Source organism: Xanthomonas sp. WHRI 7945, assembly GCF_035026585.1.
Genome location: NZ_JAYIQP010000017.1, coordinates 1 through 57,039 on the forward strand (window position 1 = coordinate 1; position 57,039 = coordinate 57,039).

Sequence of the window (57,039 nt, forward strand, 5' to 3'; positions counted from 1 at the left end):
CGCCCGTACCCTCATCCGCCCCTGCGGGGCACCTTCTCCCGGTGGGAGAAGGGAACAGCCGCTTAGCCCCTCTCCCGTCGGGAGAGGGGTTGGGGTGAGGGTACGGCGCGAAGCGGCTCGTGGTGCTTGGGTGCACGAGGCTACGCCCGTACCCTCATCCGGCCCTGCGGGCCACCTTCTCCCGGCGGGAGAAGGAACAGCCGCGGTAGCCCCCTGCGCGGCACCTTCCCCGAAAGGGGGCCATGATCGCGAGGGGCGGTTGTGGAGGCTTGTGAGCAGGCGCTCTCCTAGCTCAACTGCCCATGGCAATGCTTGTACTTCTTGCCGCTGCCGCACGGGCACGGATCGTTGCGGCCGACCTTGGGCGCCTCGCGGGTGACCTGCGCCACCGCCGGGGCGTTGGCGCCCAGCGCCACCTGCTCGGCTTCCTCGTCGGCGCTGTAGCCGCCGGCGTCCTGGTGCTGGAACTGCGCCTGGCGCAGCTGCGCCTCCATCTGCTGCCGTTCCTGCGCCTCCAGCGCCGCCACCTCTTCCTCGCTGCGGATGCGCACGCGCGCCAGCAAGGTCACCACCTCGCGCTTGGCGTGCTCGAGCATCTCCGAGAACAGCTCGAACGCTTCCTTCTTGTATTCCTGCTTGGGCTGCTTCTGCGCATAGCCGCGCAGGTGGATGCCCTGGCGCAGGTAGTCCATGCGCGCCAGATGCTCCTTCCAGCTCTGGTCGAGCACGGTCAGCATCACGTGCTTCTCCAGCGCGCGCATGGTCTCGCCGCCGATCGCCGATTCCTTCTCCTGGAAGTGGCGGTCGACTTCCTCGCGCACCTTTTCGGCGATGCCGGCCGCGTCCAGTTCCTCGTGGCGCTTGACCAGGTCGGTCAGCGACAGCGGCAGGCCCAGGTCGCTGGACAGGGTCGCTTCCAGGCCCGCCAGGTCCCACTGCTCGTCGACCGAGTTCGGCGGCACGAAACGCGCCACCAGGTCGTAGATCACGTCGTCGCGGATGCCGTCGACGTTGTCCTTGACCGACTCGGCATCGAGCAGCTCGTCGCGCTGCGCGTAGATCACCTTGCGCTGATCGTTGTTGACGTCGTCGAAGTCGAGCAGGTTCTTGCGGATGTCGAAGTTGTGCGCCTCGACCTTGCGCTGCGCCTTCTCGATCTGGCGGCTGACCAGCTTGTCCTCGATGACGTCGTCTTCCTTCATGCCCATCATCCGCATCGCCTTCTGCACCCAGTCCGAGGCGAAGATGCGCATCAGGTTGTCTTCCAGCGACAGGTAGAAGCGCGAGGAACCCGGATCGCCCTGGCGGCCGGAGCGGCCGCGCAGCTGGTTGTCGATGCGCCGCGACTCGTGGCGCTCGGTGCCGATGATGTGCAGGCCGCCGGCGGCCTTGACCGCGTCGTGACGCTCCTGCCACGCGGCCTTCAGGCGCGCGCGCTCGTCCTCGCTCAGGTCCTCGCCCAGCGCGTGCAGTTCCGCTTCCAGCGAGCCGCCGAGCACGATGTCGGTGCCGCGGCCGGCCATGTTGGTGGCGATGGTCACCGCGCCCGGCTGGCCGGCGTTGGCGACGATCTGCGCCTCGCGCTCGTGCTGCTTGGCGTTGAGCACTTCGTGCTTCACGCCCGCCTTGCGCAGGTGCTCGGACAGCATTTCCGAGGTCTCGATCGAGGTGGTGCCGACCAGCACCGGCTGGCCGCGCTTGGCGCAGTCCTCGATGTCGGCGAGCACCGCGTTGAACTTGCCCTGGCGGTTGAGGAACACCTGGTCCGGCCAATCCTTGCGGATGGTCGGGCGGTTGGTCGGGATCACCACCACTTCCAGGTTGTAGATGCTCTGGAATTCGTAGGCTTCGGTGTCGGCCGTACCGGTCATGCCGGACAGCTTCTTGTACATGCGGAACAGGTTCTGGAAGGTGATGCTCGCCAGCGTCTGGTTCTCGCGCTGCACCGGCACGCCTTCCTTCGCTTCCACCGCCTGGTGCAGGCCGTCGGACCAGCGCCGGCCCGGCAGGGTGCGGCCGGTGAACTCGTCGACGATGACCACTTCGCCGTCGCGCACGATGTAGTCCACGTCGCGCTGGTAGATCGCATGCGCGCGCAGCGCGGCGTTGAGGTGGTGCACCACGCTGAGGTTCTGCGCGCCGTACAGACGGTCCTCGTCGTTGGTCAGGATGCCGGCGGCGCGCAGCAGTTCTTCTGCGTGCTCCATGCCGGCCTCGGACAGGTGCACCTGCTTGCCCTTCTCGTCGACCCAGAAGTCGCCCTCGCCTTCCTCCGACTCCTGCTTGGTCAGCTGCGGCACGATGCGGTTGACGCGGATGTACAGCTCCGGCGAATCGTCGGCCGGGCCGGAGATGATCAACGGGGTGCGCGCCTCGTCGATCAGGATCGAGTCCACTTCGTCGACGATGGCGTAGTTCAGGCCGCGCTGGTAGCGGTCGGCCTTGGACAGCGCCATGTTGTCGCGCAGGTAGTCGAAGCCGAATTCGTTGTTGGTGCCGTAGGTGATGTCGGCGGCGTAGGCGGCGTGCTTGTCGCTGTGCGGCATGCCCGGATAGACCACGCCCACGCTCAGCCCCAGCCAGTTGTACAGCTTGCCCATCTGCGCGGCGTCGCGGCGCGCCAGGTAGTCGTTGACGGTGACCACGTGCACGCCCTTGTCTTCCAGCGCGTTGAGGTACACCGGCAGCGTCGCCACCAGGGTCTTGCCTTCGCCGGTGCGCATTTCCGCGATCTTGCCCAGGTGCAGGACCATACCGCCGATCAGCTGCACGTCGTAGTGGCGCATGCCGAGCACGCGGCGGCTGGCCTCGCGGCACACCGCGAACGCTTCCGGCAGCACCTTGTCCAGGCTCTCGCCGCCGGCGATGCGGCCGCGCAATTCGGGGGTCTTGGCCTGCAGCTGCGCGTCGGAGAGCTGCTCCATCTCCGGTTCCAGCGCGTTGACCTTGGCGACGATACGGTGGAGCTGACGCAGCTGGCGTTCGTTGCGGCTACCGAAAACGCGAGTAAGCAGACTGTTGATCATTGAAGGAACCGGTTGGAAAGGAACGCCCGTACGGCCCAATCCCCAGGGAATCGAAGGGCCGCAAACGAAACAGGGCGCGAGGCGCCCTGTCGTGGCAAAGCCTATTGTAGCTTGGGGCGGGCCCCGGCGATTCAAGCGCCGGCATCGCCGCCCCAGCGATCCCTCAGCCGCGGCCGCGGCGGCCCACCGGGGTGGCGCCATCGCCGAGGAACTTGGCCGGATTCATCACCACGCCGTCCTTCCACACCTCGAAATGCACGTGCGCGCCGGTGGAACGGCCGGTGGAGCCGGCCTTGGCCACTTCCTGGCCGACCCGCACCAGATCGCCCACCTTCACCGACAGCCGCGAATTGTGCGCGTAGCGGGTGACATAGCCGTTGCCGTGATCGACCTCGACCACGTTGCCGTAGCCGCCGCGCACGCCGGAGTAGCTGACCACGCCATCGGCCACGGCCAGCACCGGGTCGCCGACGTTGGCGTGGAAGTCGATGCCCTTGTGGTTGCCGGCACCGCCGCCGAACGGATCGGCGCGGCCGCCGAAGCCGGAGGTGATGTAGCTGTTGCGGATCGGCATCTGCGACGGCACCGCGTTCTGGTCGAGCTGGTGGTCGAACAGCAGCGATTCGAGCACCGACAGCTGCTGGCCGGAGGTGGCGAACTGCTGCTGCAGCCCGTCCAGTTCCTTGTCCAGCTGCGGCGCCGGCATGTCCTGGCTGACCTCGTCGTCACCGCCACCGACGCCGACCGGCTGGTCGAAGTCGAACTCGCCGTCCTGCAGCTTGCCCATCCGGGTCAGGCGTTCGCCGAGCGCGTTCAGCCGGGTGGCCTGCGCCTGCAGTTCGCCCAGCCGCGCGGCCAGCGCGTTGACCTGGGTCTGCGCGTCGCGGCGCACCTGCGCCAGCTCCGCGTCCTGCTTTTGCACCTTGGCCCGCAGCTGCGCCGAACCGGCCAGGCCGGTCGCGGCGCTGACGCCGATGCCGAGTACCATGCCCACGCCGAGCACCGCACCGAGCACGGCCAGGGGACGCCGGTCTGCGAACTCGCGCAGTCGCCACGGCAGGTCCTTGATCCCCTTTTCACGTGAATTGATTACGATCTTCTTAAACGCCATATGAGTTTTCATGTCTAAGCGAAAGTCCGGCGAGGGCCATACCACCGCGCCGATGCCGGCGTTGGACGCTGCATTGGCGGACAAGGTGGGCGACCCGTTGCGACGTGCCTTGTGGCTCGACGCGCTGGACCGACAGTTGCGCCCCCATCTGCCGCCGAACCTGGCCTCCCGTTGCCGGTTGGCCAATGTGAACGGCGAACAGCTCGTTTTTCTCGTTGACTCTCCGGTCTGGCATGCCCGGGTCAGGCTCGCCGAGGCCGATATCCTCGCTGCGGCCCGATCCCTCGGGCTGAAGGCCACCAGGGTGACCGTCAAGATTGCGACTTCACCTGCGCATTCCCCAATGCAGCAGGCAAGAAACAAGCCAGCACCGGTTTCCGCAGCGACGCACAAAGGATTGCGCGACGCGCTGGCATCCTTGCAGGACGTCGACTCCACGACGCCTGAAGCAGCTACGACCTCCGGCCGTAACGGTCTGCGTACGTAGACACGCACGACCTGACCCGACGCATCCTAACGGGCGCCGGCTTCGAGGTCGTTACCGATTCGTTAAATAGAAGTTAAGAACGGACGAAGCGTGGGACGGATCGCCCCATTCCGTGACCGCGGGCCACCCCGGCTGCGGGGCGCCGAACTTTAGGCGTAGGCCACGGCCCCGTAGGCCACCGGCGCCGGCTGCGCGCCGCCGTCGAAGCTCACCCACTCCCATGCGGCCTGCTCGGCGAGCAGCGCGCGGACCAGCTTGTTGTTCAGCGCGTGGCCGGATTTGTAGCCTTCGTAGGCGCCGAGGATCGCGCCGCCGGCCAGGTACAGGTCGCCGATCGCATCGAGGATCTTATGCCGCACGAACTCGTCGGCGTAACGCAGGCCGTCGTCGTTGAGCACGCGGAACTCGTCGAGCACAATGGCGTTGTCCATCGACCCACCCAGGCCAAGGTTGCGCTCGCGCATGTACTCCAGGTCGCGCATGAAGCCGAAGGTGCGCGCGCGGGAGATTTCCTTGATGTAGGCCATGGTCGAGAACTCGATTTCCTGGCGCGACTGCTTGGCCGGGATCATCGGGTGGTCGAACTGGATGGTGAAACCGAGCTTGTAGCCGTCGTAGGGATCGAAGCGGGCGATCTTGTCGCCGTCGCGCACTTCCACCGGACGCTTGATGCGGATGAAGCGCTTGGGCTTGCCCTGCTCGACGATGCCCGCGGACTGCAGCAGGAATACGAACGGGCCGGAGGAACCGTCCATGATCGGCAATTCGGCCGAAGACAGTTCGACGATGGCGTTGTCCACGCCGAGGCCGGCCATCGCCGACATCAGGTGTTCCACCGTCTGGATCTTGGCGTCGCCGCGACTGAGCCCGGTGCACAGCGTGGTCTCGGTGACCAGCTCGGCATCGGCCGGCACTTCCACCGCCGGTTCCAGGTCGACCCGACGGAACACGATGCCATGGTCGGCAGGCGCCGGACGCAGCGTCATGTACACCTTGTCGCCGCTATGCAGGCCTACGCCGGTGGCGCGGATCGTGTTCTTGAGGGTGCGTTGCTGGGTCATGGGAGACAGTCTGGGAACGTCCGCTCAGACGGGAACTGAACGAAATTGAGAATATCACGCGTTTAGCCAAATTTTAACAATACAGTCACAGCGTCCTATTTGCGCAACGCTGGCGCATGCCGGCGTCGCGGTCGCAAAAACCTGCCGGGTCGAGACGACCCGGCAGCAAAGGACACGGCGCGCCGATCGGGCGAACAGTCCCGATCGGCGGTGTTGCGGCCGGCGCAAGGCCGGCCTGGCGCGGTCAGTCCGCCTGGCGGCGCAGGGCGGGCCGCGTGCTTGCGAAGCACTGCTTCGCACGCGGACCCGCGCCTGGCCATGGATGGCCAGGCTGGGCCATCCGCAAGCCGAACGGTCGCGCCAGGGACGGCATCAGTCGGCCTGGCGACGCAGGAACGCAGGAATGTCCAGGTAATCGTTGGGCAGATCGGCCGCAGCCGGTGCCGGCGCCGACGAGCCCATCGCATCGCTGCTCGGGCGACGCAGGCCCAGGCCCATCGCACCGCCGACCGCCTTGGACACGGCGTCGCCGCCATGCTCGAAGTCGCCGAATTCCGGCTGGCCGGTGGTCGCGTTGCGCACCAGCTTGATCGGCGCGCGCTGCTCCGGACGCTGGGTCTGGCGCGACACGGCGCGGTTCAGGCCGGTGGCGACCACGGTCACGCGGACCTCGTCCTGCATGTCCGGGTCGAGCACGGTGCCGACCACGACGGTCGCGTCTTCCGAGGCGAAGCCTTCGATGGTGCGGCCGATCTCGTCGAACTCGGCCATGGTGAAGTCCGGACCGGCGGTGATGTTGACCAGGATGCCGTTGGCGCCGGCCAGGTTGACGTCGTCCAGCAACGGGTTCTGGATCGCCGCTTCGGCCGCCGCCTGCGCGCGGTCGTCGCCGCGGGCCGAGCCGGTGCCCATCATCGCCAGGCCCATTTCCGACATCACGGTGCGCACGTCGGCGAAGTCGACGTTGATCAGGCCCGGACGCACGATCAGGTCGGCGATGCCCTGCACGGCGCCCTGCAGCACGTCGTTGGCGGCACGGAACGCCTGGATCATGGTGGCATTGCGGCCAAGCACGGTGATCAGCTTTTCGTTGGGGATGGTGATCAGCGAGTCGCAATGCTGGCTCAGTTCCTCGATGCCCTTCAGCGCGACCTGCATGCGCCGGCGGCCTTCGAACGGGAACGGCTTGGTGACCACGGCCACGGTCAGGATGCCCATCTCCTTGGCCAGCTGCGCGACCACGGGGGCGGCGCCGGTGCCGGTGCCGCCGCCCATGCCGGCGGTGATGAACACCATGTCCGCGCCCTGCAGCGCGTCCATGATGCGTTCGCGGTCTTCCAGCGCGGCCTGGCGGCCCACTTCCGGATTCGCGCCAGCGCCCAGACCCTTGGTGACGTTGGTGCCGAGCTGCAGCTGCAGCTTGGCGCCGCAGTTCTTGATCGCCTGCGAGTCGGTGTTGGCGGTGATGAACTCCACGCCGTCCACGCTGCTGCTGACCATGTGCGCGACCGCGTTGCCGCCGCCGCCGCCCACGCCGACCACCTTGATTACCGCGTTGGGTGCCATCTTTTCAATCAGTTCGAAATGCGCCATGTCCGTTTCCTCTTGTTATGGGGCCGGGACTGGGGACTCGGGACTCGGGACTCGAAAAACAGCTTCGATTCCCTGCCCGGCCTTCGCGCCGGCTATTTTCTTAGTGGATGTTGCCGTTACCGCTTACCGTCTCTCTCCGCCCTTCCGCTCTCCGCTTTTGCTGTTCCGGGTCCCGAGTCCCGGATCCCGAGTCCCGGCTTTCAAAACTCGCCGCGATACCAATTCTTCAATTTCTTGAACAGGCTGCCGGCGCGCCCGGTCGGCAGCGACGGGCGCCGCGGGTGTTCGATCTGGCTGCCCATCAGCAGCAGGCCCACGCCGGTGGCGTGCACCGGGTTGCCGACCACTTCGCCCAGGCCGGTGACGTGCTGCGGAATGCCCACGCGGACCGGCATCTGCACCATTTCCTCGGCCAGTTCGACCACGCCTTCCATCTTCGAGGCGCCGCCGGTGAGCACCATGCCGGCGCGCACCAGTTCCTCGAAACCGGAGCGGCGCAGTTCGGCCTGCACCATCTCGAAGATCTCTTCGTAGCGGCCCTGCACCGCCTGCGCCAGCGAGTGGCGCGGCATGCGCCGCGGCGGGCGATCGCCGACGCTGGGCACCTGGATGCTTTCCTCGGCGGTGGCCAGCTGCGCCAGCGCGCAGGCGTAGCGCACCTTGATCTGCTCGGCTTCCGGGGTCGGCGTGCGCAGCATGTGCGCGATGTCGTTGGTGACGTGGTCGCCGGCGATCGGCAGCGAGGCGGTGTGGCAGATCGCGCCCTGCACGAACACCGCCAGGTCGGTGGTGCCGGCGCCCATGTCGACCAGCACCACGCCCAGCTCGCGTTCGTCGGCGGTCAGCACCGCGACCGAGGACGCCAGCGAGGACAGGATCAGGTCGTCCACCTGCAGGCCGCAGCGCTGCACGCACTTGCTGATGTTGGCCGCGGCCGACTGCGCGCACACCACCAGGTGCGCGTGCACCTCCAGGCGCACGCCGGTCATGCCGACCGGATTGCGGATGCCTTCCTGCGAATCGTCGAGCACGTACTCGCGCGGGATCGCGTGCAGGATGCGCTGGTCGGCCGGGATCGCCACCGCCTTGGCCGCTTCCAGCACCCGGTCCAGGTCATTCCAGGTCACTTCGCCGTCGCGGATCGGCACGATGCCGGGCGAGTTCTTGCACTGCACGTGATTGCCGGAGATCGACGCGTACACCGAGCGGATCTCGCAGCCGGCCATCAGCTCGGCTTCCTCGACCGCGCGCTGGATCGATTGCACGGTAGATTCGATGTCCACCACCACGCCGCGCTTGAGCCCACGCGATTCGTGCGAACCGATGCCGATCACCTCGATCGGGTTGCCGGGCGAATACTCGCCGACCAGCGCGACGACCTTGGAGGTGCCGATGTCCAGTCCAACGATGAGGGATTTGTCGCCTTTGCGGTTCATGTCTTGGAGCCGGGATTTGAGATTCGGGATTTGAGATTGGTGAAGGCAGGCTGGCTTGGGATGCGTGGCAGATCGACGGAAGCGGAGCGTTGCGAAGCCGGTTTCTTTCCCGATCCCGAATCCCGAATCTCCGATCCCCGCCTTTCGACCGTGAACCCATTGGTGTAGCGCAGGTCGGCACGCGCGATCGGCGCCTGCTCCGGCGTGATCAGTTGCGGCAGCACGCGGGCGAAGCGGGCCAGGCGGGTGCGGGCGTCGTCGCGGCCGACCACGATCTGCACGTCCTCGCCCAGCTGCAGCGACCAGCTGCCGCGCGCGTCCATCGCCACGCCGTTGACCGGCAGCCCGGCCGGCGCGAACAGCGCGCGCGATTCGTTGTACAGCGCGACCACGTCCTGCGCCTTGGCGTCCGGCCCGGCCAGCTGCGGCAGTGCCATGCCGCGCAGTTCGCTCGGCAGCGCGAAGATGCGGCCCTGCTCGGACAGCATGCGATCGGTACCCCAGCGAGCGAACGGACGGTGCTCGGTGACCCGCACTTCCAGCACGTCCGGCCAACGCTTGCGCACCCGCGCGCTCTCCACCCACGGCAGCCGCTCGATCGCGTCCTGCGCATCCTGCAGGCGCACCGCGAAGAAACCGCGGCGCGCGTACGGCAACACCACCTGGCGCAACTGCTCGGCCGGCACCCGCTTGAAATCGCCGCTAACCTGCAGCCGGCTCAGTGGCCAGCGCTCGGCGCCGACCCAGCCGTTGAGCACCGCCACCACCGGCAGCGCGACCAACGCCAGCGCCAGCACCCAGGCGAGGATGCGCAGGAGGGTGCTCATGCGTCCGCCTCGCGGCGGATGCCGGGACTCGGGACTCGGGACTCGGGACTAGTAAAAGCGGCGCCCTTGGCATGAATGCGCGCGCGCTTGCTCGGGCGCAGCAGCGCATCGGCAGCGCGCGGCGCTCCGAGTCCCGAGTCCCGAGTCCCGAGTCCCGAAATCACAGCGTCTGCTCCAACACTCGCCACACCAGTTCCTCGAAGCCGATGCCGGCCTGGCGCGCGGCCTTGGGCACCAGCGAGTGGCTGGTCATGCCGGGTGCGGTGTTGGCTTCCAGCAGCGCGAAGGCGCCGCTGGCGCCGTCGCGCATCACGTCCACGCGGCCCCAGCCGCGGCAGCCGGCGGCGCGGAATGCGGCCAGCGCCAGTTCGCCGAGCGCGCGCTCGTCTTCGCCGTCCAGGCCCGGGCACAGGTACTGGGTGTCCTCGGCCACGTACTTGGCATGGTAGTCGTACCACTGGCCCTTGGGCACGATGCGGATCGACGGCAGTGCGGTGTCGCCGAGGATCGCCACGGTCAGTTCGTCGCCGACGACCATCTGCTCCATCAGCAGCTCGCCGTCGTAGCGCGCGGCCAACGCCACCGCCTCGTCCAGCTGCGCCGGCTCGAACACGCGGGTCACGCCGACGCTGGAGCCTTCGTTGGCCGGCTTGACGATCACCGGCAGGCCGATCTGCGCCGCCGCCGCGTGGATCGCGTCGGCCTGCGCGGTCGCCGCCAGGCGCACGTAGCGCGGCGTCGGCAGGCCCAGCGACAGCCACACCTGCTTGGTGCGCACCTTGTCCATGCTCAGCGCCGAGCCGAGCACCGGCGAGCCGGTGTACGGCACGCCAAACGCGTCCATCAGGCCCTGCACGATGCCGTCTTCGCCGCCGCCGTTGTGACCGTGCAGCACGTTGAACACGCGGTCGAAGCGCTTCTCCACCAGCGCCTGCGCCAGCGCCGGGATGCCGTCCACCGCGACCGCATCGACGCCGCGCGCGCGCAGCGCCTCGAGCACGTTGCGGCCCGAATCCAGCGACACCTCGCGTTCGCTGGAGGTGCCGCCGAGCAGTACCGCGACGCGGCCGAACACGGCCGGGTCGGTGTGGCGCGGCGGCGCGAAGATCGGTGCGCTCATGCCTTCACCCACGCGGCGAAACCGTCCTGGGCGATGTGCTGGGCGACGTAGCCGATGTCGCCGGCGCCCATCATCAGCAGCAGGTCGCCGTCCTGCAGCACGTCCGGCAGCACGTCGCTGAGTTCGGCGACCTGTCCGACCACCACCGGCTCGCTGCGGCCGCGCGCACGGATCGCGCGCGCCAGCGAGCGCGCGTCGGCACCGGGGATCGGCGTTTCGCCGGCCGGATAGACTTCGCTGAGCACCAGCGCGTCCACTTCCGACAGCACCGCGGCGAAGGCGTCGAACTGGTCGCGGGTCCGGCTGTAGCGGTGCGGCTGGAACGCGACCACCAGGCGCTTGTCCGGCCAGCCGCCGCGCGCGGCGGCGAACACCGCGGCCAGCTCGCGCGGATGGTGGCCGTAATCGTCGACCAGGCGTACGCGTGCGCCGCTGGCGGTGACCACTTCGCCCAGGTCGTTGAAGCGGCGGCCGATGCCGGCGAAGCTCTGCAGCGCGCTGGCGATCGCCTCGGGCGCCACGCCCAGCTGCCAGCCGATCGCCGCGGCGGCCAGCGCGTTGAGCACGTTGTGGCGGCCCGGCAGGGCCAGCGTCACCGGCGTGCTGCTGCCTTCCGGCAGGCGCAGGGTGAAGCGCATGTGCGGGCCGTGCTGGACCACGTCCTCGGCGCGCACGTCGGCGTTCTCGCTGAGCCCGTAGCTCATCACGTGGCGCGGGGTCTTGGCGGCCAGCGCGGCCACTTCCGGATCGTCGATGCACAGCACCGCCAGCCCGTAGAACGGCAGGCGCTGCAGGAATTCGGCGAACGCGGCCTGGACGCGGGCGAAATCGTTGCCGTAGTTCTCCAGGTGATCGGCGTCGATGTTGGTGATCACCGAGATCAGCGGATTCAGGCGCAGGAAGCTGCCGTCGCTCTCGTCGGCCTCGGCCACCAGCCACTGGCCGCCGCCGAGCTTGGCGTTGGCGCCGGCGGCGAGCAGCTGGCCGCCGATGACGAAGGTCGGATCCAGCCCGCCTTCACTGAGCACCGCCGCGGCCAGGCTGGTGGTGGTGGTCTTGCCGTGGGTGCCGGCCACCGCGATGCCGCGGCGGAAGCGCATCAGCTCGGCCAGCATCGCCGCGCGCGGCATGATCGGGATGCGCTGGCTGCGCGCCTCCATCAATTCCGGGTTGTCGTCGCGGATCGCGCTGGACACGACCACGCAGTCGGTGCCGAGCACGTTGGCCGCCGAATGCCCGCGCATCACCCGCGCGCCGAGCTTGACCAGGCGCCGCGTCGCCGCGTTGTCGGCGTTGTCCGAGCCGGACACCTCGTAGCCCAGGGTCAGCATGACCTCGGCGATGCCGCTCATGCCGGTGCCGCCGATGCCGACGAAGTGCACGCGCGGGAACGCGCGGACCAGGTCGCCGGTGTCGTGGAGACGGCGGATCATGCGCGAACTCCGTTCGCGGCGGGACCGGGGACCGGGGACCGGGGACCCGGAAAAAGCGGAGCGGCGGCGCTGCGCGCCTGGCCGTGGAGATTGTCTGTGTGCATAGGCTTCTGCTGTTGATCTTGCTTGTCGCCGGTCCCCGGTCCCTGGTCCCTGGTCCCGCTACGGGCCCCCGGTCCCCGGTCCCCGGTCCCGGCCTCTTCCAAAATGATGTCCGCGATCCGCTCGGCCGCATCCGGCTTGGCCAGGCTGCGTGCGGCTTCGGCCATCGCCAGGCGCCGGGCGGGATTGCCGAGCAGGTCGCGCAGCACGCCCTGCAGGTTGGCGGCCAGGGCGGCGTCCTGCTTCAGCAGCACCGCGGCGCCGCGTTCGACCAGGTATTCGGCGTTGCGGGTCTGGTGGTCGTCGACCGCGGCGGCGAACGGCACCAGCACGCTGCCGATGCCGACCGCGCACAGTTCGGCCAGGGTCGAGGCGCCGGCGCGGCATACGATCAGGTCGGCCCAGGCGTAGGCCGCGGCCATGTCGCCGATGAAGGCTTCGACGCTGGCGGCAACGCCGGCGTCGGCATAGGCCTGGGCCGCTTCGTCGCGCAGTTTTTCGCCGCACTGGTGGCGCACCTCGACCTGCGCGCCGAGCGCAGCCAATGCGCGCGGCAGCGCCTGGTTCAGCGCACGCGCGCCCTGGCTGCCGCCGAGCACCAGCAGCCGCACCGCGCTGTCGCGCGCGGCCAGGCGCTGCGCCGGCGGCGCCAGCGCGGCGATCTCGGCGCGCACCGGGTTGCCCACCGCTTCCTCGCGCGCGGCGAAGCTGCCCGGGAACCCGGTCAGCACGCGACGCGCGACGCGCGACAGCACCTTGTTGGTCAGGCCCGGGGCGCGGTTCTGTTCGTGCACCAGCAACGGCAGTTTCAGCAGGCGCGCGGCGATGCCGCCCGGGCCGGCCGCGAAACCGCCGAAGCTGACCACCGCGCGCGGCATCCGCCGGCGCAGCACGAAGCCGGCGGCGCGGATCGCGCGCATGACCCGCAGCGGCGCGCCGAACAGCGCCAGCGCGCCCTTGCCGCGCAGGCCGCCGATCTCGATGGTGTCGATCTCGATGCCGTGCTGCGGCACCAGTTGCGTTTCCATGCGCCCCGCCGCACCCAGCCACACCACCGGCACGCCGCGCGCGCGCAGCACCTTGGCCACCGCCAGCGCCGGGAAGATGTGCCCGCCGGTACCGCCGGCCAGGATCATCACCGGGCGCAACGCAGCGCCAGTCATAGCGGTGCTGGTCATCGGCACGGACGCACTCATCCCAGCCTCCCGAAGGTCGGCTCGACCCGCGGCTGCATGCGGCTGGTGCCGCGCGCCGGGGTGCCGGCCTGGATCGCCGCGGCCACCGCGCTGGCGCTGGCCTCGCGCGCGGCCTGCAGATCCTCGGCGCTGTCCACGGTCTGCCTGACCGGCGGCGCCGCATCGCTGCGCACCTTCGCCACTTGGCGTTCGGCGCGATCGAGTTCGTAGGACACGCGCAGCAGCAGGCCCATCGCCACGCAGGTCATCAGCACGCTGGAACCGCCGGCGGAGATCAGCGGCAGGGTCAGGCCCTTGGTCGGCAGGATGCCCAGATTCACGCCGACCGAGACGAAGCTCTGCAGGCTGATCCACAGGCCGATGCCGAAGGCGATGTAGCCGGAGAAGTGGCGCTTCATCTCCACGCAGCGCATGCCCAGCCAGAACGCGCGGCCCACCAGCAGCGCGTACAGCGCGATGATCAGGCACACGCCGGTGAAGCCCAGTTCCTCGGCGATCACCGAGAAGATGAAATCGGTATGCGCTTCGGGCAGGTAGTTGAGCTTCTGCACCGAACCGCCCAGACCGACCCCGAACAGTTCGCCGCGGCCCACCGCCATCAGCGCGTTGGACAGCTGGTAGCCGGAGCCGAGCTGGTCGGCCCACGGGTCCAGGAACGAGGTGATGCGGCGCAGGCGGTACGGTTCCAGGATCGCGATGAAGGCGAACACCGGCAGCCCGATCACGATCGGCATCGACATGCGCGGCAGGTTGACCCCGCCCAACACCAGCATGCCGGCGGTGATCGCCAGCAGCAGCGTGGAGGAACCGAAGTCCGGCTGCATCAGCAGCAGGCCGACCAGCGCCACGGCCACGCCCAGCGGCTTGAGCATCGCCGGCCAGGTCGCGTTGACCTCGTCGCGGAAGCGCACCAGGTAGCTGGACAACCACACGATGTACAGCACCTTGACCGCTTCCACGGTCTGGAACTTGGAGATGCCCAGGTTGATCCAGCGCCGCGCGCCGTTGACGCTGCTGCCCAGCCCCGGCACGAACACCACGATCAGCAGGCCGAAGCAAGCCAGCAGCAGCAGCTGGTTGTACTGCTCGATGTTCTTCAGCTCGGTGCGCATGGTCCAGATCGCCAGGCCGATGCCGCCGGCCAGGAACAGCAGATGCCGGGTCAGGTAGTAGAACGGGCTGACGGTCAGCTCGATCGAGCTGGAGCCGACCATCACCACGCCCAGCGAGGCCAGCGCCACCACGGCGCCGAGCAGCCACGGGTCGTAGCGGCCGCCGATGGCCTCCAGTCGGGTCGCCTGGCGCGTGCTGTCGTTCATCAGCGCACCTTCAACGTGGCCAGGCCGACCAGCACCAGCACCACCGAGATGATCCAGAAGCGCACGATCACCCGCGGCTCGGGCCAGCCCTTCAGCTCGAAGTGGTGGTGGATCGGCGCCATGCGGAACACGCGCTTGCCGGTGAGCTTGAACGAGGCGACCTGGATCATCACCGACAGCGTCTCGATCACGAACACGCCGCCCATGATCACCAGCACCAGTTCCTGGCGCACGATCACCGCGATGGTGCCGAGCACCGCGCCCAGCGCCAGCGCGCCGATGTCGCCCATGAACACCATCGCCGGGTAGGTGTTGAACCACAGGAAGCCCAGCCCCGCGCCGGCGATCGCCGCGCAGATGATGATCAGTTCGCCGGCGCCGGGAATCGAGGGGATCTTCAGATAAGCCGAGAACACCGCGTTGCCCGAGGCGTAGGCGAACACGCCCAGCGCGCAGGCCACCAGCACCGTGGGCATGATCGCCAGCCCGTCCAGGCCGTCGGTCAGGTTGACCGCATTGGAGAAGCCGACGATCCAGAAGTAGGCGATGGCGACGAAGCTGATCCCGGCCAGCGGCAGCGCGATCGACTTGAACATCGGGATGTAGAAGGTGATCGCGGCCGGCACGTCGGCGGTGTAGTACAGGAACAGGCCGGCGGCCAGGCCGAAGATCGACTGCAGCAGGTACTTCCAGCGCGACTTCAGCCCGTTCGGGTCGCGGCGCACGATCTTGATCCAGTCGTCGTACCAGCCGATCACGCCGAACGCCAGCATCACCGCCAGCACCAGCCACACGTAGCGGTTGCGCAGGTCGCCCCACAGCAGCACCGACAGCAGCACGGTGAGCAGGATCAGCGAACCGCCCATGGTCGGCGTGCCGGCCTTGGAGAAGTGGGTCTGCGGGCCGTCCTTGCGGATCGGCTGGCCGCCCTTGAACTGCGCCAGCCTGCGGATCACCGCCGGGCCCAGCCACAGCGACAGGAACAGCGAGGTCAGCGCCGCCAGGATGCCGCGGAAGGTGAGGTAACCGAACAGCCCGAACAGGCTCTCCAGCTGCTGCAGCCAGCGGGACAGTTCAAGCAGCATGCGGCGTCTCCTCACCCTGCGCCAGCAGCGCGCTCACGATCTTGTCCATGGCGCTGCCGCGGGAGCCTTTGACGAGGATGGTGGCCGGGGCTCGGGACTCGGGACTCAGTGAAGCCGGGACTCGGGACTCGGGACTCGGGACTCGGAGGGGCGCAACGCCAGCGGACGCCGCACCGGTGCTCTCATGCATTTGCTCTGTTTCCTGCTCTTGATCCTGCTTTTCCCGAGTCCCGAGTCCCGAGTCCCGAGTCCCGGCTCCGTTCCCGAGTCCCGAGTCCCGAGTCCCGGCTGCGCGAAGGTCCGCACGCAGCGCCGCGATCAACGCCGCATGGCTGTCGAACACGCGTCCGTTCTCGCCGAAGGCCTGCGCGGCGACCGCGCTCAGCGGGCCCAGCGCGTACAGGCGGGTCAGGCCGGCGTCGCGGGCACGGCGGCCGCCGCTGGCGTGCAGCGCGTCGGCACCGTCGCCGAGTTCGCGCATGTCGCCCAGCACCAACCAGCGCTCGCCGCCGGCCGCGGCCAATGCGTCGATCGCCGCGGCCAGCGAACCGGGATTGGCGTTGTAGCTGTCGTCGATCAGCACCGCGCCGCCGGGCAGCGTGTGCGCGATCTGCCGGCCCGGCACCGGCTGCACCTGCGCCAGGCCCGCGGCGATCATGGCCGGCGCGATGTCCAGCGCCAGCGCCAGCGACGCGGCGGCCAAGGCGTTCATCAGGTTGTGGCGACCGGGCAGCGGCAGCGTCGCGTCGACCTCGCCGTGCGGGGTGACCAGCACGAACTGCGAGCGGTCCGCGCCCACACGCAGCCGCGTGGCGGTGACCTCGGCGCTGGCCTGCAGGCCGAAACGCAGCACGTGCGGGGTCAGCGGCGCCGGCAGGCGCTGTTCGAACCACAACCCGAACGCGTCGTCGGCATTGATCACCGCGGTGCCGTCGGGCGGCAGCGCGGCGTAGATCGCGCCCTTGGTCTCGGCCACGCCGAGCAGGCTGCCCATGCGTTCCAGGTGCGCCGGGGCGATGTTGTTCACCAGCGCCGCGTGCGGAGCGACGATGTCGGTCAGGTAGGCGATGTCGCCCGGCTTGCCGGCGCCCATCTCGTAGATCGCGTAGTCGGCCGCGTCCGGCGCCTCGATCACCGCCAGCGGCAGGCCGATCTCGTTGTTTCGGTTGCCGGGGTTGGCGTAGACGCTGCCGCCGTTCACCCGGCAGGCGTGCTGCAGGATCGCCAGCAGCAGCGCCTTGACGCTGGTCTTGCCGTTGCTGCCGGTGATCGCGGCCACGCGCGTGGCGCGGCCGCGCTGCATGCCGGCGGCGATCCGCGCCAGCGCCAGCTGGGTGTCGGCGACCAGGATCTGCGGCAGTTCGACCTGCGGCTGCAGCGCCTGCACCAGCAGCGCGCTGGCGCCGCGCGCGGCGGCGTCGACCACGAAGTCGTGGCCGTCGAAACGCTCGCCGCGCAGCGCCACGTACAGGCTGCCCGGCGCCAGCGTGCGGGTGTCGTGGGCGATCGCGTCGATCGCCACGTCGTCGCCATGCAGTTCGGCGCCGGCCCAGTGCGCGAGCATCGACAGCGGCAGGCGCTTCATCGTGCACGCTCCATGGCCGGTGCGGCGGCGCGCGCCTGCAACGCCTGCGCGGCGATCTCGGTGTCGTCGAACGGATACTGGATGCCGGCGATTTCCTGGTACGGCTCGTGGCCCTTGCCGGCGATCAGCACGATGTCCTCGGGACCGGCTTCGGCCACGGCCTGGGCGATGGCCTGCGCGCGGTCGCGCTGCACGCGCACCGCCTGGCGGTCGGTGAAGCCGGCCAGGATGTCGGCGACGATGCGGTCGCCGTCCTCGCCGCGCGGATTGTCGTCGGTGACGATCACCACGTCGGCCAGGCGCTGCGCGATCGCCGCCATCTGCGGGCGCTTGCCGGTGTCGCGCTCGCCGCCGCAGCCGAACACGCACAGCAGGCGGCCGTGCACGTGGCCGCGCAGGCTGTCCAGCGCCTGCTCCAGCGCGTCCGGGGTATGCGCGTAGTCGATCACCAGCAGCGGCTGCGCGTCCGTGCCGCCGAGGCGGTTCATGCGCCCGCGGATCGGCTGCAGCTGCGACAGCGTCGCGGCGATGCGCGCCGGCGCGACGTCCAGCGCATGCAGCGCGCCGGCCACCGCCAGCAGGTTGTCCACGTTGAAACGGCCCAGCAGCGCCGACTGCACCGGATGCCGCGCGTCGCCGACCAGCAGGTCGAAGCCGATGCCGCGCGCGTCCAGGCGCAGCGCCTCGGCGCGCAGCGTGGCGCCGGCCTGGCCGCGCGAGCTGACGCCGATGCGGCGCAGTTCCGGGTCCAGCGTCGCCAGCAACTCGCGACCGAACGCGTCGTCGAGGTTGACCACCGCCGCCTTCAGCCCCGGCGTGGCGAACAGGCGCGCCTTGGCCGCGCCGTAGCCGGCCATGTCGCCGTGGTAGTCCAGATGGTCGCGGGTGAGATTGGTGAACACCGCCACGTCGAAGTGCACCGCATCCACGCGGCCCTGGTCCAGCGCGTGCGAGCTCACTTCCATCGCCACCGCCTGCGCGCCGGCGTCGCGCAGCTGCGCCAGCAACGCATGCGTCTGCAGCACCAGCGGCGTGGTGAAACCGGTCGGCACAACGTCGCCGTACAGGCCGACGCCGAGCGTGCCGATGCTGCCGCTGCGCGTGCCCAGGCTCTGCCAGGCCTGCGCCAACAGCTGCACGGTGGAGGTCTTGCCGTTGGTGCCGGTGACCCCGACCATGGTCATCGTCTGCGACGGATGGCCGTGGAACTGGTCGGCCATCGCGCCCATGCGCGCGCGCAGGCCCGGCACCGCGATCGCGTCGGCAGGGGCCGGCAACTCGGCCGGGGCCGGCGGTTCGAACAGGATCGCCGCGGCGCCATTGGCCTGCGCCTGCGCGACGAAGCCCAGCCCGTGCGCGCCGAACCCGGCGATCGCCACGAAGGCATCGCCGGGGCGCACCGCGCGGCTGTCCATGACCAGCCCGGTCACCTGCACGTCGCGCGCCAGCGCCAGATCCGGCAGCAGGTGCGACAGCGGCAGCGCGCGGCTCACTGGCGGGTCTCCTGCAACGGCACCGGCTGTGCGGCCGGCGGCGGCGGCGCGACGGCACGCGCGCTGGGCAGTGCCGCTTCCACCTCGGTGGCGGCGTCGGGCACCAGGGCCGGATCCGGCTCCACCGGCGGCGGCGGCGGCGCATGGCCGCTCTTGCCGGCGGCCTGCGCCGCCAGCCATGCCTGGATGTCGTCCGGCGGCACGTCCATCAGCCGCAGCGCCCCTTCCATCACGTTGTGGAACACCGGCGCCGAGACCAGGCCGCCGTAGTACTTGGCGCCCTGCGGGTCGTTGATCACGATGACCGTGGCGAAGCGCGGATTGGTCGCCGGCACCAGGCCGGCGAACAGCGCGTTGTAGTGGCCGCGGATATAGCCGCCCGGCCCGTTGAGGCGCGCGGTGCCGGTCTTGCCGGCGACGTGGTAGCCGAGGATCGCCGCGCCCTTGGCGCCGCCCTGGGTCACCACGGTTTCCATCATCGCCACCACTTCCCGCGCCACTTCCGGGCTGATCACTTCGCGCGGTTCCTGGTGCTGGCCCTTGACGAAGGTCGGCTGCATCAACTTGCCGCCGTTGCCCAGCGCGGTGTAGGCGGTGGCGATCTGCAGCGGCGTCACCGACAGGCCATAGCCGTAGGACATGGTGGTCTTGGTGGTGCCGTACCAGCTGCGGCTGCCCGGATGCGACACCACGCCGGCCGATTCGCCGGGGAAGCCGCTGTGCGGCGCCGTGCCGTAGCCGAAATTGCGCACCGACTTGTAGAACGCCTGGTCGTCCAGCTTGGCGACGATCTTGGCCGCGCCGATGTTGGAGCTGCGGGTGATCACGCCGGTGACGTTGAGCACGCCGTTGTTGCGCGGCACGTCGCGGATGGTGTAACGGCCCAGGGTCATGAACCCCGGGTTGGTATCGATGATGGTATTGGGCGTCACCACCCCTGCCTGCAACGCGGTCGCCACCGTCAGCGGCTTCATCGTCGAACCCGGCTCGACCAGGTCGGTGACCGCGCGGTTGCGGCGCGCGTCGGAATTGACCCCGCTGACCGCATTCGGGTTGTAGGTCGGCAGGTTGACCATCGCCAGCACTTCGCCGCTCTTCACGTCCACGATCACGATCGAGCCGGCGGCCGCCTTGTTCTCTTCCAGCGCGTTGCGCAGCTGCTTGTAGGCCAGGAACTGGATGCGGCGATCGATGCTCAGGGTCAGGTCCTTGCCCGGCTCGGCCGGCTTGACCAGGTCGATGCTCTCCACGATCGCGCCCTTGCGGTCGCGGATCACGCGCTTGGAGCCAGGCTTGCCGCGCAGCCATTCGTCGAACGCCAGCTCCAGCCCTTCCTGGCCGCGGTCGTCGATGTTGGTGAAGCCGAGCACGTGCGCCATCGCTTCGCCCTGCGGGTAGAAGCGGCGGAACTCGCGCTGCGAGAACACGCCGGGGATGCCCAGCGCGACCACCGCATGCGCCTTGTCCGGATTGATCCGGCGCTTGAGGTACATGAACTCCTTGTCCGACTTCTGCGACAGCTTGGCGGCCAGCTCGTCGCTGGGCAGTTCCAGCGCCCGCGCCAGCTGCGGAATGCGGTCGGGATTGCGCAGCAGTTCCTGCGGATTGACCCAGATCGACTCCACCGGCGTGGACACCGCCAGCGGCTCGCCGTTGCGGTCGGTGATCATGCCGCGCGAGGTCGCGATCGGCAGTTCGCGCAGGTAGCGCGCCTCGCCCTGGCGCTGGTAGAAATCGCTGTTGATGATCTGCACGTAGGCGGCGCGGCCGATCAGCGTGACCGAGCACAGGCTCAGCGCCGCGCCGACCAGCACCAGCCGGCCACGGAGATTGAAGTTGCTGCGCGGGCGGTTGCGGCCGGTCTTGCTCATGGCCGCACCACCACGATGTCGCCGGTTTCCGGGAACTTCATGCCCAGCCGCTCGCGCGCGACCTGATCGACGCGATTGCTTTCCGCCCAGGTCGCCTGCTCCAGCTGCAGCCGGCCGAACTCGATGTTCAGCTCGTCGCGGTTGTGCTCCAGCCGCGACAGCTCGACGAACAGCTGGCGATGGCGATGGCGCATGTACACCACCCCGATCGCCGAGGCGATGGTGCAGGCGAGCAGGATGACGAGCAGCAGCCGGCTCATGCGCCGCTCCTGTGGAGCGGCGCCGGGACCGGGGACCGGGGACCCGGGACCCGGGAAAAGCGGAGGGCAGCGCGCGGCGCAAGACCGTCGGCCGCCGCAAAGCTCACCCCGCTCTTGCCATTGCTCTTGCCGTTGCTCTCACCCGGTCCCCGGTCCCTGGTCCCTGGTCCCGATACGGGTCCCGAGTCCCGAGTCCCGAGTCCCGCCAGCTTCTCAGCCACCCGCAACACCGCACTGCGCGCCCGCGGGTTGCCGGCCAGTTCGTCGGCATCGGCCTTGATCGCGCCGCCATGCAGTTGCAGGGTCGGCACGAACGCCTGCGCTTCGGGCAGGCGGCGGTTGCTCGGCGGGGCCTTGGCGTGGCGGTTCATGAACTGCTTGACGATGCGGTCTTCCAGCGAATGGAAGCTGATCACCGCCAGCCGGCCGCCCGGCTTGAGCCTGGCCAGCGCCGCGTCCAGCCCGGCTTCGAGGTCGGCCAGTTCGCGGTTGATGTGGATGCGGATCGCCTGGAAGCTGCGTGTGGCCGGGTGGGTCTTGCTGTCGCCGCGCGGCATCACGCTGGCGATCAGCTCGGCCAGCTGCGCGGTGCGGGTCAGCGGCTGCTCGGCGCGGCGCGCCACGATCGCGCGGGCGATGCGCCGGCTCTGGCGTTCGTCGCCGTAGGTCCACAGCACGTCGGCGATGGCGCGTTCGTCGGCGCGCGCCAGCCACTGCGCGGCGCTCTCGCCGGCGTCCGGGTCCATGCGCATGTCCAGCGGGCCGTCCTTGCCGAACGAGAAACCGCGCTCGGCCACGTCCAGCTGCGGCGAGGACACGCCCAGGTCGAACAGCACTCCGTCCAGGTCGGCGGCGGCGTCCCACTGCCCCAGTTCGGCGAAGCTGCCGCGACGGATGCTCACCCGCGCGTCGCCACCGAACGCATGTTCGGCTTCGGCGATCGCCTCGGGATCCTTGTCCATCACCAGCAGCCGGCCTCCCGGGCCGAGTTTGTGCAGCACCCCGCGCGCGTGTCCGCCACGCCCGAACGTGCCATCCAGATAGATTCCGTCTTCGATCACCTGCAGCCCGTCCATGACCTGCGCGAACAACACCGGCACATGCGCCGCCGGCGGTTGCGACACCGGAAGGTGACCGGCCTGCGCCTGTCCGCGCATCCGGACACCCCGGCTCACAACTTCAGATCGAGCAATCCATCGCCCAGATCCTCATCAGACAATGTCTGCTGGATCAGTGCGCGATGAGCCTGCTCGCTCCATAGTTCGAACTTGTCGCCCATGCCCAACAGCACGGCGCGCTTTTCGATGCCCACCGCAGCGCGATGGCTCGGCGGGATGGTGATGCGGCTGTTGGCGTCCAGCTCCAGCGCGGCCGAGGAACCGACCAGCTTCTGCTGCAGGATCCGCACCACGCGCTGGGTGTTGGGCTTGGCCATGACGTCGTCACGGACCCGCTCCCACTCCTTTTCCGCGTACAGCCACAGGCATCCGGCCTCGAACGGGTTGTAGGTCAGCACCAGCCGATTGCCGCTCGCGCGCACGACGAGGTCGCGGTACGCGGTGGGAACCGCCATACGCCCCTTGTCGTCCACTGTGATTGCGGTCTCGCCCTGAAACACGACGCCTACACCTTTCCAAATCCGCCTGGGCGGTCATTGAACCACGAAAAACCACAAAAAACCCGGTTTTCCCTCAGGTGCCCACCTTAGCAGCGCGCGAAAGGTTGTCAACAACTTTGCGACCGATAAATCGCCAGCCACATCAATGGCTTGCGCCATTCTTTAGAGACTTGTTCAAAGCTTATCCACAAGTTGCTGTTTCGTCTCATATTTTGAGATTGGGGGAAAATTCAGCCCTGTGCACAAGGCGTTAAGACGGCGACCTATCGCCATCCCTGCGGCCGGCCGGCTCGCGCGCCACTGCGCAAAGCCGCACAATCGGCGCCCTATGTGCCTGGTCGCCCTCGCCCTCCGCTCGCACCCGCGCTGGCGCCTGCTGCTGGTCGGCAACCGCGACGAATTCCATGCCCGCCCGACCGCCCCGCTGCAGCGCTGGGCGGCTCCGGCGCAACGCGTGCTGGCCGGACGCGACCTGCGCTCGGGCGGCAGCTGGGTGGGCCTGGACGACGCCGGCCGCTGCACGGTGGTCACCAACGTGCGCGATCCGCTGGCATCGATGTCCGGCGCCTCGCGTGGCGCCCTGGTCGCCGACTATCTGGCCGGCACCGACCCGGCGGCCGCCTTCGCCGCCGCCCTGGCGCTGCGCGCCGACGCCTACCCGCCGTTCAATCTGCTGCTGGCCGACGCCGACGGCGCCGAATACATCGGCAACCACCCGCCGGCCCGGCAGCGCCTGGCGCCCGGCATCCACGGCATGTCCAACGGCGCGCTGGACGCGCCCTGGCCGAAGACCGCGCGCCTGTGCAACGCCGTGGCCGACTGGATCGCCGCAGGCGACGAGGACCTGGCCCCGCTATGGCGAGCGCTGGCCGACGAGACCATCGCCGCCGACGCGCAGCTGCCCGACACCGGCGTAGGCCTGGAACTGGAGCGGCGCCTGTCGCCGGCCTTCATCCGCGGCCACGACTACGGCACCCGCGCCAGCACCATCGTGGCGGTGGACCGCGACGGACACTGCTGGATCCACGAGCGCCGCTTCGGTGCCGATGGGGTGTTTTTGGGGGAGACGCGACTGGAAGGGCTCGGGACCGGGGACTCGGGACTCGGGACCCGATAAGAGCAAAGCAAAAGCTGAGGCGCGTCGCTCCCGTCGCTTTTTCCGGCATCCGATCCCGTGCGGCGCGACGGCGCCGCACATGCGACAATACCCATGGCGGAGTCGGCCAGACAGTCGCGTCATCCGGTGCATTTCGATGCAAAGGGTGCCGAGGAAAGTCCGGGCTCCATAGGGCAAGGTGCCAGGTAACGCCTGGGCGGCGCGAGCCGACGGATCAGTGCAACAGAAAGATACCGCCTAAGTCTGCGCAAGCAGACCGGTAAGGGTGAAATGGTGCGGTAAGAGCGCACCGCGAGTCCGGTAACGGACCGGTACGGCAAACCCCACCTGGAGCAAGACCAAATAGGGACCTCATGGCGCTGCCCGCGTCGGGTCCGGGTAGGTTGCTCGAGCGCCGCGGTGACGCGGCGCCTAGAAGAATGACTGTCCACGACAGAACCCGGCTTATCGGCCGGCTCCGCCACTTTAAGTTTTCCAAGTTTTACGATCCCCCGGCAGGCGCTCGGGCTCGGAAGCATTGACCTCGCCGTGCTGAGCCGGCGCATGCTGGCTTACTACCGAAGCGGCGAGAAGCCCGTTCCCAAGAGCATCGGGTTGGCGATGCTGGGATGGGAAGCCGAACAAGCAGGGTTCCGATACCCGGCAGTCGCCTGACAACGCATTGGCTGGGAGCGGCAGGTTGGCGATCGCACGCGGCAGGTCAGCCGGCATGCGCGCGGTATTGCGTCCGCCTCAGCCCCCATACAACGCCTTGCGCGGCGCGCCGGTGATTTCCGCGGCCAGCTTGGCGGCGGTGGACGGCGGCAGGTGTTCGCTCAGCGTGGCGTAGACGCGGCGGCCTTCGGCCAGTTGCGCGTCGGCATCGTCGCCGGCGCCCTGCACGATCAGCACGAACTCGCCCTTGCGCTGGTTGTCGTCGGCTTCCACCCGCGCCTGCAGCTCGGCCAGGCTGCCGTCGAGCACGGTCTCGAACAGCTTGGTCAGTTCGCGCGCCAGCACCGCCGGGCGCGCGTCGCCGAACGCGGCGCGGCAGTCGGCCAGGGATTCGACGATGCGATGCGAGGACTCGTAGAACACCAGCGTGCGCGGCTCGCCGGCCAGGCGTGCCAGGCGCTCGCGGCGGGCGGAGGCCTTGGCCGGCAGGAAGCCTTCGAAGCTGAAGCGGTCGCTGGGCAGGCCGGCCACGCTGAGCGCGGCGATCGCCGCGCAGGCGCCGGGCACCGGGCTGACCCGCACCCCGGCCTCGCGCGCCGCGCGCACCAGCCGGTAGCCCGGGTCGCTGACCAGCGGAGTGCCGGCGTCGCTGACCAGGGCCAGCGAGTCGCCGCCGAGCAGGCGCGCGACGATGCGCTGCGCCAGCGCCTCTTCGTTGTGCTCGTGCAGCGCCAACAGCGGCTTGTCGATGCCGAAATGCGCCAACAGCTGGCCGCTGCGGCGGGTGTCCTCGGCGCAGATCGCAGCGACCGCGCGCAGCACCTCCTGCGCGCGCGGCGTCAGGTCGGCGAGGTTGCCGATCGGCGTGGCGACGACGTGCAGGGTTCCGGGCTGGGCGCTCATCTACGGCTTTCCATGGTCAAGGGTAGAATCGTAGCGGTTTTCCCCGGCGCGCCCCGGCGTGCCCTGCCGAATGGACCAGAAATGAACAAGCGATTCGCAAGGATTTCCGCCCTGTCGCTGCTGGCGCTGCTGTTCGCCGGCTGCGCCACCACCAGCGTCACCCAGAGCGCGTCGCCGGCCCAGTCCGCGGCGCTGGCGCTGCTGGACCAGGGCAAGCCGCGGGAAGCGGCGCAGCAGTTGGAAGCGCAGGCAGCCGGCGCCACCGGCAGCGAGCGCAACCAGTTGCTGGCCGACGCCGCCTTCGCCTGGTACGAGGCCGGCGACGTCGCGCGCGCGCGCAGCCTGGTGGCGCAGGTGCAGCCGCGCCAGCTGTCGGGCCTGAGCAAGGTGCGGCTGGCCCTGGTCAACGCCGAACTGGCGCTGGTCGACCGTCAACCGGCGCAGGCGCTGCAGGCGCTGGGCAGCGATCCGCAGGCGGTGCCGCAGAACCTGCGCGCACGCTGGCACCTGGCCCGCGCGCAGGCGCTGGAAGGCACCGGCGACGGCAACGCGGCGCTGGACGAACGCGCCCGCGCCGATATCGGTCTGACCGGCCAGGCGCGCACCGACAACCAGCGCGCCATCGTGCGCCTGCTGGCCGCCTTGAACGACGCCACGCTGCAGGCCCGCGCCGCCGCGCTGCCGGCCGGCGACCCGCTGTACAACTTCGCCGGGCGCGCGCTGATCAGCCGCGGCCTGCCGCTGCCGCGCCCGTTCGACCGCGGCGCGCAATGGGGCTTCGACACCAGCAAGCGCCCCCCCGCCGAGCGCGACGGCTATCGCCCGCCGGCCAAGCTGGCGGTGCTACTGCCGCTGAGCGGCAGCCTGGCCACCGCGGCCGCGCCGGTGCGCGACGGCCTGCTCGCCGGCTATTACGGCGAGACCCGGCGTCGCCCGGAGATCAACTTCATCGACACCACCGGCACCGCCGCCGGCGCGCTGGCCGCCTACCAGAAGGCGATCGATGGCGGCGCCGACTTCGTGGTCGGCCCGCTCGGCCGCGACGAGGTCAGCGCGCTGTTCGCGCGCGACGCGCTGCCGGTGCCGCTGCTGGCGCTGAACCGCGGCACCGCCGCGCCGCCCGCCGGCAGCGCCGGCTTCTCGCTGGCGCCGGAAGACGACGGCATCGCCGCCGCCGAATACCTGCTGGCGCACGAGCGCCGCAACGCGCTGGTGATCGGCAGCAACGACGACAACGGCCGCCGTGCGGTGGCCGCGTTCCGCGAACGCTTCAGCGAGCGCGGCGGCAAGGTCGTGGCCAGCGTCAGCGTGGCCGAGGCGCCGGGCGATGTCGGCGCGCAGTTGCGCAATGCCGGCGCCGCCGACGCGGTGTTCCTGGCGGTCAAGGGCGGCACCGCGCGCGCGCTGGCGCCGCAGCTGGCGCTGGCCGGTTTCGCCGGCAAGAGCCGGGTCGCGACCTCGCAGCTGGTGCTGGGCACCGGCAAGGCGGAGGACGACCTGGTGCTGGACGGCATCGCCTACCCGAGCGAACTGTGGAACGTGCGCGGCGTCGGCGGCCTGCCGGCGGCGACCAGCGTGGCCGAGGCCCTGCCGACCGCGCGCGGCCCGGCCGGGCGCCTGTTCGCGTTCGGCTACGATGCCTGGCAGATCAGCGCCTACCTGGAAAAGCTCGCAACCGGCGCCGAAGCCAACCTGCGCGGCGCCACCGGCGTGCTGCACCTGGACGGCTTCGGCAACATCCTGCGCACCCCGGCCTGGTCCACCTTCAGCGGCGGACGCGCGACGCCGCTGCCCGATGGGCGTTGACCGCCGGCAACGCGGCAACGACGTGGAAGCGGCGGCGCGCGCCGAACTGGAGCGCGCCGGGCTGCAACTGATCGCCGCGAACGTGCGCTATCGCGGCGGCGAACTGGACCTGGTGATGCAGCAGGCGCAGTGCCTGGTGTTCGTCGAGGTGCGCTACCGGCGCACCGACGCATTCGGCGGCGGCGCCGCCTCGGTCGACCTGCGCAAGCGCCGCCGGCTGGTGCTGGCCGCGCAGCTGTTCCTGGCCGCGCACCCGCGCTACGCGAACTGGCCGTGCCGCTTCGATGTGGTCGAAGCCGACGGCGAACCGCCGCGGCTGACCTGGCTGCGCGACGCATTCCGCGCCGACGACTGCTAACATGCCCAGCATCTTCACCCACGCCGCGGTGCCGCTGGCGCTGTGGGCCGCCGCCGACCGCGGACGCATCTCCGGGCGCCTGCTCGGCGCCGGCATCGCCGCGTCGATGCTGCCGGACCTGGACGTGCTCGCGTTCGCCCTGCACATTCCCTACGCCGATGCGTTCGGCCATCGCGGCGCCAGCCACTCGCTGCTGTTCGCCGCGTTGCTGGGCGTGCTCGGCGCGCTGCTGCACCGACCGTTGCGCGCCGGCGCGCTGCAGGCCGCGACGTGGATGTTCATCTGCACCGTCTCGCATCCACTGCTCGACGCCATGACCTCCGGCGGGCTCGGCGTCGCGCTGGCCTGGCCGTGGAGCGAGCAGCGCTGGTTCGCGCCGTGGCGGCCGATCCGGGTGTCGCCGTTCGCCAACGGCTTCTTCGGCGCGCGCGGCGTCGCCACCCTGCTGTCGGAACTGCGTTGGGTGTGGCTGCCGCTGGCGGCGGCGGTCGGCGCCTGGAAACTGCTGCAGCCGCCCTCCTCTCCCGCACCGCGTTCGCCACCATGACCACGCCCTTGCCCGCCGCCCTGACCGATACCCTCGCCGCACTGCTCGGCGCCGACGGCTGGCGCACCGACGACGCCAGCCGCCGCAGCTACGGCGAGGACGATTCGCGGCGCTGGGCGCTGGCCGACGCGGTGGCGCTGCCGCAGACCCGCGAGCAGGTGCAGGCGATCGTGCGCGCCTGCCGCGCGCATCGCGTGCCGATCGTCGCGCGCGGCGCCGGCACCGGCACCGCCGGCGCCGCGGTGCCGTTCGGCGGCGGCGTGGTGCTGTCGTTCGCGCGCATGAACCGCATCGTGCAGCTGCGCCCGCAGGACCGCTGCGCGGTGGTCGAACCGGGCGTGCTCAACGGCGACCTGCAGCAGGCGCTGGCGCCGCACGGCCTGTTCTGGCCGCCGGATCCGTCCAGCGCCGAGATCTGCAGCATCGGCGGCAACCTGTCGACCAATGCCGGCGGCCCGCGCGCGGTGAAGTACGGCGCCACCCGCGACAACGTGCTCGGCGTGGTCGCGGTGACCGGCACCGGCGAACTGATCCGCTGCGGCGGCGCCTACACCAAGGACGCCACCGGCTACGACCTGACCCATCTGCTGGTCGGCAGCGAAGGCACCCTGGCGCTGATCGTGGAGGCCACGCTGAAGCTGTCGCCGCGGCCGCTGGCGCAGGCCGGACTGCGCGCGTTCTACCGCGATGCCGCCAGCGCCGCGGCGGCGGTGTCGCGGCTGATGGCGCAGCCGACCACGCCGGCGATGCTGGAATTCATGGACCGCAGCGCGATCGCGCTGCTGCGCCGCAACGGCAGCGACGTGCCCGAGGCCGGCGCGATGCTGCTGATCGAAGCCGACGGCGACCACGACACCCTGCCCTATGCATTGCAGGCGCTGGGCGCGGCGGCCGAAGGCGACGGCCTGCTGTCGCTGGACGTGGCCACCGACGGCGCCGCGCGCGACCGCCTGTGGGCCGCGCGCCGCGCGCTGTCGCCGGCGCTGCGCACGATCAAGCCGGGCAAGATCAACGAAGACGTGGTGGTGCCGGTGTCGTGCATCCCCGAACTGGTGGCCGGGGTGGAAGCGCTGGCGACGGAATTCGACCTGCCGATCGTCGCCTTCGGCCACGCCGGCAACGGCAACCTGCACGTCAACATCATGTACGAACCGGACGATGCCGCCGAGACCGCGCGTGCGCACGCCGCACTGCCGCGGCTGTTCGCACTGGTGCTGGCGCTGGAAGGCACGCTGTCGGGCGAGCACGGCATCGGCGTGGCCAAGCGCGACTACATGGCGCAGGCCTTCGATGCGGCGACGCTGGACGCGATGCGCGCGGTGAAGCGCGCGCTGGACCCGGACGGCATCCTCAATCCGGGCAAGGTGTTGCCGGAGGCGTGAGCGGGACTCGGGACTCGGGACTCGGGACTCGCAAGAATCGGCCTGATGCCGCGTGCAGGCAACCGGCGACCACTTTTTGTAGGAGCGGCTTCAGCCGCGACGAACGAAGCGGAAAAGGCTGACAACGTCGTAACCTGTCGAGGCTGAACCATCCTGTGGCACACGGGACCGGCCAACCCTAGCCACGTTTGCGGGAGACGCCCAGTCGTCAGCCACGGCTCGCGTTGTCGGCAGCGCCTGCGCGGTCGACGTCGCCTCGCCAGCCTCAAGGCATGACCATCCGGCCATGCGACCGAGGCATGAATGCACGATAGTGCCGCGATGCGAACGGGGACGTGCGGCGCATCCGTGCCGCGACCCGAGCGCCCACCCCAGGAACGGCGCTTCATGACGATCAGATTCGGCCTCGCGGCCGCCTTTGCATGGCTGGCCGGCTGCGGCGTCGCGACGGCGCAGCCGATCGCCGAGCGCTCGATCGAAACCGCGACGCTCTCCGCCACGCTGTACACCCCCGAGGACACCGCGGCGCACCCGGCGGTGCTGGTATTGGGCGGCGCGGAAGGCGGACGCGCCTGGGCCAAGCGCATCGCCAGGCGCCTGGCCGAGCAGGGCTACGTCGCGCTCGCACAGAGTTACTTCAATGGGCCCGGCCTGCCGTCGCAACTCAGTGCGATCCCGCTGGAACGGCTGCAGGCCGGCGTCGACTACCTGGCGCAGCAAGGCCCGGCAGCGCCGCCGCGGATCGCCGTGCTGGGATTGTCCAAGGGCGCCGAAGCCGCACTGACGCTGGCTGCGCACGATGCGCGCATCGCTGCGGTGGTCGCCGCATCGCCACCGGACGTGGTCTGGCAGGGCATCGACCGCAGCGGCGGCGCAGCGGCCAGCTCGTGGACCTTGGCCGGCACGCCACTGGCCTACGTGCCCTTCGCGCCCTGTCCCGATTGCAAGGGCCTGCTCGATCTCTACACGCACAGCGGCAAGGCGGTCGCCGCCGACAGCGCTGCCAGGATCCCGGTCGAACGCATCCAGGGCCCGGTGCTGCTGATCGCCAGCACGCAGGACCAGGTGTGGCCGTCCGCACAGATGGCCGATGCGATCGCCGAGCGGCTGCGGCGGCGCCAGTTCGCCCACCAGGTCAGCGTGCTGCAATACCCACAGGGCGGACATTTCGCCTTCGGCCTGGCGCCGACCGAGACCACGCTGCAGGAAGACATCGGCTTCGGCGGCGGTACGCCGTCAGGACTGACCGAAGCGCGCGCGGACAGCTGGACGCGGACCACGGCGTTCCTGGATGCCGCATTGCGCGACACCGGCGATACGCGTCCGGCAGCACCCGTGCGCTGACCCGGCAACCTGCACGTCGGCACCAGCACGCGCCAGCACCACGCGCAGATGCAAGCCGCGCATGTTCGCACTGCTGGGACGGCACGCTGTCGGGCGAACGCAGGCACCGGCGCGGCCAAGCGCGACCACATGGCGCAGGCCTTCGACGCGGCGACGCTGGACGCAAGCGCGGTGAAGCGCGCGCTGGACCCGGACGGCATTCTCAATCCGAGGGAGGTGTTGCCGAACAGATAGCGGGACTCGGACTCGAGACTCGAGACTCGAGACTCGCAAGGAAGTACAACTTGCATGTCCAAAAAAAGCCCGCAACTGGTATTTCTGATCGGAGCCGCTGCCACCGCCTGTCTGCGCGCCCCATCACCCGATCAACCGCCGTGCCGACGTTGCCGTTGCTATCGCCGTTTGCTATCGCCGTTTGCTGTTGCTGTTGCTGTTGCTGTTGCTGTTGCTGTTGCTGTTGCTCGTGACTTTGAATTGGCGTTTGACTTACCGGGTCCCTTCCGCAGCGGCGGGCGTGGCGGGGAAAAACCCGAAGGGCGACGCGCATGGATGCGCGTCGTTCGCGGCAGGGGCAGGAGCCCCTTCCGCGAATCCCCGCCGCGCCCGCGGACCTGGAGCGCGCAGCGCGGAAGGCGCGAGGACGGGTGTGCTTTCTTTTGGTTACTTTTCTTTGCACAAGCAAAGAAAAGTGACTCGCGCCCGCAGGGCGTGAAATGCTTTGAACACTACGCTACCTGTCAGCAACCATGATCAAGCACTGGAGCGTGCCGGCCTGATCCATGAGCCATCCAGTCGCGGCAGCGCTTATCGGCGCAACTATAGCGACGCACGCGATATCGCCGCACCCAGACATCAACGAAACTCAGGATTGCTCTGCACCCCGATGAAACGCAACCCCACACCCGGCTCCGTAGCGATGTAGCGCGGCGCCACCGCGCTGTCGCCAAGCTTCTGCCGCAGCTTGCCGACCAGGATGCGCAGATAATGGGTGTCCTCCTGATGCGTCGGCCCCCACACTTCGCGCAGCAGTTGCGGCTGGGTGAGCACACGCCCGCTGTGGCGCAGCAGCAGCGCCAGCAACGCGTATTCCTTGCGGCTCAGCGGCAAGGGCTCGCCATCCAGGCGCACCTCGCGCAGGCCCAGGTGGATGTGCAGGTGGCCGTCGTCGAACACCGGCTCGGCTTCGCCGGCGGCCGGTTGCATGCGCAGCAGCACGCGGATCCGCGCCATCAGTTCCTGCACGCCGAACGGCTTGGTCACGTAGTCGTTGGCGCCGGCATCCAGCGCCTGCACCTTCTCCGTTTCGCCGGCGCGCACGGTGAGCATGATCACCGGCACCGTGGACCACTGGCGCAGTTCGCGCAGCACGCTGTGTCCGTCCTGGTCGGGCAGGCCGACGTCGAGCACCACCAGTTCGGCGCCGTGCGCGGCCAGCTGCGCCAGGCCGTCGCCGCCGGTGGCCGCCTGCAGCACACGGTAGCCCTGCGCGCGCAGGCTGATGTCCAGGAAGCGCCGGATCTGCGGCTCGTCATCGATGACCAGCACGCGCGGCGGCGGAATCGGATCGGCGTGGGAGTCAGTCGGCATCGGGGCGGGGCGGCGGGGCGGCGGGTTCGATCAACGGCAGGGTAATGCGGATCGTGGTGCCGCGGCCATCGGCGCCGGGCAGCGCCTCGACGCTGCCGCCGTGCGCGCCGATCATGCCCTGGCAGATGGTCAGGCCCAGGCCGGTGCCGTGGCGGCCGCGGTCGCCGCGCTCGACGCTGTAGAACATGTCGAAGATGCGCGCGCGCTCGTCCTCGGGAATGCCCGGGCCGCGGTCGCCGATATCGATGCGCAGGCGTCCGTCGACCATCGCCGCGGCGACGCGGATCGCCTCGTCCTGCGGCGAAAACTTCGCCGCGTTCTCCAGCACGTTGAAGATCGCCTGCTCGACCAGCGCCGGGTGCACCCACAGCGTCGGCAGGTCCGCCGCCAGCGCGATGTCCAGCCGCACCTGCGGCTGGTAGCGCTGCAGCCGCCGCGCGGCCGAGCCGATCAGCTCGTCCACGCCGATCCAGTCGCGGTTCAAGGTCAGCCCGGTGTGGCCGAGCCGGGTCATGTCGAGCAGGTTCTGGATGTAGCGGTCCAGGCGCTCGCCTTCCAGCTGGATCGTCTCCAGCAGGCTGCGGCGGTCGTCGGCGTCCATCGCCTGGCCATAGCTGGACAGGCTGCTGGCGGCGCCGATCATCGCCGCCAGCGGCGAGCGCAGGTCGTGCGACACCGAGGACAGCAGCGCCGAGCGCAGGCGCTCGGTCTCGCCGCTGACCCGCGCGCTTTCCAGGTCGGCGACCAGCCGCGTGCGCAGCGCGGCCTGGCCGATGTCCTCGACCATGGCCTCGGCCAGGCGCTGCTGCTCCAGTCCGGGGCGCTGCACGCCGGCAGCGAACTTCAGCCCGACCACGCCGATCGCGCCGCGTTCGTGACGCACCGGCAGGAACCACCAGCTGGCGCCGGCCAGGGTGTCGGTGAAGCGGCCGGTGGCCTGGCCGTGGCGCTGCGCCCAGTCGGCGGCGCTGCGGTCCACCGCCGCCATCGACGGCGCGTAGTCGTGCGCGCCGTCCTGCGCGGCGGCGTGCGCCGCCTCCAGCGGCTGCAGCCGCACCCACGCTTCTGCTTCCAGCGTGGCGGCCAGTGCGCGACGCCCGGCCTCCAGCACCTGGCCCAGGTCGGCGGCGCTGGTCAGTTCGCGGCCCAGCCGCTGCAGCGCGGTGGTCTGCGCGTTCGCCGCGCGCAGCGCCAGCACCTGCATGCGCAGCCGCGACGCCAGCCGCCCGGCGACCAGCGCCGCGACCAGGAACAGCAGCACCGTGACCAGGCCCTGGCGCGCGCCGATGTGCAGCGTGTAGCGCGGTTCGATGAAGAAGAAGTTGTAGGCGAAGAAACTCAGCAGCGCCGACAGCACCGCCGCGGCCATGCGCGTCTTCGCCGCGACCATCACCACCGCGACGATGAACACCATCGACAGGTCGTCGATGCCGACCCAGCGTTCGGCGATCCAGGCCACCGCCACCGCCAGCAGCGACGCGACGGTGGCGAACGCCAGGTCGTCGCGCGACAGCCAGTGGCCGGGACTGCGCCAGCGCCGCCGCGCGCGTGCGCGCGCTTCCGGCGAGCTGATGATGACCAGCTCGTAGTGCGCGCCGCGCTGCAGCAGTTGCTGGGTCAGGGTGCGGTTGATCATCCGCGCCAGCGGCCGCTCGCGGGTGCGGCCGAGCAGCAGCGTGGACACGCCGTTGTGCGCGGCATGGTCGAGCAGCGCATCGGCCACGCTGGCGCCGTGCAGCAGCGCCGCGTCGCCGCCGAGCCTGCGCGCCAGCGCGAAGGCGCGATCGATCTCCAGCTGCCACGCTTCTTCCGGCTGCGCCTGGGTCTGCACAGTGACCACGCTCCATGGCGCGCCGCGGCGCTCGGCCAGGCGCCGCGCCACCCGCACCAGGTAATCGGACTGGCCGCGCCCGTCGATCGCCACCAGCACCCGCCGCCGCAGCGCCACGCCGGTGCGGCCCTGCGCGGCCTGCACGTCGCGCAGGTCGTTGTCGACGCGGTCGGCCGCGGTCTGCATCGCCAGTTCGCGCAGCGCGGCAAGGTTGGACGGCGAGAAGAAGGCCTGCAGCGCCTGCCCCGCCTGCTCGGGCAGATAGACCTTGCCTTGCTGCAGGCGTTCGATCAGTTCGCGCGGCGGCAGGTCGACCAGCACGATGTCGCGCAGCCGGTCGAAGATCGCATCGGGCACGGTCTCGCCGACGCGGATGCCGGTGATGCGGTGGACCACGTCGTTGAGGCTTTCCAGGTGCTGGATGTTGACCGTGCTGTAGACGTCGATGCCGGCGTCGAGCAGTTCCTGCACGTCCTGCCAGCGCCGCTCGTGGCGGCTGCCGGGCGCGTTGCGGTGGGCCAGTTCGTCGACCAGCACCAGCGGCGGGCGCCGTGCCAGCAGCGCGTCCAGGTCCATTTCCTCAAGCGTGCGGCCGCGGTACTCCACGCGCCGCCGCGGCTGCACGGTCAATCCGTCGAGCAGCGCCGCGGTCTCGGCGCGGCCATGGGTCTCGACCACCCCGACCACCACCTCGCTGCCCTGCTGCTGCAGCTGCCGCGCGCGCGACAGCATCGCGTAGGTCTTGCCGACGCCCGGCGCCGCGCCCAGGAACACGGTCAGCCGCCCGCCGCGCTCGCGCTGGAGCGCGCCGATCAAGGCGTCGGCCTGTTGGGTGCGGGGATCGGGCATTGAGGAGCCGGGATTCGGGATTCGTGAATTGGGATTCGCAGAGCGTACAGCGCGGGCCGTGGGCTTATTGCTTTTGTTCTTGATTTTCCCGAGTCCCGGGTCCCGAGTCCCGAGTCCCGGCTCCATCCAACGCCAGGTTCAACGCCAACACATTCACCCGCGGCTGGCCGAGCACGCCGAACTGGCGCGGCTGCACCTGCGCGGCGACCAGCGCGGCGACGGTCGCGACCGGCAGCTCGCGGGCCTTGGCCACGCGCGCCACCTGTTGCTGCGCGGCGGCCACGCTGATGTCCGGATCCAGGCCGCTGCCGGATTGGGTGAGCAGGTCGTCCAGCACCTGCGCCGGGGTCACGCCGTCGCGCGCGGCCAATGCCGTGCGCGCGTCGGCGATGCGCTGCTGCAGTTCGGGATTGCTGCGCGCCTGGTTGCTGCCGGCCGCGGCCATCGGATCGAACTTGGCCGCCGACGGACGCGGCTGGAAGTAACCGGGCGCGGCGAACGGCTGCGCGACCAGCGCCGAGCCGAGCACGCGGCCGTCGCGTTGCAGCAGGCTGCCGTTGGCCTGCGCCGGGAACAGCGCGCCGGCGAACAGGGTAGCGAGCAGCGAGTACAGCGCCGCGGCGCCCAGCACCAGCAGCGGCAGCAGCACCGCCGCGCGCCAGCGCAGCGGTTCGCGACAGGAAGGAGAAACCGGGGAAACGTTCATCGCAGGAGATCCGGAAGGAAGCGGAAGATCGGCGCCGGGCTCAGCCCAGCGCCACCAGCAGCAGGTCGATCAGCTTGATCCCGACGAACGGCAGCAGCACGCCGCCGACGCCGTAGATCAGCATGTTCCGGCGCAGCAGCGAGGTCGCCGTGGCCGGGGTGAAGCGCACGCCGCGCAGCGCCAGCGGGATCAGCGCCGGAATCACCAGCGCGTTGAAGATCAACGCCGCCAGCACCGCATGGGTGGGGCTGGACAGGCGCATCACGTTCAGCGCGGCCATCTGCGGGATCGAGGCGGCGAACAGCGCCGGCAGGATCGCGAAATACTTGGACACGTCGTTGGCCAGCGAGAAGGTGGTCAGCGCGCCGCGGGTGATCAGCTGCTGCTTGCCCACTTCCACCACCGCCAGCAGCTTGGCCGGATCCGAATCCAGATCGACCATGTTGCCGGCTTCCTTGGCCGCCTGCGTGCCCGAGTTCATCGCCAGGCCGACGTCGGCCTGGGCCAGCGCCGGCGCATCGTTGGTGCCGTCGCCGACCATCGCCACCAGCCGCCCGCCGGCCTGCTCGGCACGGATGCGCGCGAGCTTGTCTTCCGGCGTGGCCTCGGCGATGTAGTCGTCGACGCCGGCCTCGGCGGCGATCGCCGCGGCGGTGAGCGGGTTGTCGCCGGTGATCATCACCGTCTTGACGCCCATCGCGCGCAGCCGCGCGAACTTCTCGCGCACGCCGTGCTTGACCACGTCCGACAGCTCGACCACGCCGAGCACATGCCGGCCCTCGGCCACCACCAGCGGCGTGGCGCCGCTGCGTGCGACCTGTTCCACGCGCCCCTTCAGTTCCGCCGGCACCTGCCCGCCCAGCGCGGTGACGTGGCGGATCAGCGCATCGGCCGCGCCCTTGCGGATCGAACGCGGCGGGTGTGGCCCCTGCGCGGGCAGGTCGACACCGGACATGCGCGTCTGCGCGGTGAAGGCGACGAAGCTGGCGCCGTCCGGGTCGGCCGGCGGCAGGCCCTGCTCGCGCGCCAGGCGCACGATCGACTTGCCTTCCGGGGTCGGGTCGGCCAGCGAGGACAGCATCGCCGCCTCGCGCAGCTGCGCCGCATCGACGCCGCTGAGCGCATGGAACGCGGTGGCCTGGCGGTCGCCGTAGGTGATGGTGCCGGTCTTGTCGAGCAGCAGCACATCGACGTCGCCGGCCACCTCCACCGCCTTGCCCGACTTGGCCAGCACATTCGCCGACAGCGCGCGGTTCATGCCGGCGATGCCGATCGCCGGCAACAGCCCGCCGATGGTGGTCGGGATCAGGCACACCAGCAGTGCGATCAGCAGCAGCGGGTCGATGCGCACGCCGACGAAGCCGGCGATCACCGGCAAGGTGGCAACCACGATCAGGAAGGTCAGGGTCATCGCCGCCAGCAGCATGGTCAGCGCGATCTCGTTCGGGGTCTTCTGCCGGTTGGCGCCTTCGACCAGCGCGATCATGCGGTCCAGGAAGCTGTGGCCCGGCTCGGCGGTGACCTTCACCACGATCTCGTCGGACAGCACCTTGGTGCCGCCGATCACGCCGGAACGGTCGGTGCCGGCCTCGCGCAGCACCGGCGCCGATTCGCCGGTGACCGCGGCCTCGTTGATGGTGGCCACGCCGTGCACGATCTCGCCGTCGGCCGGAATGAGCTCTCCGGCGGAAATCACCACCAGGTCGCCGGGCTTCAGCTCGGCGGCGGGAATGCTGGTTTCGCCATCCAGTTGCGCGCTGCTCACCCGGCGCGCCACCAGGTCCTTGCGCGCGCGCCGCAGCGAAGCGGCCTGGCCGCGGCCGCGCGCCTCGGCCACCGCTTCGGCGAAATTGCCGAACAGCACGGTGAGCAGCAGGATCGCGGTCACCGCCCAGCCGAAGCCGGGCGCGCCCTGCCCGGCCGCGGTGATCAGGGCCGACAGCAAGGTGCCGGCGAACACCACCGCCATCACCGGGCTGCCGAGCAGATGGCGCGGCGAGAGTTTCAGCACGCTGGCGCGCAGCGCCGCACGCAGCGCGGGGCCGTCGAGCAGACCGGGCTTGTGGACCGAGGAAGAAGCTTGCGGAAGCGGAGTGCTCATGGTCGTGGTCTCAGTGCGCGGCAAGCGTCAGGTGATCGGCGATCGGGCCCAACACCAGTGCCGGCGTGAATTGCAGAACGGTCAGGACCGCGATGACCGCGATCAGGGTCAGCGCGAAAGTCGGCGTTTCCACCTGCAGGCTGCCGCCGGTTTCCGGCGCCACGCGCTTGCGCGCCATCTGCGCGGCCACGACCAGCGGCACGATCAGCGCCGGATAGCGGCCCAGGATCAGCACCAGCGTGCAGGTCAGGTTCCACCAGGGGATGCCGTCGCCGAGGCCTTCGAAGCCCGAGCCGTTGTTGGCGAACGCCGAGGTGTACTCGTAGAACACCTGGCTGATGCCGTGGAAGCCGGGATTGGAGGTGGCGGTGATCGCCGCCGGCATGACCAGGGTCAGCGCGGTGAAGCCGAGCAGCACCAGCGGCTGCAGCAGCACCAACAAGGCCAGCAGGCGCACTTCGCCGGCCTCGATCTTGCGGCCGAACAGTTCCGGCGTGCGCCCGGTCATCAGCCCGGCCAGGAACACGCTCAGCAGCAGGTACACCAGGAACTGCTGCAGGCCGCAGCCGATGCCGCCCCAGATCGCGTTGACCAGCATGTCGACCATGGCCACGCCGCCGGTCAGCGGCGCCAGCGAATCGTGCATCGCGTTGACCGAGCCGTTGGAGGTCTGCGTGGTCAGCGCCGACCATGCTGCCGACGCATCGGCGCCGAAGCGCACTTCCTTGCCTTCCATCAGCGCCGCGCTCGCGGTGCTGGCCGAATGGCCTTCGGACCACACCGCCACCGCGGTGGAGGCCAGCGACATCGCCAGCATGCTGCCGAACACCAGCGCGGTGAATTTGCGGCGCCCGGTGAACGGCCCGACCATGAACGCGATCGCGACCGGGATCAGCACGATCGCCAGCATTTCCAGCAGATTGGAGAACGGGGTCGGGTTCTCCAGCGCCATCGCGCTGTTGGGGCCGTACCAGCCACCGCCGTTGGTGCCGAGCTGCTTGATCGCCACCATCGCCGCGACCGGGCCGAGCGGGATCTTCTGCGTGGCCATGCCGGCGCTGGCGTCCAGTGGTGTCGCCACCGGACCGGCAGCCAGCGTCGACGGCACGCCCTGCTGGGTCAGCAGCACGGTCCACAGCAGGCACAGCGGCAGCAGGAAGCGCAGCGTCGGCCGGATCACGTCGGCCCAGTAGTTGCCGACGTCGGCCTCGTCGACGCTGAGCGTCGCAGTCTGCGAACCGCCGTTCGCTGCGGCCGTTCGCCCACCGAACAATGCACGCAACGTCGCCACCACCAGCGCCAGGCCCATCATCGGGGTGACGAACTGCAATCCGACCACGCCCACCGCCTGCGACAGGTACGACAGCTGCGCCTGGCCGGAGTAGTGCTGCTGGTTGGTGTTGGTCAGGAACGAGACCATGGTGTGCAGCGCGGTGTCCCAGCGCATGTTCGGCACCGCGTCGGGATTCAGCGGCAGCCAGGCCTGGGTGACGAACAGCGCGAACACCAGCACGCCCAGCACCAGGTTGCTGGCCAGGAACGCGGCAGCGTAGCCGCGCCAGCTCATGCCCTGCGCCGGATCGGTGCCGAGCAGCCGATACAGCGGCCGCTCGATCCAGCCGAACAGCGCGTCGCCGCGCATCGGCGCGCCGCGCATCACCTTGGCCAGGTACAGCCCGAGCGGCCAGCCGAGCAGCAGCGCCAGCGCATAGACAAGCAATGTATCGATCATGTCGGCGGTCTCGGCTCAGAAGTCTTCGGGACGCAGAATCACGTACAGCAGGTAGCCGGCGGCAACGATCACCGCCACGCCGCAGATCAGCGATAGCCAGGTCGGCATGTCATCTCTCCTAGGGAATCAGAACGTGGCTTGCAGCGCGGCTTCGACGCGCGCGCCGGCCATGCCGGGGAACAGCCGCTCGGCGGCGCGGTCACTGTCGTGCGCGGTCAGCCGCAGCTCCAGCCCGGGGCCGCCCTCGCGGCCGCTGGGCAGGGCGAACACCGCGCTGACCAGGCCATGGCTGTAGCTGTCGGCGTAGCCGCGGGCGAGCCAGTAATGGCCCACCGCCGCCTCGATGCGGAAGCGTTCGTTGAACGGGTAGCGCGCGCCGAGCTGCGCATAGGTGCCGGTGCTGTCGCTGGCCAGCGCGTCGTCGGACCAGCCGAGCTGCGCCCACACGCGCTGCTTCCAGGTCACGGTCGCGCCCAGCTCGGTCCAGTTCAGCGCGGCCGCCGAGGGGTAGTGGTAGCGGGTCAGGTTCGCGTCCCAGGCCCAGTCCGGCGTCCACTGGCCGCGCCAGCCGAGCACGCCATCGACCTCGGTGCTGGCGTGCGGTGTGCTGTCGAACGTGATCGACGAGGCCCACAGCGACGCGTACGCGCCGTTGTTGGCGGCCAGGGCCAGGCCGGCCTGCACGGCGGGATCGCCGTCGCTCTGGGTGCTGCCGCGCCAGACATAGTCGCTGGTCAGCGTGGCGTTGCCACTGACGCTGGCGGCGTGCGCCGATGCCGCGCAGGCAAGCAGGGAAAGCGCGAGCGCGCCGCGCGACATGGGCCGGCGGGCGATGCGGGGAAGCGGGGAACGCATGACGTGAGGTCCAGGGCGGAACCGTTCCGCCGACCTGGTCATGTTCCGGCGCGGGGCCGTAAAGTCGCTATCGGCCGACGCCGGTCGCGGCGTAAATTCCGCGTAATTTCCGCCACGGGCTGGCGGCCACATACAGGAAAGGCCGGCATCGCGCCGGCCTTTCCGTCACCCGCAACTTCAGTGCAGCGGCACGCTCAGGCTCGACGGCGCCGCCGCTGGCGAACTGAAGCTGACGCTGCCGCCGAAGCGGCTGGCCGAGGTGTAACGCGGATCGGTGGTGTCCACCACCAGCACCAGGCGATTGCCGGCCGGGATCTCGGCGGCGGTCGCCTGCAGCGGCAGATCGATCGTGGTCGCCACGCCCGGGGTCGCGTTGCGCAGCGAATACGGCGCATGGCTGAGCAGTTTTCCCACACCCAGGCCATCCATGCTGTAGAGGTAGGCGAACAGCGACACGTTGGCCTGGCTCGGGGTCACGGTCACGCGCAGCGACGGGCTGCCGGCCAAGCGCTTGGTGCTGGCATACGCCGGGCCGGCCCAGACCGCGGCGCCACTGCGGGTCACCAGCGGGATCGAGGTGGTGACCGGCGCGCCCAGGCCCTGCAGCAGGCCGCTGACCAGCAACACGCCCGAATCGGCCAGGGTCGGCACGCCGGTGGCGATGCGGTGGCTCCAGCCGGTGCTGGTCGCGCCGGCCAACGTGCCGGTGGGCGCCAGCAGGCCGCTGGGGCGGGTCAGGCCGTAGCGGGTCGCACCGGCCTGCACGCTGTTCCAGTCGGCATAGCGCAGCCAGGTGCCGCCGAGGGTGGACAGCTGCACCGGCAGCTCGCTGTCCACGCCGTTGGCCTGGCCCTTGAGGTAGTGGTCGAACCAGCGGGTGGTCTCGGTGTAGATCTCGTTCGGCAGGCCGAGCGCGCCCGGCAGTTCGGCGGTGGCGTGGTCGCCCTGGCTGAACATCAGGTGCTTGGGCACGGTCAGGCGGTTGTACAGGTCGATGTACTGGTTCGGCGGGAACAGGCCGTCGTTGAACGCGTTGGCCAGCAGCACCGCCGGACGGTTGCGGTTGAGCGCCTGCAGCTCGTTGATCACGCCGCGCTCGCCGGCCTTGGGCAGGAAGCCCTGCACCGCGCCGTCGTAGTCGCCGACCGCGACCCGCGCGCTGATCTGCGCCAGGTCCGGGCCGGGCCGGCCGGTGATCGCGCCGGAAGCGACCAGCAGGGCCACGCCCTGCTCGCTGACGGTGGCGTTCGCGTACAGCGAGGCCTGCAGGTCCGCCCAGCCGCTGAGCGCGGCGACCGCCTTGATCCGCGGATCGCGCGCGGCGGCGAGCAGGCTGGTACCGGCACCGTAGGAAATGCCGGAGACGCCGATCGCCTTGGCATTGGCCGGGGTGTTGGCCAGCGCCCAGTCGATCACCGCGCTGACGTCTTCCACCGTCGCCGCCCCGGCGATGTCGATCTGCCCGGCCGAATCCCAGAACCCGCGCGAGGTGTAGCTGACCACCACGTAGCCATTGCTGGCCAGTTCGCTGGCGCGGCCCACGTATTCCAGGTTGGGCAGCGACCAGCTGGCCGGCATCACCACCAGTGGGAACGGCCCGTCGCCCTGCCCCTGCGGTACCAGCACCAGCGCGCCGAGCTTGGTCCCGTCCCAACCCGGGATGGTCTGGTACTGCTTGCTGAAGCCGCCGGCGAACGCAGCGGTAGAGAACAACAGCATCGCGCACAGGGCGATGCAGCGGGACACGGACATACGCATGTACTGCCTCCCAAGCGGCGCCGGGTCGGAATGGCCCAGCTGCCAGATACGGTTACGGCCACGCGACGTGGGGTGTCGAGTGCCGCGACCATACCAGCGGGTACGGGCGACTTCACGCCGCAGTGCGGCACGGTATGGTGGCGTCCTTGTTGTGGCCGTCTATGGGCACCTGGCCGGGCTCTCATTCGGCCAAGCGGGGCACCTTCCGCCGAAAGGGGCCCATCCCGACGGGAGAAGGGAACAGCCGCGGCGTGCTTAGCCCCTCTCCCATCGGGAGAGGGGTTGGGGTGAGGGTACGGCGCGAAGCGACTCGCTGCGTTGGGTGCGCGAGGCTGCGCCCGTACCCTCATCCGCCCCTGCGGGGCACCTTCTCCCGCAGGGAGAAGGGAACAGCCGCGGCGGGCTCAGCCCCTCTCCCATCGGGAGAGGGGTTGGGGTGAGGGTACGGCGCGAAGCGACTCGCTGCGTTGGGTGCGAGGCTGCGCCCGTACCCTCATCCGCCCCTGCGGGGCACCTTCCCCCGAAAAGGGGGCCATGGTCCCGCAGGGAGAAGGGAACTGCTTAGCCCCTCTCCCACCGGGAGAGGGGTTGGGGTGAGGGTCCGGCGCGAAGCGACTCGGATCCCCTAACCGGCGAAATGCTCGTAGCCGCGCCGCGGCGGCTGCCACGGCTGACCGTGCGCGTCGCGGACGACGATGCCGCTGCCCGCGACAATGCGGCCGATCGGCGTCGCGTCCTCGCCGATCGCCTGCAGCGCCTGCACGATGGCCGCGCGCTGCGCCGGTGCGGCGGTGAAGCACAGCTCGTAGTCGTCGCCGCCGCCCAGTTGCCAGGCGTGCACCTGCGCGGCATCCGCCTCCGCCGGTGCGGCGGCGGCCGGCAACGCGGCCAGCCACAGTTCGGCGCCGACCCCGCTGCGTACGCAGATGTGGTCCAGGTCGGCCAGCAGGCCATCGGAGATGTCGACGCAGGCGTGCGCCAGCCCGCGCAGGCGCAATCCGGCCTGCACCCGCGGCGACGGCCGCAGCAGGCGCTGGCGCAAATGCTCGTGGAGCGGATCGGCGGCGACCTGCGCCACATCCAGGCGCCCGGCCTGCCACAGCGCCAGCGCGGCGGCGGCCTCGCCGGGGCGGCCGGTCACCCAGATCTCGTCGCCCGGCTGCGCGCCATCGCGGCGCAAGGCGGCACCGGGCGCCACGCTGCCGATCGCGGTGACCGACAGCGACAGCGGCCCGCGCGTGGTGTCGCCGCCGGCCAGCACGATGGCGTGCGCATCGGCCAGCGCGAAAAAGCCGTCGGCGAAGGCGTCGATCCAGCCCGCATCCTCGTGCGGCAACGACAGCGACAGCGTGCACCAGCGCGGTTGCGCGCCCATCGCAGCCAGATCGGACAGGTTCACCGCCAGGGTCTTCCAGCCCACGTCGGCGGGCGCCGTCTCGGCCGGGAAATGCACGCCGGCGTTGAGCGTATCGGTGGTGATCGCCAGTTGCTCGCCCGGCGGCGGCTGCAGCAGCGCCGCATCGTCGCCGATCCCCAGCGGCACGTCGTCGCGTACCCCGATCCGGGCACGCAGGCGATCGATCAGATCGAATTCGGGCATTTGGAGGCCGGGAATGGGGAATCGAGAATGGGGAATGGGAAGAGCGAGAGCAACAGCCGAGACACCAACTGCCGCAGGGCGCGACCGCCGCGGCAGTCGCTTTTAGCTTTTTGGCTTTTAGCTTTTGCCATTCCCTATTCCCGATTCCCCATTCCCAGCTACTCAGCCCCCCGACTCCACCGCGCGCCATTCCAGCGCGGCGCGGTCGAGCACGCCGTTGACGTAGGTGTGGCCATGTTCGGAGCCGAAACGCTTGGCGGTCTCGATCGCTTCGTTGATCACCACGCGGTACGGCACGTCCTGGCGATGCAGCAGTTCGTAGGCGGCCAGGCGCAGCACCGCGCGCTCGATCGCGTCCACTTCCTCGACCGTGCGGTCCAGGTAGCCGACCAGCGCCGCGTCCAGTTCGGCGCGGTGCTTGAGCACGCCTTCGACCAGGTTCTCGAAATAGATCAGGTCGGCCAGTTCGTGCGCCTGTTCGTGCGCGAACTGCGCGATCACGTGCTGCGCGGTGCCGCCGGCGATCTGCCAGGCGTAGATCGCCTGCAGCGCGCGCCGGCGCGCGCGCGAACGCAGCACCGGATCGACGCCGTCGCGGCGGACGTGCTTGTGGCCAGCGGACTTGTTCACGGCAGCAGCTCCAGAAGATTGACCATTTCCAACGCGGTCAGCGCCGCTTCCTCGCCCTTGTTGCCGTGACTGCCGCCGGCGCGCGCCTCGGCGTCCTCGACCCGCTCCACCGCCAGCACGCCGTTGAGCACCGGGATGCGGAAATCCAGCGACACCCGCAGCAGGCCTTCGGCGCAACCGTCGGCCACGTGCTCGTAGTGGCGCGTGTCGCCGCGGATCACGCAGCCCAGCGCGATGATCGCTGCGTGCTTGCCGGCGGCGGCCAGACGCGCGGCAGCCAGCGGCAGTTCCCAGGCGCCGGGCACGCGGATCACGTCCACCGCCTCGTCGGCGATGCCGTTGCCGGACAGGCTTTCGCGCGCGCCGGCGACCAGCACGTCGGTGATGCGCGCGTTCCAGCGGCTGGCGATGATCGCGAACCGGGCCGCTTCGGGAGCGCGGAGGTCGCCTTCGTAGTGGGTCATGGCGGTGGCAGGGTCAGGGGGTTGGAGAGTTTAGCAGGCGGCCTGCCCGGGACTCGGGACTCGGGACTCGGGACTCGGAAGAGCTTAGAGCACGGCGCGCGCTTGCCAGCGGAGGAATCAGCCCTTTCCGGGACCCGAGTCCCGGGTCCCGAGTCCCGATCCCACCTCCACATGCTCCACCACCTCCAGCCCGAACCCGGCCAGGCCGACCTGGCGGCGCGGTGTGCCCAGCACGCGCAGCTTGCCCAGGCCCAGGTCGGCCAGGATCTGGCTGCCGGCGCCGTTGCGCCGCCACTGCCCCACGTCCTTGCTGTTGGCGACCACGTCGGGCTGCTTGCGCAACCGCGCCAGCAGCGCCTGGCTGTCGCGCGGCGCCGACAGCACCACCATCACCCCGCTGCCGGCGTCGGCGATCGCGCGCAGCGCGTCGCTGGCGGCCACGCCGAAATCGTCGCGGCGCCAGTGCAGCAGGTCGGCCAGCGGGTTCTCCACCTGCACCCGCACCAGGGTCGGCGTGTCCGCGTCCGGGGTGCCGCGGACCAGCGCGAAATGCAGGTCGTGGGCGATGCGGTCGCGGTAGGTGACCAGGGTGAAGCCGCCGAACTCGGTCTCGATGGCGCGCTCGTCGATGCGCTCGACGGTGTGCTCGGTGGCCAGGCGGTAGGCGATCAGGTCGGCGATCGAGCCCATCTTCAGCCCGTGCAGGCGCGCGAATTCCTCCAGCTGCGGGCGCCGCGCCATGCTGCCGTCGGGATTGAGCACCTCCACCAGCACCCCGGCCGGCTCCAGCCCGGCCAGCAGCGGCAGGTCGCCGGCGGCCTCGGTGTGGCCGGCGCGGGTCAGCACGCCGCCGGGCTGGGCGATCAGCGGGAAGATGTGGCCGGGCTGGCTCAGGTCGTGCGGCTTGGCGTCGGGTTTGACCGCGGTGCGCACGGTATGCGCGCGGTCGTAGGCGGAGATGCCGGTGGTGACGCCCTCGGCCGCTTCGATGCTGACGGTGAAGTTGGTGTGGAACTGCGCGGTGTTGTGCTGGACCATCGGCGCCAGCCCGAGCTGCGCGCAGCGCTCGCGGGTCAGCGACAGGCACACCAGGCCGCGCGCATGGGTGACCATGAAATTGATGTCGGACGGCTTGACCAGTTCGGCAGCCATGATCAGGTCGCCCTCGTTCTCGCGGTCCTCGTCGTCGACGATGACCACCATGCGGCCGGCGCGGATCTCTTCCAGCAGCTCGGGGACGGGGGCGAAGTTCAGGCTGGGGGCAGTGGACGGTGACATGGGGACTCGCAGGATTCGCAGGAGGTGGCGCCGCGGCGCCGGCAGCGCGGGCTGCGGCGACACGGCCATCGGGAGCAAGGACGGGGTGGCGTCAGCCGTCGCGGCCTTGCAGCAGGCGTTCGACGTAGCGCGCGACCAGGTCGATTTCAAGATTCACCGCGGCGCCCACCGCGGTCTGCGCGAACGCGGTGTTGGCCACCGTGTGCGGAATCAGCGCGACCTCGAACCCGGCGGCGTCCACCTCGTTGACGGTCAGGCTGACCCCGTCCACGCAGATCGAACCCTTCTTGGCGATGTAGCGCAGCAGCGCCGGCGGCGCGGCGAAGCGCCAGCGTTGCGCGCGCGCGTCCTCGTGGATCGACAGCACGCTGCCAAGGCCGTCGACATGGCCGCTGACCAGATGCCCGCCGAGCCGGTCGGTCGGGCGCATCGCCCGCTCCAGGTTCAGCGCCGCGCCCTCGGCGAGCGCGCCGAGCGTGGTCAGCGACAGGGTCTCGGTGGACGCATCGGCCTGGAACGACGCCGCGTCGAAGGCGACCACGGTCAGGCACACGCCGTTGACCGCGATGCTCTCGCCGAGCTGCACGTCGGCGAACGGCAGGCTGCCGGTGGAGAAGGTGAAGCGGATGTCGCCGCCCTGCGGCTGGCGCGCGGCCAAGCGGCCGACGCCTTCGATGATTCCGGTGAACATAAACGTTTCTCGCAAGGATGGTGAGCGAAAAACGCCACAAGGCAAACAGGCTCGCGCACAGCCGCGAGGCTGCGCGAAGGCCGTCTTCTTTCATCCGGACTATACCGTCGGCTCCGGCATCGGACCGGATCTGCTGACCTTGCGCAGCGGCACCCGCACTGCGTGCCGGTTGCCTCTGCCCAAGCGCTCGCGGGCTCGTGCGCTTAACGCACCTACCGCCGGTGGGGAATCGCACCCCGCCCTGAAGACGTTTGTGGTGCCGGCGAACCGGCGTGCGCATTCTAGCAGGGCGCGGCTTGGCACCCGCTGCGACGGGATGGGCCACCGATGGGACGTAGCGTCGCGGCGAAGGCGGCAACCGTGCGCCGTGGCGACAGCACACCGGCGCAGCAGATGCCGGTCGCGGTTACCCGGCGTCCGCCGCCGCCGGACGCAGCAACAGGCGCAGGTCGTCGCCGACCTGGCGCGTCTCCAGCAAGCGCAGCGGCACGCGCTGCGCCATCGTGTCGATGCCCAGGCCGGCCAGCAGCGGGCGCGCGGCGTCGCCGAGCAGCAGCGGCGCCAGGTACAGCAGCACTTCGTCGACCAGGCCGGCGCGCAGCAGCGCCCCGCCCAGGGTCGCACCGGCTTCGACCTGGACTTCGTTGACGCCGCGCTCGGCGAGCAGGCGCAGCACCGCGGCCAGATCGAGGCGCCCGGACTGCATCGCGACAGCGGCGAACTCGGCACCCGGCAGCGGCGGCGGCGCCAGTCCCGGCGCGTGCAGGTACAGCGTCGGCGCGGCGCCATCGCGCACCTTGGCCCGCTGCAGCGCGCGCAGCTGCGCATCCAGCACCACGCGCAGCGGCGGCACCACGTCGGTACCGTCGTCCAGGCGCACCGTCAGCGACGGATCGTCGGCCAGCACGGTGCCGGCACCGGTCAGGATCGCCCCGGCGCGCGCGCGCCAGCGCTGCACGTCGTGGCGCGCGGCCGCGCCGGTGATCCACTTCGATTCGCCGCTGGCCAGCGCGGTGCGCCCGTCCAGGCTGGCGCCGAGCTTGACCCGCAGCCACGGCCGGCCGCGTTCCACCCGCGATAGGAAGCCGCGATTCAGCGCGCGCGCCTGCGCATCCATCAGCCCGAAACGAACCTCGATGCCCGCCTCGCGCAGCAGCGCGAAGCCGCCGCCGTTGACCTGCGGAAACGGGTCGGCCATCGCCGCTACCACGCGGGTCACCCCGGCCTCGATCAACGCCAGCGCGCACGGCGGCGTGCGCCCGAAATGCGCGCACGGCTCCAGGGTCACGTAGGCGGTGGCGCCGCGCGCACGCGCGCCGGCGTCGCGCAGCGCGAACACCTCCGCGTGCGGGCCGCCGGCACGTTGGTGGAAGCCCTCGCCGACCACCTCGCCGTCGCGCACGAGCACGCAGCCCACCATCGGGTTGGGCCGCGTGGTGTAGGCGCCGCGCTCGGCCAGGCGCAGCGCCTGCGCCATGTGCCGATGATCGTCGGCGGAAAACCCGCCCATCTCGCTGGCGTTCATGCCGCCAGCGCGCCGGCGTCGATGCGCATCACCGTCACCTGCAGCGGCCCCAGCGGCAGCTGCACATGCGGCTCCCAGCCCAGGCGCTGGTAGAACGGCACCAGATGCGGCTGGCAATACAGATAAAGGTGACCCACTCGCAGCCGCGCCGCAGCCTGCACGCAATGCGCGACCAGCTGCGCGCCGAGCCCGCCGCCGCGCGCCTGCGGGCGCACGTACAGCGTCGCCAGCCATGGCGAGAACTGGCGGATGCGCGCGTCGTCGTTCTGCAGCAGGCTGACCGAACCGAGCCAGTCGTCGCCGTCGAGCGCGATCCAGGTGGTCGGGATGCGGCTGTCGCAGCGGTGGCTGCGCAGGTCGGCTTCGGCCTCGTCCAGCGCCCATTCCGGCAGCAGCGGGCCGAACGCCTGCAGGTGTTCGCTGGCCAGCGCCGGGATGTGCTGCGGCGCCTCGGCCAGGCAGACGATGCGCATGCCGGTCAGCGCTTGCCGGACTTGTCGCCCGGCTTGTCGACGCGGACCAGGTCCAGCAGCGGCAACTGCTCGCTACCTACCGGCAACTCACGTTCGAGCTTCTCGATCTCCTCGCGGAAATCGGCCACGTCCTGGAAGCTGCGGTACACCGAGGCGAAGCGCACGTAGCCGACATGGTCGAGCTTGCGCAGCTCGGCCATCACGTATTCGCCGACCCGGATCGACGGCAGCTCGCGCTCGCCGGACATGCGCAACTGGTGCACCACCGCGCGCACCGCCGCCTCGATCTGCTCCTCGGCCACCGGCCGCTTCTGCAGCGCGCGGTCGAAGCTGGTGCGCAGCTTGCGCGCATCGAAGGCCTCGCGGCCGCCGTCGCTCTTGATCACCGTCGGCAGCTTCAGCTCGATCGTCTCCAGCGTACTGAAGCGCTCGCCGCACGCCTCGCACTCGCGGCGCCGGCGGATCGTCGCGCCGTCCTCGGACACGCGCGAATCGATCACGCGGGTGTCGGTGTGCTGGCAGAAGGGGCAGTGCATCAGAAGGCCGGGATTGGGGAGTGGGGATTCGGGATTCGCAAACGCAGAGAGCGGCGGGCATGGCCGTTCGCCAATCCCGAATCCCCCCTCCCGAATCCCGGCTTCTCAGCCATACACCGGATACTTCCTGCACTGCGCGGTCACCGCCTCGCGCACGCGGGCGATGACCGCGGCGTCGGCCGGGGCGTCGAGCACGTCGGCGATCCAGTTGGCCAGGTCGATGCTGTCCTGCTCCAGGTAGCCGCGGGTGGTGATGGCCGGGGTGCCCAGGCGCAGGCCCGAGGTCACGAACGGCGAGCGCGGGTCGTTGGGCACCGAGTTCTTGTTGACGGTGATGTGGGCCTTGCCCAGCGCGGCTTCCGCGTCCTTGCCGGACACGTCCTTGCCGATCATGTCCACCAGCATCAGGTGGTTCTCGGTGCCGCCGGAGACGATCTTGTAGCCGCGCGCGATCAGGGTCTTGGCCATCGCCTGCGCGTTCTTCACCACCTGCTGCTGGTAGTCCTTGAATTCCGGCTCCAGCGCTTCCTTGAACGCCACCGCCTTGGCCGCGATCACGTGCATCAGCGGGCCGCCCTGGATGCCCGGGAACACGATCGACTGCAGCTTCTTGACCAGTTCCTCGCTCGCGCCCTTGGCCAGGATGATGCCGCCGCGCGGGCCGCGCAGGGTCTTGTGGGTGGTCGAGGTGACCACGTGCGCGTGGTCCATCGGGCTCGGATACACGCCGGCGGCGACCAGGCCGGCCACGTGCGCCATGTCCACGAACAGCACCGCGCCGACCTGGTCGGCGATGGCGCGGAAGCGCGCCCAGTCGATCTTCTGCGAATACGCGGAGAAGCCGGCCACGACCATCTTCGGTTTGTGCTCCAGCGCCAGCCGCTCGACTTCGTCGTAGTCGATCAGGCCCTGCTCGTTCACCCCGTACTGCACCGCGTTGAACAGCTTGCCGGAGGCGTTGACCTTGGCGCCGTGGGTCAGATGGCCGCCGTGGGCCAGCGACATGCCCAGGATGGTGTCGCCCGGCTGCAGCAGCGCGAAGTACACCGCCTGGTTGGCCTGCGAGCCGCTGTGCGGCTGCACGTTGGCGTAGTCCGCGCCGAACAGCTGCTTGACCCGGTCGATCGCCAGCTGCTCGGCGATGTCGACGAATTCGCAGCCGCCGTAGTAGCGCTTGCCCGGATAGCCCTCGGCGTACTTGTTGGTCAGCTGGCTGCCCTGGGCTTCCATCACCCGCGGGCTGCAGTAGTTCTCGCTGGCGATCAGCTCGACATGGTCTTCCTGGCGGCCGGCTTCGGCGGCGATGGCCTGGGCCAGTTCGGGATCGTAGGTTTCGATGCGGGCGTCGCGCGGGAACATCGGGTCTCCAGGGGCATGGACAAAAGGCAGACCGCTAGTTTAAGCCCCGCGCAGGGCCGGCGGCGAACCAAAACGACGACGGCCTCCCGCAGGAGGCCGTCGTGGCGTGCCCTGTGGCCCGGATCAACGGCCGTTGAGCACCAGGTCGGCGATGATGCCGCTGGCGATGGCGACCATCAGCAGGTTGCCGCGGTCGTCGCGGACCCAGCGGTAGCCGTACGGCGGACGCCGCACCTGGTAGCGGTCGTAGTCGTAGACCACGTAGTTGGGACCGTAGTAGCGCTGGCCGCGCGCCCACGGCGGCGGGCCGGGATGGCGGTAGTAGACGACGTCAGGACGGCGCCGGTAGCCGTCGCGGTAGCCCTGGCTGTAGTAGCGGCGGTCGTCGTGGCGTTCGCGTTCGCGCCAGCGGCGGTCGCGGTCGCGATCCCGGTCGTGCCAGTCGCGATCGCGGCCGCGGTCGTTGTCGTTCCAGCCGTGACGGTCGCGGTCGCGATCGCCCCAACCGTCGCGGGCGAAGGCCGGCGGCGCCATGAAACCCAGCGCCAGCAGGGACGAAAGGGCAAGGGTGGCAATGCGTGTGGTGTTCATGGCTGCTCCGTCACTTTTGGTGTCACGACTGCATTAATGCGCCCGGCGTCTGAACCGCTTCCTGCTGGAACCGGTTACGCATTCAGCTTGCTGGAAACGAGTAAGCGACCGTTACTTTTCGACCTGTTTTTCCTTTGTATGTCCGCGTGGGCCACGTCGGCATTGCGGCGGCCTCTGCGGTCACGTTGCCCTCCTGCTCCGCGCCGCCAACCCGCGCATGCGCGCCAGACACCCACGCTCAGTGGCGGTGCGCTTCGCCACTGCCCGCTGCGGCGACGCCGGCCGGCTGCGCATGCAGCTGCAGCAGCGCCGTCCGCGCCGCTTCGTCGGCAGGCAGGTAGACCACCAGCCGGTTGCCGTTGCGCGGCGCCGACCACCAGTTGACCTGCTGCAGCTGCAGCTCGCCGACCTGCGGATGGTGGAAGCGCTTGAGCTGGTTTTCCACGCCGCGCACCTCGCGCCGTTGCCGCCACAGCGCGTCGAACTCGGACGACGCGTCGCGATACCGCGCCAGCAGGCGCTCCCATGCCGGTTCGCCCAGGTGTTCGCCCATGGCCGCGCGCAACAGCGCCACCATCTGCTGCAGGACGTTGTCCCGGTCGACCAGGCGCGCGCGCCAGCACGGGTTGGTGAACGCCTGGTAGACGCAGTTGCGATCGGTTTCGGGCAGGTCCGCCAGGGTCACTCCCATCAGACGCTCGAAGGCGAGGTTGGCGCCCAGGATGTCGAAGCGCGGACTCTGCAGCATCGCCGGCCAGGGACCGAGCTGATCGAGCAGCATGCGCCCGGTATCGGTCAGCCGCTCGCACGGCGGCTGCAGCCGCTGCACCGCATCGCCCAGGCCGGCCAGCGCCAGCACGTGGCCGGTTTCCACATCCGAGCACTGCAGGGCGCCGGCGATGGCGGTCAGCACGCGCGCGGAGGCGCGCACCGGCCGGCCCTGTTCGAGCCAGGTGTACCAGGTGACGCCGACGTCGGCGAGCGCGGCCACCTCCTCGCGGCGCAGGCCCGGCGTGCGGCGCCTGCCGGCACGCGGCAGGCCCAGCCGCGCCGGATCCAGGCTCTCGCGGCGCGCGCGCAGGAAGGCGCCGAGCGCACGGGCGCGTTCGACGGCCAGCGCCGGGCCGTGCGTGGCGACGGCGGCGCTGCCCGCCGCAGCGCTGGTGGAGGACAGCCGGTCATTGAGCATTCTTGTTCTCCGTCCTGGTCCACGCATCGAACCGAGTCACAGGCAGGAAGCGCCAGTACCAGGATAAATAACTACTTGTACCAGTTTAGAGGGTTCGCATACTGCGCGCCATGACCACCTCCTGCCCCTCCCCCGCCGTGCCCACGCCCGTCGATCGCCGCGACCGGCACCCGCCGCGGTGCGCCCACCCCGACGCCGCGGCGCCGACCCTGGGCGCACGCGGGCTGGCGATCCTGCTGATCGGCCAGATGCTGCCGCTGATCGACTTTTCCATCATCAACGTCGCCCTCGGCTCCATCGCCCACACGCTGCACGCCTCGGCGATGGCGCTGGAGCTGATCGTGGCGGTGTACGGCGTGGCCTTCGCGGTGGGCCTGGCCGCGGGCGGGCGGCTGGGCGACAACTTGGGCCGGCGCCGGGTGTTCGCCGCCGGGGTGCTGCTGTTCGGCTTGGCCTCGTTGCTGTGCGGGGCGGCCGGATCGGTGGCGGCGCTGCTGGCCGGGCGCGTGCTGCAGGGCCTGGGCGCGGCGCTGGCGGTGCCGCAGATCCTCGCCACCATCCACGTCAGCCTGCGCGGCGAGGCGCATGCGCGTGCGCTGGCGCTGTACGGCTCGTTGGGCGGGATCGCGTTCGTCATCGGCCAGGTGCTGGGCGGCACCCTGGTCAGCGCCGACATCGCCGGTTCCGGTTGGCGCGCGATCTTCCTGATCAACCTGCCGTTCTGCGTGCTGGCGCTGGCGGGCCTGCGCTCGGTGCCGGAGACCCGCGCCGCGCGGCGGACGCCGCCGGACCTGGCCGGCGCCGGCCTGCTGGGGCTGTTCCTGGCCTGCCTGCTGCTGCCGCTGGCGCTCGGCCCCACGCTGCACTGGTCCGCGCCGTGCCTGGCGGTGCTGGCCGCGACGCTGCCGTTGCTGGTGGCGCTGGCCCGTACCGAGGCATGGCAGGAACGCCGCGGCCGCCAGCCGCTGTTGCCGCCGGCGCTGCTGCGCCTGCCCAGCGTGCGCTTCGCGCTGCTGCTGGGCGCGCTGTTCTTCGCCTGCTGGAGCGGCTTCATGTTCGTGCTCGCGCTGACCTTGCAGGCCGGCGCGGGACTGTCACCGCTGCAGTCGGGCAATGCCTTCATCGTGCTCGGCGCGGCGTATTTCTGCTCGGCATTGGTCAGCGCGCGTGCGGTGGCCCGGTTCGGGCTGCTGCCCACGCTGCTGCTGGGCTGCACGGTGCAGATGCTGGGCCTGCTGGCGCTGGCCTGGACGCTGCACGCGGCCTGGCCGCATCCCGGCTGGCGCGACCTGGCGGCGCCGACGGCGCTGATCGGGGCCGGCCAGGCGTGGATCGTGGCCTGCTTCTACCGCATCGGCCTGTCGCAGGTGCCGACCGAGCATGCCGGCGCCGGCAGCGCCATGCTCTCCACCATCCTGCAAGCCGCGATGGGCCTGGGGCCGGCGGCGCTGGGCGCGGTCTACGCGCATGCGCACGGCGGCGGCAGCCTGGCGGCGATGCAGGCGGCGCTGGCCAGCGAGTGGCTGGCGATGCTGCTGCTGGTGGCGTGCACGCTGCGCTACCGGCAGCGCCAGCGCCGCGCCGGCCAGGCGCCGACGGCGCGCCCCTAGCCCCGGCATCGCCGCGTCCGCACGCGGCGCGTGCATGCCGGCACGGACGTGCCAACGCCGGTGCCGCTATAATCGCGGGTATCCATTTCGTCGCCTTCCGGCTCCGGCCGGCGGGCGTCCTGCGCCTACGGAGACCCCATGTCGCAATACATCTACACCATGAACGGCGTCAGCAAGACGGTGCCGCCGAAGCGCCAGATCATCAAGGACATCTCGCTGTCGTTCTTCCCCGGCGCCAAGATCGGCCTGCTCGGCCTCAACGGCGCGGGCAAGTCGACGGTGCTGAAGATCATGGCCGGCGTGGACACCGACTTCAGCGGCGAAGCGCGCCCGCAGCCGGGCATCAAGGTCGGCTACCTGGCGCAGGAGCCGGAGCTGGACCCGACCAAGACCGTGCGCGAAGCGGTCGAGGAAGGCGTCGGCGAAGTGCTGCAGGCGCAGGCCGCGCTGGACAAGATCTACGAGGCCTATGCCGAGGAAGGCGCCGACTTCGACAAGCTCGCCGCCGAGCAGCAGCGGCTGGAGGCGATCCTCGCCGCCGGCGATGCGCACATGGTCGAGCAGCAGTTGGAGATCGCCGCCGATGCGCTGCGCCTGCCGCCGTGGGACGCGGTGATCGGCCCGCTGTCGGGCGGCGAGAAGCGCCGCGTGGCGCTGTGCCGGCTGCTGCTGCAGAAGCCGGACATGCTGCTGCTCGACGAACCGACCAACCACCTCGACGCCGAGTCGGTGGAATGGCTGGAGCAGTTCCTGGCGCGCTACACCGGCACCGTGGTGGCGGTGACCCACGATCGCTACTTCCTGGACAACGCCGCCGAGTGGATCCTGGAACTGGACCGCGGCCGCGGCATCCCGTGGAAGGGCAACTACACCGACTGGCTGATGCAGAAGGAAGAGCGCCTGAAGCAGGAAGACAACCAGGAGAAGTCGCGGCAGAAGGCGATCCAGAAGGAGCTGGAATGGTCGCGGCAGAACGCCAAGGGCGGCCGCACCAAGGGCAAGGCGCGTCTGGCGCGGCTGGAAGAACTGCAGTCGGTCGACTACCAGCGCCGCAACGAGACCAACGAGATCTTCATTCCGCCGGGCGAGCGCCTGGGCAATGCGGTGCTCGAGTTCAAGCACGTCACCAAGAAGTTCGGCGACCGCCTGCTGATCGACGATCTCAGCTTCCTGGTGCCGTCCGGCGCCATCGTCGGCATCATCGGCCCCAACGGCGCCGGCAAGTCGACGCTGTTCAAGATGATCATCGGCAAGGAGAAGCCGGACTCCGGCGAGATCGTGCTCGGGCCGACGGTGAAGCTGGCCTACGTGGACCAGAGCCGCGACAAGCTGGAAGGCAACCACAACGTGTTCCAGGAAGTCTCCGGCGGCCTGGACATCCTCAACATCAACGGCGTGGAAATCCAGTCGCGCGCCTACCTGGGCCGCTTCAACTTCAAGGGCCAGGACCAGCAGAAGCTGGTCGGCAGCCTCTCCGGCGGCGAACGCGGGCGCCTGCACATGGCCAAGACCCTGCTGCAGGGCGGCAACGTGCTGCTGCTCGACGAACCGTCCAACGATCTGGATATCGAGACGCTGCGCGCGCTGGAAGACGCGCTGCTGGAGTTCCCGGGCAACACCTTCGTGATCTCGCATGACCGCTGGTTCCTGGACCGCATCGCGACCCACATCCTGGCGTTCGAAGGCGACTCGCACGTGGAGTTCTTCCAGGGCAACTACCGCGAGTACGAGATCGACAAGCGCCGCCGCATGGGCGACGACGCCGGTCCGAAGCGGCTGCGCTTCAAGGCGCTGAAGTAAGCCTGCAGGCAAGCGTTCCCGCGAACGGCCGCGCCCTGCGCGGCCGTTCGCGTTTCGGCGTTGCGTCGCCACGCCGCCGTCCTCGCAGCGATGGTGCACGCCAGCGAGCATGCGCACGCGGCGCGGCACCGACAGCGCAGACATCCCTCCCCGAATGCGCTGCAGCGGCACCATGCCCAGCCACGCAGCATGGCGCGTCCGTGCGCGCCGAACCGCTGGCCACCGGCCGCATCGGCAGCATGACTGGCAGCCGGCCCGTACGCGCCGCGCCACGCGATCTTTCTGGGCGATGGTGTAGAAACATGCCTGGACCTCGCCGCTCGCGGAAGCAATGAACAACGCTCGCCCTGGATCCCGCCCCTTCCCGCTCAGTCGCCGCGACCTGCTGCGGCTGGCCGTGCTCGCGCCTGCCGCGTTCGGCGCGAGCATGCTGCCTGGCTGCGCCAACCCGCCGCGGTTCGACGGCGGTTTCATCCAGCCCTGGCGCAGCCACCTGGAAATGAGCGCGCAGGACTGGCAGCAGCACATGGCGCTGGCCCAGCGCATGGGCTGCCGTCAGGTCGTGGTGCAGTGGGCGGGGCTGTACGGCAGCGGCGGCGATGCCGACTGGGACGTGCCGGACAGCACGATGCAGTTGATCTTCTCCACCGCCGCTGCGGCGGGCCTGCGGGTGCGCGTCGGCCTGCCCTACCACAGCGGCTGGTGGAAGGCGCTGCAGGCGCCGGACCTGGCCGCGCTGGACGCATTCCTGGCGCTGACCCTGGACAACGCCCGTGCCTACCTGCTGCGCGCGCCGTGGGCCGCGCAGGGCAACTTCGACGGCTGGTACCTGCCCTACGAACTGGAGCAGTTCCACTGGGCACAGGACGAGCGCCAGCAGCGCCTGTGCGCCTGGCTCGCCGCGCTGTGCGCTGCGGCCAGCGCCGGCACCGCGCAGCCGACCGCGATCTCCACCTATTTCAGCCGGCTGCAGACCGACGGCTCGCTGGCGCAGCTGTGGCCCCGCATCCTCGACCAGGTGCCGCTGCGGCCGATGGTGCAGGACGGGGTCGGCGTGGCCGGGCTGGACAACCTGCACGGCGTGGATCCGCTGCTGACGCTGCTGCGCGCGCGCCAGGTCGCCTTCGACGTGGTGGTCGA

General features: G+C 70.3%; 47 protein-coding genes, 1 other RNA gene, 1 pseudogene and 1 riboswitch (1 of these 50 only partly in view). Of the genes and pseudogenes, 12 read left to right on the plus strand and 37 right to left on the minus strand.

The genetic code is table 11. The features are described from left to right. Positions 1-287: 287 nt before the first annotated feature. Both secA and VDQ83_RS14200 read right to left on the minus strand, forming a co-directional pair. Positions 288-3,026 (minus strand): preprotein translocase subunit SecA, encoded by a 2,739-nt coding sequence (gene secA / locus VDQ83_RS14195; protein ID WP_309916901.1) that lies wholly within the window; start codon positions 3,024-3,026, stop codon positions 288-290. 163 nt (positions 3,027-3,189) lie between these two features. Then, entirely contained in the window at positions 3,190-4,137 is a 948-nt protein-coding gene (locus VDQ83_RS14200) for a M23 family metallopeptidase (protein ID WP_263397283.1), read from the minus strand. A 10-nt stretch (positions 4,138-4,147) separates the two neighbouring features. Here VDQ83_RS14200 and VDQ83_RS14205 point away from each other — a divergent pair, with 10 nt between their 5' ends. Further along, the gene (locus tag VDQ83_RS14205) at positions 4,148-4,624 is read left to right on the plus strand and encodes a DUF721 domain-containing protein (RefSeq protein ID WP_309916899.1); all 477 of its coding nucleotides are present in this window, start codon (positions 4,148-4,150) and stop codon (positions 4,622-4,624) included. Between the two features lie 149 nt (positions 4,625-4,773). Here VDQ83_RS14205 and lpxC read toward each other — a convergent pair whose 3' ends face one another. The 15 genes from lpxC to VDQ83_RS14280 form a co-directional block, all read right to left on the minus strand. Next, positions 4,774-5,685: a UDP-3-O-acyl-N-acetylglucosamine deacetylase gene (gene lpxC, locus VDQ83_RS14210; protein WP_263397281.1), complete on the minus strand. Its 912-nt coding sequence runs from the start codon at positions 5,683-5,685 to the stop codon at positions 4,774-4,776. A gap of 372 nt (positions 5,686-6,057) precedes the next feature. Then, a complete protein-coding gene (gene ftsZ / locus VDQ83_RS14215; RefSeq protein ID WP_179568378.1) occupies positions 6,058-7,278 on the minus strand; it encodes a cell division protein FtsZ in 1,221 nt (406 codons plus the stop codon). A gap of 200 nt (positions 7,279-7,478) precedes the next feature. Beyond that, complete coding sequence (ftsA, locus tag VDQ83_RS14220) at positions 7,479-8,714, minus strand: cell division protein FtsA (protein WP_003465508.1); 1,236 nt, start codon at positions 8,712-8,714, stop codon at positions 7,479-7,481. Then, positions 8,711-9,541 (minus strand): cell division protein FtsQ/DivIB, encoded by an 831-nt coding sequence (locus VDQ83_RS14225; protein WP_455435440.1) that lies wholly within the window; start codon positions 9,539-9,541, stop codon positions 8,711-8,713. The genes ftsA and VDQ83_RS14225 overlap by 4 nt, the downstream gene beginning before the upstream one ends. Before the next feature lie 160 nt (positions 9,542-9,701). Beyond that, entirely contained in the window at positions 9,702-10,661 is a 960-nt protein-coding gene (locus tag VDQ83_RS14230) for a D-alanine--D-alanine ligase (RefSeq protein ID WP_455435441.1), read from the minus strand. Beyond that, positions 10,658-12,094, minus strand: coding sequence for a UDP-N-acetylmuramate--L-alanine ligase (murC, locus tag VDQ83_RS14235; RefSeq protein WP_455435442.1), 1,437 nt, complete (start codon positions 12,092-12,094; stop codon positions 10,658-10,660). Before murC ends, VDQ83_RS14230 begins: the two co-directional genes overlap by 4 nt. Continuing rightward, complete coding sequence (murG, locus tag VDQ83_RS14240; protein ID WP_455435443.1) at positions 12,091-13,392, minus strand: undecaprenyldiphospho-muramoylpentapeptide beta-N-acetylglucosaminyltransferase; 1,302 nt, start codon at positions 13,390-13,392, stop codon at positions 12,091-12,093. The genes murC and murG overlap by 4 nt, the downstream gene beginning before the upstream one ends. Continuing rightward, positions 13,389-14,711 carry a putative lipid II flippase FtsW gene (gene ftsW / locus VDQ83_RS14245; RefSeq protein WP_263397276.1) on the minus strand — a complete coding sequence of 441 codons (1,323 nt, stop codon included), beginning with the start codon at positions 14,709-14,711 and terminating at the stop codon, positions 13,389-13,391. The genes murG and ftsW overlap by 4 nt, the downstream gene beginning before the upstream one ends. Next, a complete protein-coding gene (gene mraY, locus VDQ83_RS14250) occupies positions 14,711-15,796 on the minus strand; it encodes a phospho-N-acetylmuramoyl-pentapeptide-transferase (RefSeq protein ID WP_263397275.1) in 1,086 nt (361 codons plus the stop codon). The genes ftsW and mraY overlap by 1 nt, the downstream gene beginning before the upstream one ends. Beyond that, positions 15,786-17,381 carry a UDP-N-acetylmuramoyl-tripeptide--D-alanyl-D-alanine ligase gene (locus tag VDQ83_RS14255; protein WP_455435444.1) on the minus strand — a complete coding sequence of 532 codons (1,596 nt, stop codon included), beginning with the start codon at positions 17,379-17,381 and terminating at the stop codon, positions 15,786-15,788. The genes mraY and VDQ83_RS14255 overlap by 11 nt, the downstream gene beginning before the upstream one ends. Further along, a complete protein-coding gene (locus VDQ83_RS14260; RefSeq protein WP_455435445.1) occupies positions 17,378-18,874 on the minus strand; it encodes a UDP-N-acetylmuramoyl-L-alanyl-D-glutamate--2,6-diaminopimelate ligase in 1,497 nt (498 codons plus the stop codon). Before VDQ83_RS14260 ends, VDQ83_RS14255 begins: the two co-directional genes overlap by 4 nt. Beyond that, a complete protein-coding gene (locus VDQ83_RS14265) occupies positions 18,871-20,745 on the minus strand; it encodes a peptidoglycan D,D-transpeptidase FtsI family protein (RefSeq protein ID WP_455435446.1) in 1,875 nt (624 codons plus the stop codon). Before VDQ83_RS14265 ends, VDQ83_RS14260 begins: the two co-directional genes overlap by 4 nt. After that, positions 20,742-21,005: a cell division protein FtsL gene (gene ftsL / locus VDQ83_RS14270; protein WP_455435447.1), complete on the minus strand. Its 264-nt coding sequence runs from the start codon at positions 21,003-21,005 to the stop codon at positions 20,742-20,744. Before ftsL ends, VDQ83_RS14265 begins: the two co-directional genes overlap by 4 nt. Beyond that, positions 21,002-22,162, minus strand: coding sequence for a 16S rRNA (cytosine(1402)-N(4))-methyltransferase RsmH (rsmH, locus tag VDQ83_RS14275; RefSeq protein ID WP_455435483.1), 1,161 nt, complete (start codon positions 22,160-22,162; stop codon positions 21,002-21,004). Before rsmH ends, ftsL begins: the two co-directional genes overlap by 4 nt. Before the next feature lie 14 nt (positions 22,163-22,176). Then, positions 22,177-22,623, minus strand: a complete 447-nt coding sequence (locus VDQ83_RS14280) for a division/cell wall cluster transcriptional repressor MraZ (RefSeq protein WP_185813912.1) — start codon at positions 22,621-22,623, stop codon at positions 22,177-22,179. Positions 22,624-22,951: 328 nt separating this feature from the next. Between VDQ83_RS14280 and VDQ83_RS14285 the strand changes: the two genes are divergently transcribed. Together VDQ83_RS14285 and rnpB are read left to right on the plus strand one after the other, a co-directional pair. Then, the gene (locus VDQ83_RS14285) at positions 22,952-23,740 is read left to right on the plus strand and encodes an NRDE family protein (protein WP_455435448.1); all 789 of its coding nucleotides are present in this window, start codon (positions 22,952-22,954) and stop codon (positions 23,738-23,740) included. A gap of 98 nt (positions 23,741-23,838) precedes the next feature. Further along, an RNA gene (rnpB, locus tag VDQ83_RS14290) (RNase P RNA component class A) lies at positions 23,839-24,203 on the plus strand. 269 nt (positions 24,204-24,472) lie between these two features. On the opposite strand, the gene rsmI is transcribed toward rnpB, so the two are convergent. Further along, positions 24,473-25,297, minus strand: coding sequence for a 16S rRNA (cytidine(1402)-2'-O)-methyltransferase (gene rsmI, locus VDQ83_RS14295; RefSeq protein WP_455435449.1), 825 nt, complete (start codon positions 25,295-25,297; stop codon positions 24,473-24,475). 81 nt (positions 25,298-25,378) lie between these two features. On the opposite strand from rsmI, the gene VDQ83_RS14300 reads away from it, so the two are divergent. From VDQ83_RS14300 to VDQ83_RS14325, 6 genes and pseudogenes are all read left to right on the plus strand, one after another. After that, positions 25,379-27,103, plus strand: a complete 1,725-nt coding sequence (locus VDQ83_RS14300) for a penicillin-binding protein activator (RefSeq protein ID WP_455435450.1) — start codon at positions 25,379-25,381, stop codon at positions 27,101-27,103. Continuing rightward, a complete protein-coding gene (locus VDQ83_RS14305; RefSeq protein ID WP_309916858.1) occupies positions 27,093-27,461 on the plus strand; it encodes a YraN family protein in 369 nt (122 codons plus the stop codon). Before VDQ83_RS14300 ends, VDQ83_RS14305 begins: the two co-directional genes overlap by 11 nt. 1 nt (position 27,462) lies before the next feature. Continuing rightward, complete coding sequence (locus tag VDQ83_RS14310; protein WP_455435451.1) at positions 27,463-28,008, plus strand: metal-dependent hydrolase; 546 nt, start codon at positions 27,463-27,465, stop codon at positions 28,006-28,008. After that, positions 28,005-29,390 carry an FAD-binding oxidoreductase gene (locus tag VDQ83_RS14315; RefSeq protein ID WP_455435452.1) on the plus strand — a complete coding sequence of 462 codons (1,386 nt, stop codon included), beginning with the start codon at positions 28,005-28,007 and terminating at the stop codon, positions 29,388-29,390. Before VDQ83_RS14310 ends, VDQ83_RS14315 begins: the two co-directional genes overlap by 4 nt. 387 nt (positions 29,391-29,777) lie before the next feature. Then, positions 29,778-30,734, plus strand: coding sequence for an acyl-CoA thioester hydrolase/BAAT C-terminal domain-containing protein (locus VDQ83_RS14320; RefSeq protein ID WP_455435453.1), 957 nt, complete (start codon positions 29,778-29,780; stop codon positions 30,732-30,734). Positions 30,735-30,811: 77 nt separating this feature from the next. Then, positions 30,812-30,968 (plus strand): annotated as a pseudogene (locus VDQ83_RS14325) (FAD-linked oxidase C-terminal domain-containing protein); the annotation flags it as partial. A gap of 618 nt (positions 30,969-31,586) precedes the next feature. Here VDQ83_RS14325 and VDQ83_RS14330 read toward each other — a convergent pair. From VDQ83_RS14330 to VDQ83_RS14420, 19 genes are all read right to left on the minus strand, one after another. After that, entirely contained in the window at positions 31,587-32,321 is a 735-nt protein-coding gene (locus VDQ83_RS14330) for a response regulator (RefSeq protein ID WP_263397261.1), read from the minus strand. Next, on the minus strand, positions 32,311-35,001 hold the full coding sequence (locus VDQ83_RS14335; RefSeq protein ID WP_263397260.1) for a sensor histidine kinase: 2,691 nt from the start codon (positions 34,999-35,001) through the stop codon (positions 32,311-32,313). Before VDQ83_RS14335 ends, VDQ83_RS14330 begins: the two co-directional genes overlap by 11 nt. A 64-nt stretch (positions 35,002-35,065) precedes the next feature. Beyond that, positions 35,066-35,707, minus strand: a complete 642-nt coding sequence (gene kdpC / locus VDQ83_RS14340; RefSeq protein WP_455435454.1) for a potassium-transporting ATPase subunit KdpC — start codon at positions 35,705-35,707, stop codon at positions 35,066-35,068. A 40-nt stretch (positions 35,708-35,747) separates the two neighbouring features. Then, positions 35,748-37,808, minus strand: coding sequence for a potassium-transporting ATPase subunit KdpB (gene kdpB / locus VDQ83_RS14345; protein ID WP_263397258.1), 2,061 nt, complete (start codon positions 37,806-37,808; stop codon positions 35,748-35,750). 10 nt (positions 37,809-37,818) lie between these two features. Beyond that, a complete protein-coding gene (gene kdpA, locus VDQ83_RS14350; RefSeq protein ID WP_455435455.1) occupies positions 37,819-39,540 on the minus strand; it encodes a potassium-transporting ATPase subunit KdpA in 1,722 nt (573 codons plus the stop codon). Between the two features lie 15 nt (positions 39,541-39,555). Next, positions 39,556-39,648 carry a potassium-transporting ATPase subunit F gene (locus VDQ83_RS14355; protein WP_046977662.1) on the minus strand — a complete coding sequence of 31 codons (93 nt, stop codon included), beginning with the start codon at positions 39,646-39,648 and terminating at the stop codon, positions 39,556-39,558. 18 nt (positions 39,649-39,666) lie between these two features. Then, positions 39,667-40,395, minus strand: a complete 729-nt coding sequence (locus tag VDQ83_RS14360; protein ID WP_455435456.1) for a TorF family putative porin — start codon at positions 40,393-40,395, stop codon at positions 39,667-39,669. 177 nt (positions 40,396-40,572) lie between these two features. Further along, positions 40,573-42,153 carry a CocE/NonD family hydrolase gene (locus VDQ83_RS14365; protein ID WP_455435457.1) on the minus strand — a complete coding sequence of 527 codons (1,581 nt, stop codon included), beginning with the start codon at positions 42,151-42,153 and terminating at the stop codon, positions 40,573-40,575. Positions 42,154-42,778: 625 nt separating this feature from the next. Then, positions 42,779-43,753, minus strand: coding sequence for a thiamine-phosphate kinase (thiL, locus tag VDQ83_RS14370; protein WP_455435458.1), 975 nt, complete (start codon positions 43,751-43,753; stop codon positions 42,779-42,781). A gap of 162 nt (positions 43,754-43,915) precedes the next feature. Beyond that, complete coding sequence (nusB, locus tag VDQ83_RS14375; protein ID WP_455435459.1) at positions 43,916-44,383, minus strand: transcription antitermination factor NusB; 468 nt, start codon at positions 44,381-44,383, stop codon at positions 43,916-43,918. Next, positions 44,380-44,847 carry a 6,7-dimethyl-8-ribityllumazine synthase gene (gene ribH / locus VDQ83_RS14380; RefSeq protein ID WP_263397252.1) on the minus strand — a complete coding sequence of 156 codons (468 nt, stop codon included), beginning with the start codon at positions 44,845-44,847 and terminating at the stop codon, positions 44,380-44,382. The genes nusB and ribH overlap by 4 nt, the downstream gene beginning before the upstream one ends. 117 nt (positions 44,848-44,964) lie before the next feature. After that, positions 44,965-46,101 carry a 3,4-dihydroxy-2-butanone-4-phosphate synthase gene (ribB, locus tag VDQ83_RS14385; RefSeq protein WP_455435484.1) on the minus strand — a complete coding sequence of 379 codons (1,137 nt, stop codon included), beginning with the start codon at positions 46,099-46,101 and terminating at the stop codon, positions 44,965-44,967. 115 nt (positions 46,102-46,216) lie between these two features. Then, the gene (locus VDQ83_RS14390; protein WP_263397251.1) at positions 46,217-46,816 is read right to left on the minus strand and encodes a riboflavin synthase; all 600 of its coding nucleotides are present in this window, start codon (positions 46,814-46,816) and stop codon (positions 46,217-46,219) included. Between the two features lie 78 nt (positions 46,817-46,894). Further along, a riboswitch (FMN riboswitch) is annotated at positions 46,895-47,069 on the minus strand. Between the two features lie 153 nt (positions 47,070-47,222). Continuing rightward, a complete protein-coding gene (gene ribD, locus VDQ83_RS14395) occupies positions 47,223-48,341 on the minus strand; it encodes a bifunctional diaminohydroxyphosphoribosylaminopyrimidine deaminase/5-amino-6-(5-phosphoribosylamino)uracil reductase RibD (protein WP_455435460.1) in 1,119 nt (372 codons plus the stop codon). Continuing rightward, the gene (locus VDQ83_RS14400; RefSeq protein ID WP_309917062.1) at positions 48,338-48,823 is read right to left on the minus strand and encodes a GNAT family N-acetyltransferase; all 486 of its coding nucleotides are present in this window, start codon (positions 48,821-48,823) and stop codon (positions 48,338-48,340) included. Before VDQ83_RS14400 ends, ribD begins: the two co-directional genes overlap by 4 nt. Beyond that, the gene (nrdR, locus tag VDQ83_RS14405) at positions 48,820-49,350 is read right to left on the minus strand and encodes a transcriptional regulator NrdR (RefSeq protein ID WP_263397249.1); all 531 of its coding nucleotides are present in this window, start codon (positions 49,348-49,350) and stop codon (positions 48,820-48,822) included. The genes VDQ83_RS14400 and nrdR overlap by 4 nt, the downstream gene beginning before the upstream one ends. 105 nt (positions 49,351-49,455) lie before the next feature. Continuing rightward, the gene (gene glyA / locus VDQ83_RS14410; RefSeq protein ID WP_263397248.1) at positions 49,456-50,709 is read right to left on the minus strand and encodes a serine hydroxymethyltransferase; all 1,254 of its coding nucleotides are present in this window, start codon (positions 50,707-50,709) and stop codon (positions 49,456-49,458) included. Positions 50,710-50,832: 123 nt separating this feature from the next. Then, positions 50,833-51,300 (minus strand): RcnB family protein, encoded by a 468-nt coding sequence (locus VDQ83_RS14415; protein WP_263397247.1) that lies wholly within the window; start codon positions 51,298-51,300, stop codon positions 50,833-50,835. A gap of 238 nt (positions 51,301-51,538) precedes the next feature. After that, positions 51,539-52,489 (minus strand): helix-turn-helix transcriptional regulator, encoded by a 951-nt coding sequence (locus VDQ83_RS14420; protein ID WP_455435461.1) that lies wholly within the window; start codon positions 52,487-52,489, stop codon positions 51,539-51,541. A 110-nt stretch (positions 52,490-52,599) separates the two neighbouring features. On the opposite strand from VDQ83_RS14420, the gene VDQ83_RS14425 reads away from it, so the two are divergent. The 3 genes from VDQ83_RS14425 to VDQ83_RS14435 all read left to right on the plus strand — a co-directional run. Beyond that, entirely contained in the window at positions 52,600-54,099 is a 1,500-nt protein-coding gene (locus VDQ83_RS14425) for an MFS transporter (RefSeq protein WP_455435462.1), read from the plus strand. 138 nt (positions 54,100-54,237) lie between these two features. Beyond that, positions 54,238-55,899, plus strand: a complete 1,662-nt coding sequence (gene ettA, locus VDQ83_RS14430) for an energy-dependent translational throttle protein EttA (RefSeq protein WP_263397244.1) — start codon at positions 54,238-54,240, stop codon at positions 55,897-55,899. A 331-nt stretch (positions 55,900-56,230) separates the two neighbouring features. Next, on the plus strand, positions 56,231-57,039 hold the 5' portion of the coding sequence (locus VDQ83_RS14435; protein WP_455435463.1) for a DUF4434 domain-containing protein. Its footprint extends 208 nt past the window's final position; only the first 809 of its 1,017 coding nucleotides appear in the window; its start codon is at positions 56,231-56,233; the stop codon falls past the right edge of the window.

Coding starts and splice junctions, on each gene's coding strand:
- VDQ83_RS14225 (WP_455435440.1), bottom strand. CDS start 9,541: ATGAGCACCCTCCTGCGCATCCTCGCCTGGGTGCTGGCGCTGGCGTTG.
- murG (WP_455435443.1), bottom strand. CDS start 13,392: ATGAGTGCGTCCGTGCCGATGACCAGCACCGCTATGACTGGCGCTGCG.
- ettA (WP_263397244.1), top strand. CDS start 54,238: ATGTCGCAATACATCTACACCATGAACGGCGTCAGCAAGACGGTGCCG.
- ftsW (WP_263397276.1), bottom strand. CDS start 14,711: ATGAACGACAGCACGCGCCAGGCGACCCGACTGGAGGCCATCGGCGGC.
- VDQ83_RS14205 (WP_309916899.1), top strand. CDS start 4,148: ATGTCTAAGCGAAAGTCCGGCGAGGGCCATACCACCGCGCCGATGCCG.
- VDQ83_RS14330 (WP_263397261.1), bottom strand. CDS start 32,321: ATGCCGACTGACTCCCACGCCGATCCGATTCCGCCGCCGCGCGTGCTG.
- VDQ83_RS14200 (WP_263397283.1), bottom strand. CDS start 4,137: ATGGCGTTTAAGAAGATCGTAATCAATTCACGTGAAAAGGGGATCAAG.
- mraY (WP_263397275.1), bottom strand. CDS start 15,796: ATGCTGCTTGAACTGTCCCGCTGGCTGCAGCAGCTGGAGAGCCTGTTC.
- rsmI (WP_455435449.1), bottom strand. CDS start 25,297: ATGAGCGCCCAGCCCGGAACCCTGCACGTCGTCGCCACGCCGATCGGC.
- VDQ83_RS14355 (WP_046977662.1), bottom strand. CDS start 39,648: ATGCCGACCTGGCTATCGCTGATCTGCGGCGTGGCGGTGATCGTTGCC.
- lpxC (WP_263397281.1), bottom strand. CDS start 5,685: ATGACCCAGCAACGCACCCTCAAGAACACGATCCGCGCCACCGGCGTA.
- nrdR (WP_263397249.1), bottom strand. CDS start 49,350: ATGCACTGCCCCTTCTGCCAGCACACCGACACCCGCGTGATCGATTCG.
- VDQ83_RS14415 (WP_263397247.1), bottom strand. CDS start 51,300: ATGAACACCACACGCATTGCCACCCTTGCCCTTTCGTCCCTGCTGGCG.
- glyA (WP_263397248.1), bottom strand. CDS start 50,709: ATGTTCCCGCGCGACGCCCGCATCGAAACCTACGATCCCGAACTGGCC.
- VDQ83_RS14315 (WP_455435452.1), top strand. CDS start 28,005: ATGACCACGCCCTTGCCCGCCGCCCTGACCGATACCCTCGCCGCACTG.
- ftsZ (WP_179568378.1), bottom strand. CDS start 7,278: ATGGCGCATTTCGAACTGATTGAAAAGATGGCACCCAACGCGGTAATC.
- VDQ83_RS14305 (WP_309916858.1), top strand. CDS start 27,093: ATGGGCGTTGACCGCCGGCAACGCGGCAACGACGTGGAAGCGGCGGCG.
- VDQ83_RS14320 (WP_455435453.1), top strand. CDS start 29,778: ATGACGATCAGATTCGGCCTCGCGGCCGCCTTTGCATGGCTGGCCGGC.
- secA (WP_309916901.1), bottom strand. CDS start 3,026: ATGATCAACAGTCTGCTTACTCGCGTTTTCGGTAGCCGCAACGAACGC.
- rsmH (WP_455435483.1), bottom strand. CDS start 22,162: ATGCGCGGACAGGCGCAGGCCGGTCACCTTCCGGTGTCGCAACCGCCG.
- ribH (WP_263397252.1), bottom strand. CDS start 44,847: ATGACCCACTACGAAGGCGACCTCCGCGCTCCCGAAGCGGCCCGGTTC.
- VDQ83_RS14255 (WP_455435444.1), bottom strand. CDS start 17,381: ATGAAGCGCCTGCCGCTGTCGATGCTCGCGCACTGGGCCGGCGCCGAA.
- VDQ83_RS14300 (WP_455435450.1), top strand. CDS start 25,379: ATGAACAAGCGATTCGCAAGGATTTCCGCCCTGTCGCTGCTGGCGCTG.
- kdpC (WP_455435454.1), bottom strand. CDS start 35,707: ATGAACGTTTCCCCGGTTTCTCCTTCCTGTCGCGAACCGCTGCGCTGG.
- thiL (WP_455435458.1), bottom strand. CDS start 43,753: ATGCCCGAATTCGATCTGATCGATCGCCTGCGTGCCCGGATCGGGGTA.
- VDQ83_RS14390 (WP_263397251.1), bottom strand. CDS start 46,816: ATGTTCACCGGAATCATCGAAGGCGTCGGCCGCTTGGCCGCGCGCCAG.
- VDQ83_RS14265 (WP_455435446.1), bottom strand. CDS start 20,745: ATGAGCAAGACCGGCCGCAACCGCCCGCGCAGCAACTTCAATCTCCGT.
- ftsL (WP_455435447.1), bottom strand. CDS start 21,005: ATGAGCCGGCTGCTGCTCGTCATCCTGCTCGCCTGCACCATCGCCTCG.
- VDQ83_RS14230 (WP_455435441.1), bottom strand. CDS start 10,661: ATGAGCGCACCGATCTTCGCGCCGCCGCGCCACACCGACCCGGCCGTG.
- kdpB (WP_263397258.1), bottom strand. CDS start 37,808: ATGAGCACTCCGCTTCCGCAAGCTTCTTCCTCGGTCCACAAGCCCGGT.
- VDQ83_RS14365 (WP_455435457.1), bottom strand. CDS start 42,153: ATGCGTATGTCCGTGTCCCGCTGCATCGCCCTGTGCGCGATGCTGTTG.
- VDQ83_RS14420 (WP_455435461.1), bottom strand. CDS start 52,489: ATGCTCAATGACCGGCTGTCCTCCACCAGCGCTGCGGCGGGCAGCGCC.
- VDQ83_RS14335 (WP_263397260.1), bottom strand. CDS start 35,001: ATGCCCGATCCCCGCACCCAACAGGCCGACGCCTTGATCGGCGCGCTC.
- ftsA (WP_003465508.1), bottom strand. CDS start 8,714: ATGAACCGCAAAGGCGACAAATCCCTCATCGTTGGACTGGACATCGGC.
- VDQ83_RS14360 (WP_455435456.1), bottom strand. CDS start 40,395: ATGCGTTCCCCGCTTCCCCGCATCGCCCGCCGGCCCATGTCGCGCGGC.
- murC (WP_455435442.1), bottom strand. CDS start 12,094: ATGATCCGCCGTCTCCACGACACCGGCGACCTGGTCCGCGCGTTCCCG.
- ribD (WP_455435460.1), bottom strand. CDS start 48,341: ATGAACGCCAGCGAGATGGGCGGGTTTTCCGCCGACGATCATCGGCAC.
- VDQ83_RS14310 (WP_455435451.1), top strand. CDS start 27,463: ATGCCCAGCATCTTCACCCACGCCGCGGTGCCGCTGGCGCTGTGGGCC.
- kdpA (WP_455435455.1), bottom strand. CDS start 39,540: ATGATCGATACATTGCTTGTCTATGCGCTGGCGCTGCTGCTCGGCTGG.
- VDQ83_RS14285 (WP_455435448.1), top strand. CDS start 22,952: ATGTGCCTGGTCGCCCTCGCCCTCCGCTCGCACCCGCGCTGGCGCCTG.
- VDQ83_RS14425 (WP_455435462.1), top strand. CDS start 52,600: ATGACCACCTCCTGCCCCTCCCCCGCCGTGCCCACGCCCGTCGATCGC.